The 53,631-nt window shown below is 34.4% G+C and carries 55 protein-coding genes and 3 pseudogenes; 51 read left to right on the plus strand and 7 right to left on the minus strand.

The genetic code is table 11. The features are described from left to right. A partial coding sequence (locus tag IGJ03_RS12670) for a replication initiator protein A (protein WP_438711180.1) occupies positions 1 to 1,011 on the plus strand: 1,011 nt, incomplete at its 5' end. A gap of 28 nt (positions 1,012 to 1,039) precedes the next feature. Here the strand turns inward: IGJ03_RS12670 and IGJ03_RS12675 are convergent. Beyond that, positions 1,040 to 1,987: a helix-turn-helix domain-containing protein gene (locus tag IGJ03_RS12675; protein WP_438711182.1), complete on the minus strand. Its 948-nt coding sequence runs from the start codon at positions 1,985 to 1,987 to the stop codon at positions 1,040 to 1,042. A gap of 990 nt (positions 1,988 to 2,977) precedes the next feature. Here IGJ03_RS12675 and IGJ03_RS12680 point away from each other — a divergent pair. The 39 genes from IGJ03_RS12680 to IGJ03_RS12870 all read left to right on the plus strand — a co-directional run bounded on the left by IGJ03_RS12680 (position 2,978) and on the right by IGJ03_RS12870 (position 40,422). Next, complete coding sequence (locus IGJ03_RS12680) at positions 2,978 to 3,244, plus strand: hypothetical protein (protein ID WP_033782448.1); 267 nt, start codon at positions 2,978 to 2,980, stop codon at positions 3,242 to 3,244. Between the two features lie 410 nt (positions 3,245 to 3,654). Beyond that, the gene (locus IGJ03_RS12685; RefSeq protein ID WP_010815338.1) at positions 3,655 to 3,903 is read left to right on the plus strand and encodes a hypothetical protein; all 249 of its coding nucleotides are present in this window, start codon (positions 3,655 to 3,657) and stop codon (positions 3,901 to 3,903) included. A gap of 89 nt (positions 3,904 to 3,992) precedes the next feature. Continuing rightward, on the plus strand, positions 3,993 to 5,069 hold the full coding sequence (locus tag IGJ03_RS12690; RefSeq protein ID WP_438711184.1) for a hypothetical protein: 1,077 nt from the start codon (positions 3,993 to 3,995) through the stop codon (positions 5,067 to 5,069). A 152-nt stretch (positions 5,070 to 5,221) separates the two neighbouring features. Beyond that, positions 5,222 to 9,256, plus strand: a complete 4,035-nt coding sequence (locus IGJ03_RS12695) for a VaFE repeat-containing surface-anchored protein (protein ID WP_438711186.1) — start codon at positions 5,222 to 5,224, stop codon at positions 9,254 to 9,256. An 81-nt stretch (positions 9,257 to 9,337) separates the two neighbouring features. Next, positions 9,338 to 9,682 (plus strand): hypothetical protein, encoded by a 345-nt coding sequence (locus IGJ03_RS12700; RefSeq protein ID WP_033600493.1) that lies wholly within the window; start codon positions 9,338 to 9,340, stop codon positions 9,680 to 9,682. Between the two features lie 26 nt (positions 9,683 to 9,708). Continuing rightward, the gene (locus IGJ03_RS12705; RefSeq protein WP_438711188.1) at positions 9,709 to 11,040 is read left to right on the plus strand and encodes a glucosaminidase domain-containing protein; all 1,332 of its coding nucleotides are present in this window, start codon (positions 9,709 to 9,711) and stop codon (positions 11,038 to 11,040) included. Between the two features lie 149 nt (positions 11,041 to 11,189). Further along, a complete protein-coding gene (locus tag IGJ03_RS12710; RefSeq protein ID WP_033600490.1) occupies positions 11,190 to 12,158 on the plus strand; it encodes a hypothetical protein in 969 nt (322 codons plus the stop codon). Between the two features lie 13 nt (positions 12,159 to 12,171). Then, complete coding sequence (locus IGJ03_RS12715) at positions 12,172 to 13,584, plus strand: hypothetical protein (protein ID WP_438711190.1); 1,413 nt, start codon at positions 12,172 to 12,174, stop codon at positions 13,582 to 13,584. A 230-nt stretch (positions 13,585 to 13,814) separates the two neighbouring features. After that, on the plus strand, positions 13,815 to 14,591 hold the full coding sequence (locus IGJ03_RS12720) for a conjugal transfer protein (protein WP_438711191.1): 777 nt from the start codon (positions 13,815 to 13,817) through the stop codon (positions 14,589 to 14,591). A gap of 11 nt (positions 14,592 to 14,602) precedes the next feature. After that, positions 14,603 to 14,902 carry a TcpD family membrane protein gene (locus IGJ03_RS12725; RefSeq protein ID WP_438711193.1) on the plus strand — a complete coding sequence of 100 codons (300 nt, stop codon included), beginning with the start codon at positions 14,603 to 14,605 and terminating at the stop codon, positions 14,900 to 14,902. Between the two features lie 4 nt (positions 14,903 to 14,906). After that, positions 14,907 to 15,341 (plus strand): TcpE family conjugal transfer membrane protein, encoded by a 435-nt coding sequence (locus IGJ03_RS12730; protein ID WP_438711195.1) that lies wholly within the window; start codon positions 14,907 to 14,909, stop codon positions 15,339 to 15,341. Between the two features lie 14 nt (positions 15,342 to 15,355). Continuing rightward, positions 15,356 to 17,899 carry an ATP-binding protein gene (locus tag IGJ03_RS12735; protein ID WP_438711197.1) on the plus strand — a complete coding sequence of 848 codons (2,544 nt, stop codon included), beginning with the start codon at positions 15,356 to 15,358 and terminating at the stop codon, positions 17,897 to 17,899. Positions 17,900 to 17,912: 13 nt separating this feature from the next. Beyond that, the gene (locus IGJ03_RS12740) at positions 17,913 to 19,979 is read left to right on the plus strand and encodes a CD3337/EF1877 family mobilome membrane protein (RefSeq protein ID WP_438711199.1); all 2,067 of its coding nucleotides are present in this window, start codon (positions 17,913 to 17,915) and stop codon (positions 19,977 to 19,979) included. Position 19,980: 1 nt separating this feature from the next. Continuing rightward, entirely contained in the window at positions 19,981 to 20,964 is a 984-nt protein-coding gene (locus IGJ03_RS12745; protein WP_240213991.1) for a CHAP domain-containing protein, read from the plus strand. A gap of 60 nt (positions 20,965 to 21,024) precedes the next feature. Next, positions 21,025 to 21,651, plus strand: coding sequence for a hypothetical protein (locus IGJ03_RS12750; RefSeq protein WP_438711201.1), 627 nt, complete (start codon positions 21,025 to 21,027; stop codon positions 21,649 to 21,651). Between the two features lie 153 nt (positions 21,652 to 21,804). Next, entirely contained in the window at positions 21,805 to 22,362 is a 558-nt protein-coding gene (locus tag IGJ03_RS12755; protein WP_033600476.1) for a helix-turn-helix domain-containing protein, read from the plus strand. Positions 22,363 to 22,886: 524 nt separating this feature from the next. Continuing rightward, complete coding sequence (locus IGJ03_RS12760; RefSeq protein WP_349807570.1) at positions 22,887 to 23,591, plus strand: hypothetical protein; 705 nt, start codon at positions 22,887 to 22,889, stop codon at positions 23,589 to 23,591. After that, positions 23,591 to 25,588, plus strand: coding sequence for a helicase HerA domain-containing protein (locus IGJ03_RS12765; protein ID WP_438711203.1), 1,998 nt, complete (start codon positions 23,591 to 23,593; stop codon positions 25,586 to 25,588). The genes IGJ03_RS12760 and IGJ03_RS12765 overlap by 1 nt, the downstream gene beginning before the upstream one ends. A 606-nt stretch (positions 25,589 to 26,194) precedes the next feature. Continuing rightward, positions 26,195 to 26,461: a hypothetical protein gene (locus IGJ03_RS12770; protein ID WP_202565443.1), complete on the plus strand. Its 267-nt coding sequence runs from the start codon at positions 26,195 to 26,197 to the stop codon at positions 26,459 to 26,461. 32 nt (positions 26,462 to 26,493) lie between these two features. Continuing rightward, on the plus strand, positions 26,494 to 26,988 hold the full coding sequence (locus IGJ03_RS12775; RefSeq protein WP_438711205.1) for a J domain-containing protein: 495 nt from the start codon (positions 26,494 to 26,496) through the stop codon (positions 26,986 to 26,988). A gap of 101 nt (positions 26,989 to 27,089) precedes the next feature. After that, positions 27,090 to 27,530, plus strand: a complete 441-nt coding sequence (locus IGJ03_RS12780) for a single-stranded DNA-binding protein (protein ID WP_425141859.1) — start codon at positions 27,090 to 27,092, stop codon at positions 27,528 to 27,530. 23 nt (positions 27,531 to 27,553) lie between these two features. Next, positions 27,554 to 28,138, plus strand: coding sequence for a thermonuclease family protein (locus IGJ03_RS12785; protein ID WP_425141858.1), 585 nt, complete (start codon positions 27,554 to 27,556; stop codon positions 28,136 to 28,138). Beyond that, positions 28,135 to 28,383, plus strand: coding sequence for a hypothetical protein (locus IGJ03_RS12790; RefSeq protein ID WP_002369773.1), 249 nt, complete (start codon positions 28,135 to 28,137; stop codon positions 28,381 to 28,383). Before IGJ03_RS12785 ends, IGJ03_RS12790 begins: the two co-directional genes overlap by 4 nt. Before the next feature lie 102 nt (positions 28,384 to 28,485). Beyond that, positions 28,486 to 28,752, plus strand: coding sequence for a type II toxin-antitoxin system RelB/DinJ family antitoxin (locus tag IGJ03_RS12795; RefSeq protein WP_002369771.1), 267 nt, complete (start codon positions 28,486 to 28,488; stop codon positions 28,750 to 28,752). Beyond that, positions 28,745 to 29,020 carry a type II toxin-antitoxin system YafQ family toxin gene (locus IGJ03_RS12800; protein ID WP_002360769.1) on the plus strand — a complete coding sequence of 92 codons (276 nt, stop codon included), beginning with the start codon at positions 28,745 to 28,747 and terminating at the stop codon, positions 29,018 to 29,020. The genes IGJ03_RS12795 and IGJ03_RS12800 overlap by 8 nt, the downstream gene beginning before the upstream one ends. Before the next feature lie 802 nt (positions 29,021 to 29,822). Further along, positions 29,823 to 30,008, plus strand: a complete 186-nt coding sequence (locus tag IGJ03_RS12805; protein WP_425141857.1) for a hypothetical protein — start codon at positions 29,823 to 29,825, stop codon at positions 30,006 to 30,008. Beyond that, positions 29,993 to 30,184, plus strand: coding sequence for a DpnD/PcfM family protein (locus IGJ03_RS12810; protein WP_002393004.1), 192 nt, complete (start codon positions 29,993 to 29,995; stop codon positions 30,182 to 30,184). The genes IGJ03_RS12805 and IGJ03_RS12810 overlap by 16 nt, the downstream gene beginning before the upstream one ends. Positions 30,185 to 30,408: 224 nt before the next feature. Then, entirely contained in the window at positions 30,409 to 31,188 is a 780-nt protein-coding gene (locus IGJ03_RS12815; RefSeq protein WP_033788623.1) for a Cas9 inhibitor AcrIIA9 family protein, read from the plus strand. Next, positions 31,188 to 32,447 carry a PcfJ domain-containing protein gene (locus tag IGJ03_RS12820; protein WP_033788782.1) on the plus strand — a complete coding sequence of 420 codons (1,260 nt, stop codon included), beginning with the start codon at positions 31,188 to 31,190 and terminating at the stop codon, positions 32,445 to 32,447. Before IGJ03_RS12815 ends, IGJ03_RS12820 begins: the two co-directional genes overlap by 1 nt. Before the next feature lie 649 nt (positions 32,448 to 33,096). Next, positions 33,097 to 33,825 carry a hypothetical protein gene (locus IGJ03_RS12825; protein ID WP_033624755.1) on the plus strand — a complete coding sequence of 243 codons (729 nt, stop codon included), beginning with the start codon at positions 33,097 to 33,099 and terminating at the stop codon, positions 33,823 to 33,825. Positions 33,826 to 34,012: 187 nt separating this feature from the next. Beyond that, on the plus strand, positions 34,013 to 34,447 hold the full coding sequence (locus IGJ03_RS12830; protein ID WP_425141856.1) for a hypothetical protein: 435 nt from the start codon (positions 34,013 to 34,015) through the stop codon (positions 34,445 to 34,447). 89 nt (positions 34,448 to 34,536) lie between these two features. Then, on the plus strand, positions 34,537 to 34,869 hold the full coding sequence (locus IGJ03_RS12835; RefSeq protein ID WP_425141855.1) for a hypothetical protein: 333 nt from the start codon (positions 34,537 to 34,539) through the stop codon (positions 34,867 to 34,869). Between the two features lie 50 nt (positions 34,870 to 34,919). Then, positions 34,920 to 35,093, plus strand: coding sequence for a hypothetical protein (locus IGJ03_RS12840; protein ID WP_425141854.1), 174 nt, complete (start codon positions 34,920 to 34,922; stop codon positions 35,091 to 35,093). Continuing rightward, positions 35,086 to 35,745 carry a DUF2786 domain-containing protein gene (locus IGJ03_RS12845; protein ID WP_438711207.1) on the plus strand — a complete coding sequence of 220 codons (660 nt, stop codon included), beginning with the start codon at positions 35,086 to 35,088 and terminating at the stop codon, positions 35,743 to 35,745. Before IGJ03_RS12840 ends, IGJ03_RS12845 begins: the two co-directional genes overlap by 8 nt. 25 nt (positions 35,746 to 35,770) lie before the next feature. Further along, on the plus strand, positions 35,771 to 35,953 hold the full coding sequence (locus tag IGJ03_RS12850) for a hypothetical protein (RefSeq protein ID WP_033782423.1): 183 nt from the start codon (positions 35,771 to 35,773) through the stop codon (positions 35,951 to 35,953). A gap of 129 nt (positions 35,954 to 36,082) precedes the next feature. Further along, on the plus strand, positions 36,083 to 36,565 hold the full coding sequence (locus IGJ03_RS12855; RefSeq protein ID WP_438711209.1) for a hypothetical protein: 483 nt from the start codon (positions 36,083 to 36,085) through the stop codon (positions 36,563 to 36,565). 181 nt (positions 36,566 to 36,746) lie between these two features. After that, on the plus strand, positions 36,747 to 37,367 hold the full coding sequence (locus IGJ03_RS12860) for a recombinase family protein (RefSeq protein WP_438711229.1): 621 nt from the start codon (positions 36,747 to 36,749) through the stop codon (positions 37,365 to 37,367). A gap of 758 nt (positions 37,368 to 38,125) precedes the next feature. Continuing rightward, positions 38,126 to 39,943: a P-loop NTPase fold protein gene (locus IGJ03_RS12865; RefSeq protein WP_438711211.1), complete on the plus strand. Its 1,818-nt coding sequence runs from the start codon at positions 38,126 to 38,128 to the stop codon at positions 39,941 to 39,943. Between the two features lie 209 nt (positions 39,944 to 40,152). Further along, positions 40,153 to 40,422, plus strand: a complete 270-nt coding sequence (locus IGJ03_RS12870; protein WP_438711213.1) for a hypothetical protein — start codon at positions 40,153 to 40,155, stop codon at positions 40,420 to 40,422. A gap of 273 nt (positions 40,423 to 40,695) precedes the next feature. On the opposite strand, the gene IGJ03_RS12875 is transcribed toward IGJ03_RS12870, so the two are convergent. Next, complete coding sequence (locus IGJ03_RS12875; protein WP_002409262.1) at positions 40,696 to 40,824, minus strand: hypothetical protein; 129 nt, start codon at positions 40,822 to 40,824, stop codon at positions 40,696 to 40,698. A gap of 91 nt (positions 40,825 to 40,915) precedes the next feature. On the opposite strand from IGJ03_RS12875, the gene IGJ03_RS12880 reads away from it, so the two are divergent. The 6 genes and pseudogenes from IGJ03_RS12880 (at position 40,916) to IGJ03_RS12905 (ending at position 45,541) form a co-directional block, all read left to right on the plus strand. Continuing rightward, positions 40,916 to 41,167 carry a hypothetical protein gene (locus tag IGJ03_RS12880; RefSeq protein WP_438711215.1) on the plus strand — a complete coding sequence of 84 codons (252 nt, stop codon included), beginning with the start codon at positions 40,916 to 40,918 and terminating at the stop codon, positions 41,165 to 41,167. A gap of 115 nt (positions 41,168 to 41,282) precedes the next feature. Continuing rightward, positions 41,283 to 42,599: a Y-family DNA polymerase gene (locus tag IGJ03_RS12885; RefSeq protein ID WP_438711217.1), complete on the plus strand. Its 1,317-nt coding sequence runs from the start codon at positions 41,283 to 41,285 to the stop codon at positions 42,597 to 42,599. 3 nt (positions 42,600 to 42,602) lie between these two features. After that, positions 42,603 to 43,109 (plus strand): annotated as a pseudogene (locus IGJ03_RS12890) (hypothetical protein). Further along, entirely contained in the window at positions 43,084 to 43,278 is a 195-nt protein-coding gene (locus IGJ03_RS12895) for an excinuclease ABC subunit C (RefSeq protein WP_438711231.1), read from the plus strand. Before IGJ03_RS12890 ends, IGJ03_RS12895 begins: the two are co-directional and overlap by 26 nt. 231 nt (positions 43,279 to 43,509) lie before the next feature. Further along, on the plus strand, positions 43,510 to 43,707 hold the full coding sequence (locus IGJ03_RS12900; protein ID WP_438711219.1) for a hypothetical protein: 198 nt from the start codon (positions 43,510 to 43,512) through the stop codon (positions 43,705 to 43,707). A 1-nt stretch (position 43,708) separates the two neighbouring features. Beyond that, positions 43,709 to 45,541: a MucBP domain-containing protein gene (locus IGJ03_RS12905; RefSeq protein ID WP_438711221.1), complete on the plus strand. Its 1,833-nt coding sequence runs from the start codon at positions 43,709 to 43,711 to the stop codon at positions 45,539 to 45,541. A gap of 124 nt (positions 45,542 to 45,665) precedes the next feature. On the opposite strand, the pseudogene IGJ03_RS12910 reads toward IGJ03_RS12905, so the two are convergent. Further along, positions 45,666 to 45,833, minus strand: a pseudogene (locus IGJ03_RS12910) (transposase); the annotation flags it as partial. Between the two features lie 59 nt (positions 45,834 to 45,892). After that, positions 45,893 to 46,171, minus strand: a pseudogene (locus tag IGJ03_RS12915) (Tn3 family transposase); the annotation flags it as partial. Between the two features lie 253 nt (positions 46,172 to 46,424). On the opposite strand from IGJ03_RS12915, the gene IGJ03_RS12920 reads away from it, so the two are divergent. Continuing rightward, positions 46,425 to 46,805 carry a YxeA family protein gene (locus IGJ03_RS12920; protein ID WP_438711223.1) on the plus strand — a complete coding sequence of 127 codons (381 nt, stop codon included), beginning with the start codon at positions 46,425 to 46,427 and terminating at the stop codon, positions 46,803 to 46,805. Between the two features lie 122 nt (positions 46,806 to 46,927). Here the strand turns inward: IGJ03_RS12920 and IGJ03_RS12925 are convergent, their stop codons facing one another. After that, positions 46,928 to 47,521 (minus strand): recombinase family protein, encoded by a 594-nt coding sequence (locus tag IGJ03_RS12925; protein WP_438711225.1) that lies wholly within the window; start codon positions 47,519 to 47,521, stop codon positions 46,928 to 46,930. Between the two features lie 182 nt (positions 47,522 to 47,703). Between IGJ03_RS12925 and IGJ03_RS12930 the strand changes: the two genes are divergently transcribed. From IGJ03_RS12930 to IGJ03_RS12945, 4 genes are all read left to right on the plus strand, one after another. After that, complete coding sequence (locus tag IGJ03_RS12930; protein WP_275017480.1) at positions 47,704 to 50,676, plus strand: Tn3 family transposase; 2,973 nt, start codon at positions 47,704 to 47,706, stop codon at positions 50,674 to 50,676. A gap of 268 nt (positions 50,677 to 50,944) precedes the next feature. Further along, positions 50,945 to 51,145: an excinuclease ABC subunit C gene (locus tag IGJ03_RS12935; RefSeq protein ID WP_438711233.1), complete on the plus strand. Its 201-nt coding sequence runs from the start codon at positions 50,945 to 50,947 to the stop codon at positions 51,143 to 51,145. Positions 51,146 to 51,235: 90 nt separating this feature from the next. Continuing rightward, positions 51,236 to 51,307 (plus strand): type I toxin-antitoxin system Fst family toxin, encoded by a 72-nt coding sequence (locus IGJ03_RS12940; RefSeq protein ID WP_154080948.1) that lies wholly within the window; start codon positions 51,236 to 51,238, stop codon positions 51,305 to 51,307. A 249-nt stretch (positions 51,308 to 51,556) separates the two neighbouring features. Next, positions 51,557 to 51,847, plus strand: coding sequence for a hypothetical protein (locus IGJ03_RS12945; protein WP_010815360.1), 291 nt, complete (start codon positions 51,557 to 51,559; stop codon positions 51,845 to 51,847). Positions 51,848 to 51,950: 103 nt separating this feature from the next. On the opposite strand, the gene IGJ03_RS12950 is transcribed toward IGJ03_RS12945, so the two are convergent. Together IGJ03_RS12950 and IGJ03_RS12955 are read right to left on the minus strand one after the other, a co-directional pair. Beyond that, the gene (locus IGJ03_RS12950; RefSeq protein ID WP_000049959.1) at positions 51,951 to 52,322 is read right to left on the minus strand and encodes a DUF5388 domain-containing protein; all 372 of its coding nucleotides are present in this window, start codon (positions 52,320 to 52,322) and stop codon (positions 51,951 to 51,953) included. Further along, complete coding sequence (locus IGJ03_RS12955) at positions 52,315 to 53,160, minus strand: ParA family protein (RefSeq protein WP_438711227.1); 846 nt, start codon at positions 53,158 to 53,160, stop codon at positions 52,315 to 52,317. Before IGJ03_RS12955 ends, IGJ03_RS12950 begins: the two co-directional genes overlap by 8 nt. Positions 53,161 to 53,631 lie beyond the last annotated feature (471 nt).

Consider the following 53,631-nt stretch of genomic DNA (forward strand, 5'->3'; position numbering starts at 1 on the left):
ATGAACAACTTCAAATTTTTTAATGTAAACCGTATTTACAATGAATTATTCTATCAATTCCCAAAAGTACTTATTGCTAGCGATAAGTACAAAAAAATGTCAGATTCTACAAAAATTGCATACATGCTTTTAAAAGCACGTCTGGAATTTGCTGTTCAAAAAAATCAAGTAGATGAAAATGGAAATGTATATTTTACATTTACTATTAGTGAATTAGGAGAAGTGCTTGATTGCGGTAAACAGAAAGTCTTAGCTATAAAATCACAATTAGAAGAATACGGATTACTTTATCAAAAACAAATGGGTTTTAATAAAACACTAGGTAAGAACAATCCTAATAGACTTTATCTAGCGGAACTTGAAGTAACAGAAAACGATATTTATCAATTGCAATCATTCGATGACACTATGCAGGAAAACGTTGATAAATCAGAGGGTATGAAAATCATACCCACCCCCCAAGAGAAAACAAACGCTAAATCCCTTGGTAAACAAGAGGGTATGAAAATCATACCCTGCCAAAACGTTGATAAATCAGAGGGTATGAAAATCAGTACAGTATTTAATAATCTAAATACAGATACATTAGATACACTAGATACGGAAAAAGACCGATTGCAGCAACAATTATTGCTTGATCAATTTTCAGAAGTTCAAGAGCATACATTTCTTAACAAAGATAGCTTAAAATTTATTGCTGCTTTTGCTAATACTATTCAAGAAGCTCATGAACAAGTAGGAACGATTATACGTGCTAAAACTAAAGTCGAAAAAGAATACAACATTGTTCTGATTGGAGAAAATTATCAAGCTGAAATTGACAAATGTTTGCGTCGTGTAATGCACAAAATCAAAACAGATTCTACTGTGAAAAGTCCAAAAGGTCTATTTTACATGTCTTTTTACAACTTATTTGTTGAATGTGCATTAGAGAAAAAAAGTCAGTTGAGCAAAAAAAGTAATTCCGAAACCCCAGGAGTAGTGACTCATAATTGGGTGGAAAATCAATAAAACACCTTGTGTAGCAAGGTGTTTTACTTTAAATATTACGTTCTACAGTTTTGGGATAGTCTCCTGATGTTTTTTTATCTTCACTTCCTTCTGTGAGCATTTTTACTTCACGATTCATTTGTTCTGCTAAATCCTTGTGCCCATAGATGTTGATTGCATTGATTAATTCGTCTATTTTAGCTAGTTTTTTTGGTGTTTGTTTTTTAATATAGTCTAAAAGTAGTTCTAAATAAGTTAATTGTAAATTAATAAGATATTGATTTTTTGGAATATTTTGTTTCCGAGCTTGTTTCAAATAAGCGTGAGCTTTTTCATATTTCTCTTCGTAAATTAATCTTGAAATGAAGTTAGGGTATGCTAGAAAAGCAACGTATAGAGTTTTTTTATCACGTGCTAAACTATGTTTTAAAGGAAATACATGTTGAAATATATTTTCCGTTTTGGATAATTCTGAAACTGGCAATTCAAATACAATATTGGAAAATACTCGGTAATCATAATAGGTGTAAAACTCTTGTGTTTCAAATTTTTTAGTAAACAATTTGTAAAAGTACTTATAATCTTCGTAAGTGAGAGGTGAAATTTCGTCATAAATATCACAAAAATAAATTTTGATATCTATGTACAAGCTAAATTCAGCTGTACTTTTATTTTCTTTGTTGTCAAGAATAGAGTAGTATTCAATTATTTTCCGTTTATTGAAAATAAATTCTGGATCATCAAATGCATTACTAAGTAAACGCTCAACTTCCAAAATAAAGTTGTTTTGACCTTCTTGTAACTCCATGAATTTTAAAAATTCAGTGGGCGTTACTTCTAATTTTTCCAAGTAAGTCAACCATTCATTGAATCGAATGTTTCCTGTTGCTTCAATTTTGGCGTATCTTGTTGGGCTTTCTCCTAATTCTTGTTGTGTTACTTTCCGATTTTGTCTAAAGGCTTTTATTGCAGCAATTAGTGCAGTGTTTTTTTCCAATACAATCACTCCTATGTTTTATATAAGTAAATAATATTACTGAATTTCACTTATTTTTTTTTAACAATAATTTTCCCCTTTTTCTAAAGATAAATTCTTTTTATATCAAGGTCGGTTAGTTATTAAACAACGGAATATTACGCAAGTAATATAAAAAGCCTTTTTCAACCGGTTAATAATTCTTTATTTGGTTGATTTAGCGCTATTTGTGCTTGATTTCATTGTACTTGATTGCCTATAATTAAAGCAAGCAACAGCTTAAAATAAAAAAAGGAGGGAAAGAGATGTTTGGTTTGTTCATTACATTTATTAAACCTTATGTAAATATTATTGGCGGATAGTACTAATCGTGAAAATATTCAAAATTATATTTGTTATACTTTATAAATAACAAATAATAGCGTATCTGATTTTATGCTATGGTAGAGCCGTGAGAAATTCAGTGAAATAGCGTGGTTTCTGGCATTAAACCATGCAACATAAAAATTGAAATTAAATGAGTTATAAAAAATATTATTAAAAAACCTTGTAATGAATTTAAGGGTGTGCTATGATTTTTTTGTAAAAAAGAAAAAATCATAACATACATACTTAGAAAGTACATTACAGGCTTCTACGCTTGATCTAAGGTGAGAAGTTAGCAGATAAAAAAAAAGAACCCTTCCTCCGGGCTGGTAACCCTTTGGAAGTTAAACAATTCATATGCTTTAGCAGGCATGAACTGTATGGCTCTTTTTGTTGCAACTAATGTCACAACAAGTTGTATTATAGCAATTTTTTGCTAAAAAGAAAACGACTTTCGTTCGATTTTTAGTGATTCATATGGATTTCCTAAGATTAATTTTATAAATTTTTCAAAAAGAGATTCATAATTAGTTATAATAGGCTCAGGTGATATAGTGCTTCAAAGAGGATATTACGCAGTTCACGCGTAGTATCCTCTTTTTTTATCTGTTAACTTGTCAGAAATTTGAATGGAGGTGATGAAAATTGCGAAAGAAATATTTAAAAACTTGCTCAAAAGATTTTATTTACAAAACTCATACTGTTAAAACGTTTGACAATGAGATTTATGTAAATGCGTGGAATGGTGATTTTATTTCAAGGAATGATCCAATGAAAACCTTAGCGGCTAAGGACTTATATTTCTTAGCAAAGAATTTAGAAAGAGACGGAATGATTGTTGCTTCACGCAAAAACGAGTTAGAGCCGCTTAGATTCTTAGAGAAGCCGGTTAAAATCAAACAACATGTTTAAAAATCTTTGTTACTAGTTTTCATTGATTAGTGAAACTTTCTTGTCTTGGAATTACTGCTCCTTGAAAAATAAATACACAAATGCAGAAATAAAAAGTAACTTGGTAACTGTCGCTGATTGCTCTCTGCACTAAAAAAGACAGTGGAGTAGCTTATGACAAGAGAGGCTATTCTAATTCTAGTAATCACACCAGGTAAGCAGTAGTGGGGATTGATCGCTTGTTCCGGCAAGCCAGTTTCCTTTGCGGATGAAATAAACTGATACTTTTTTACTTATCGTGTCAAAAGTTTTGGCTTTAGGTTATGAACTAGAAGGAGGCTCCATTCCTGAAGTTGAGCGAGGTACGCTTTACCTGAAAGCGATATTCACTAATGAATGAAATTTAGTAACAAAAAAAGGAGAAATAAATCATGGCATATATTACGAAACAAATGATTGTTGAACTAATTGACTACATGAAAGAGAACGGTAAAAAGAAATTATTGGTTGAGGATTACATTAAACAAACACAAAATGTGAAACATTGGACAACACAACGAAAAATAACGTTGTATAAAGCAGTACATGAAACGAAAGCTTTATACAAAGATTATTGTCCCATCAAGAGGGAAGAGAAAGAAACACCTGAATTATATATGCGTGTCAGTTTAATCGGATAAAAAACATGTGACGAAAAGAACAAGCTATTGCTTGCGATAATAGATACATTTAGGTACGCTAAAATTACAAATATTAGGAGGAAGAAAAAATGAGTGAAAAACAAGGGTTTAAGTTAAAGAAAAATCAAATTATTGGGGTATCAGTTGCAGCACTACTTTTAATTGGTGGTGGCTCTGTTTATGCAGTGAATAGCCAAAAGAAAGCACAAGCAGAAAAAATCGAGTTAGCAGAAAAGAAAGAAAAAGAGGACTACAAAAAATTGTCGTTACAAGTCGACGACTCAGTGAAAAAAGCATATGACACGCGAAGTGCTAAGGACATTGAAATGGCTGAAACCATTATCAAAAAATTAAAAGAACAGGACCAAAAAGACCCAAAAGCGAAAATGACAAAACTTCATTCGTTTTTAGACTTGATTAAGAAAACAGATCAATTGTTGGCGACTGCGGAAAAATCTAAAAAAGATAGTGACATTAAAGCAGCTCAAAACAGCATTAACGAAGAAAAAGACGAATACTTGAAGAAAGATAAAGAAGCACACCAAAAACGCTTAGATAAGCTTAAGCAAGTAATTAAAGAGCAAAAAGACAAAGAATCAAAAGAGAAATCTGAAAAAGAAAAAGCGCAAAAGGCTGAAGAACAAAAACAACAGTCTGCAGCTGGAAATAACAAAGAAAATGCAACTAATCCGGCACAAGAAAACAAAGCTCAAAATGAAGCAGCAAACGGAACACCAGCTAACAATACAACTGGCCAAGCAGAACAACCACAAGCACCAGCAGTAGAACAGCCAGTAGAACAACCGCAAGCACCTGTCGATAATGGTGGAGGGTATACACCAGCACCACCTGCAGGAAATGGTGGTGGCGCTGTAACACCGGAACAACCAAACCCAACACCACCAGTTGACAATGGTGGTGGAAACTCTGGTGGTGGTAACACCGGTGGCGGAAATGTGACTCCTCCACCAAGTAATGAATATGATCCTATGACACCAGTTGGGTCAGGTGGATTATTTGGAAGTGCAGCTGAAGCGACAGCTGTTGGACAAGCAAAAGCACTGGAATTATCAAAACAAGGTCAAGGTGATTATAGAGTAGTAACCTGGGAAGTTAAATACACCGATGGACGTAGTGCTGGTTGGACGTATGAGTTAGCTATTTAAAAAATTAATATAATACAAGAAGGCAACGATTGAAGAATACTCAATCGTTGCCTTTTTTGATTTTGAGGAGTGATGAGAAATGTTCTTTCCGAGAGATCCGCCTTCAGAAGAAGTATAAATATAAAAATCTAAATTTTGAGGTGGAAAAAATAATGAAAGACAGACTAAGTAAAGTAAAAAATAAGTTCCTTGTTCTGTTAGCTATGCTGACCATTGCAGGAGCGAATGTTGTACCTTCAACAATCGCTATGGCCGAAAGCTTGGATAATATTGAACAAGTGAATTCTTCTAGTGAGGTAGAAGAGAAAAAGATACCTGAAGAATCGACAGAATCTTCTAGTAAAGTTAATGAATCAACAACGGTAGAAAGCACACAAAACACTCAGAAAGAGTTAGATAAAACGATAGGGGAAAGCATGAATAGTAATGACAGTCCTATTGATTCTACAACTAATTCAAGTGAGGTTACTAATACTGAAACAGTTTCTACAACTGAAGTAACGGAAGAAATACAAGAAAAAGTAGAAAGAACAGGAGAAGAATTAGCCAATCGTGATAATCCTACGGATGTGCAAGGCTTGACAGATAACGAGATTATCTCATTAGCTAAATATTTGTATGGTGACTATGCAAAGAAAGATTCTTCTTTTGGCATGTCAGTAAAAAATGACAAGGGAGAAAGTATTGAAATTCCTTTTGAACGACGTACTCGTTTTGCTCGTTCTGTAGGTACTGAAGGTAATCCGGTATATGCCAGATATGACGTCAGTAAAGGTGCTTGGTCAGCGTGGGGTGAGTTTTACCAACCTTTATACATTGATGGAAAACTAGCTTACTGTGTAGAACCAGGAGTTGTGTTTGTACCAGGTGCAGGATTTACGCAACAAACAACTTTTAATGGCATGACACCAATTCAACGTGAAGCAATCAACACAGTAATGAATTTTGGGGCTAAAAAAGGCGATAGTGGTGAATACATTTATGCTACAAATATGTACATTTGGGAAAAATTAGGGTGGTCAGTTTCAACTTCACTACCTGGTTATGCTAACTATAAACAACAAATTGAAAATAATATCGCTAACTTCAGGATTAAGCCTAGTTTTCATAAAAAAACTTACAATGTTAAAGTTGGTGAAACACTAAAAATTACAGATACAAATGGTGTATTAAACAATTTTTCAATTAAGAACAATCTTAATGCAAAAGTTGAGAAAAAAGGAAATGTATTAGAAATTACACCCAATGCAAACTCAAAAAATGGTGATTTAGATTTATTTAGAAATACATTTTACACAGATAGTCAGTTATTTTGGGTTAAACCTGGATCACAAGCAGTTTCTACCGGAGGAGTAGGAGACCCTACTGTAGGTTTTGTTAAGATTAACGTTATTAAAAATGGTAAAGCCAAAATTAAGAAAGTGGATGATAACGGAAATCCAGTGGCTGGGGCTAAATTTGAATTGAAAAATCTAGCGGACGGCTCTAAAAAAGCAGCTACTACAAACAAAAATGGGGAATTTGAGTCTGTAGAATATGCAGCAGATACTCAATTAGAAATTCGAGAAATTGAAGCCCCAATCGGATACCTATTAGATACAAGTGTTAAGAAAGTAACGATTAAAGCGGCACAAACTACTACAGTGAACTTCACAAATCCTAAAATGACCTTGAAAACAACAGCGACAGACAAAGAAGATAGTGACAAAGTGCTTTCCCCAGAAAAGAATGTCACAATTAAAGATAAAGTGGATTACACAAATCTTTATACTGACGGCCGCGAATACGTTGTTAAAGGAAAATTAATGGATAAAGCAACAAACAAACCATTACTAGTAAATGGAAAAGAAGTGACTTCAGAGAAGAAATTCAAACCAACAACTAAAAATGGCTTTGTTGAAGTAAGATTCACGTTTGACGCGTCAGCTCTTGCTGGTAAAACAGTAGTAGTATTTGAAACACTATATCAAAATAACAAAGAAATTGTTGTCCATGCGGATATTAACGACGTGCCGCAAACGGTCACCTTTGACAATCCTAAAATTACAACAACTGCAGTCAATGAAGAAAACAATGGAAAAGAATTTGATCCCGAAGAAAAAGTCGTATTAAAAGATACAGTGGCTTATGAAGGCTTACAACCAAACAAATTATACAAATTGAATGGTAAATTGATGGATAAAGCAACAAATAAACCGCTGTTAATCGATGGGGAAGAAGTAATCAGTGAAGCAACATTCAAACCCACAAAGGCTAAAGGAACAATTGATGTTACTTTTGAATTTGACGCACGCGAATTGAAAGGAAAAGAACTAGTTGTTTTTGAATATCTAAGTCGACAACGCAGCGATTCAAAAGAATGGTATGACGTTGTTAAACATACAGATATCAATGACAAAGGCCAAACTGTGAAAGTAAATAATCCTCAAATTCAAACAGAAGCGCATTTTAAGGAAGACGGTTCAAAAGTTTCTGATCCTTTAGCAGAAGTTACTATTGTTGACGTGGTATCTTTCAAAAATTTAATTCCAGGAAATACCTATGAATTAAAAGGGAAGTTGATGGATAAAGCAACAAACAAACCATTGTTAATCGATGGGGAAGAAGTGACCGCTAGCAAACGGTTTACACCAACAACGTCTGAAGGTAGCGAAACGATTGAATTTAAAGTAAATGCGAAAGATTTACAAGGAAAAACAGTCGTTGTATTTGAAAATCTGTACAAAAATGACACAGAAATAGCGATTCATGCAGATATTGAAGACGAAGGACAAACCGTTGAATTTACAGAGCCAAAACTAAAAACAACGGCGTTGGACAATGATTCTAATAGCCATTCTGCTGAAGCGTTAAAGGAAGTAACAATCACTGATACTGTTTCTTATTCAGATTTATTAGACGGAAAAGTGTACAACATTTCTGGTGTGGTAATGGATAAGAAAACAAACACTCCACTATTAATCGACGGAAAAGAAGTGCGAAATGAAGTGAATTTCATTGCTCGTGATGGAAAAGCAGAAATCATTGAAGACCAAAACGACGCAACAGATTCTGAACAACCAAGTGACATGGATAAACCAGCACTGAGAGCTGCTGCCGTACAAATTAACCGCGTTTCAGGAACGGTTGAAGTGACATTCACAATGAATGCTGAACAGTTAAAAGGAAAGTCAGTTGTTATTTTTGAAACATTAACACGTGAAAACACTGAAATTGCTGTCCATCACGACATTGACGATGAAGGACAAACTGTTACATTCACTGAACCAAAACTAAAAACAACAGCGATTAACAAAGATTCAGGTGATCACAAAGCGGATGCTTTAGAAAAAGTGACAATCACTGATACTGTTTCTTACACTGATTTAATCGAAGGTAAAACTTATGAATTAGCAGGTGTTTTAATGGATAAGGCGACAAACAAACCATTGTTAGTCAACGGAAAAGAAGTCCGTAACTCATTGAAATTTATCGCACGTAATGGAAAAGCAGAAATTGTCACCACTGAAGCAAAAGTGAAAACTGCAGAAAAACAAAAATCACCATTAGTAACTGGAACAGTGGATCTTTCATTTGAATTAAACGCGAAAGACTTACAAGGAAAAGAAACTGTTGTTTTTGAAACCTTGACACGAAATGAAACTGAAGTCGCAGTTCATGCCGACATTCACGACAAAGACCAAACCATCGAATTTAACAAACCGACATTAAAAACCACGGCTACAATCAACAATGGCAAGCTAGGTGTTTCTGGCGGACAAATGACTATTAATGATAAAGTGAAATACACGAATTTAACACCAGGTAAAACTTACACAGTTAAAGGTAAATTGATGGATAAAACGACGAATAAACCATTTGTCGTTAATGGTAAAGAAGTGCAAGCAGTTAAAACGTTTGTACCAAAAACCGCAAATGGCGAAGTAATTGTTCCATTTACGTTTGATTCTAAAGGAATTACTTCAGAAGTTCACGTGGTTGTTTTTGAAGACCTATATCGTGACAATTTAAAATTAACAACACACGCAGATATTAATGATTTAGCTCAAACAGTTCGTATTGTACCACCAACTAAATTCTTGCCAAAAACGGGCGAACAAAAAGGAATTCTATTTACTATTCTAGGATTCATTTTATTAGCAGGTGCAGCATATCTTGTAACAACTAAAAGAAAACAGAATAACTAATCACAGACAGGAAAGCTCTCTTTTGTGTCTTTTTTTGTGTCTGTTTTTTGTATCTAAAATGTAAGGAGGTGATTGTGTAGTATGCAAGTAGAAAAACAGTCGCAATCAAAGGCAAAAACGTTAGCAGTCAAAAAGTCGGATTTAAGGTTTCACTATAACGGCGCTGGAAATTTAAGCTATTTAGCAATAAAGCCTAACAAAATTATTGAATTACATTTGAACGGCCTATTAGAAAATTCGTTAGTAAATGAATATCAAGAAATCTCGATTATCTACGGACAAAGACAGGTGAAGATACCTGTCGTTGCGGGTAGTTATGAATTCGTAGGAAAAGCAAGTAGATTGCTACGATTTAAGGTTTCACCAATTTGTAGAATATCAAGAGCCGAAATTGAAAACTGGCACAACACGTTTAAACTAACGTAACTATTTACAAGTAAGGAGGGCAATAAGTGAAGAAATTAATTACAGTGTATTCGACAATACTTTTACTTTCTACTGCAGTTCCAATCACTGCTTTTGCAGAAGAAACGAGCAATGAAACGGAAACAATTGAAACTAGTCAAGTAGTAGACGAAACGAAACCAAGTGAAACGATGGAAGCAACAAGTGAGACACAGCAAACTGAAACGTCGGAAACCTCTGATAGCACTGAAAAGACTGTTGAAACAACTGAAAGTTCAGAACAATCAACAAGTACAACTGAAACTGTTCCAGACAGTTCCAAAGAACAATCTGTTGCAACCGATGAAACACAACCACCGATAATTGTTCCAGAAACCACGCCTAGTGTTTCAATGGAACAAGAAATCGTTTCAAGTGAAACACCCAATGAAACAGTCGCACAAGAACCAGCTGTAACAATCCCTTACAGCACAGAAACTATTCATTTTGAAAAAGTGAAAAGTACAGAAGAGTTTGTTTTACAGATCGGTGAAACCGCAAGAGACGTCGCAAAAGACAACGATTTGTTCGCAAGTGTCATGATTGCGCAAGCCATTTTAGAAAGTGGTAGTGGTAGCAGTGAATTAAGCCGTGAACCAAATTACAATTTGTTTGGAATTAAGGGCGATTTTAACGGCCAATCTGTTTCGTTTCTGACAGCTGAAGACGACGGAACAGGTCAGCTATATTCTATTCAATCAAACTTTAGAAAATATCCGAGTTATAAAGAATCATTCGAGGATTACGCAAAGCTCTTAAAAGACGGTGTGAGCTGGAACACAGCGATTTACACAGGAACTCATAAAAGTGTAGCGAAAACATACGAAAACGCCACACAGGCGTTAACAGGAACGTATGCGACCGATACTCAATACAATCAAAAATTAAACGGTTTGATTGAAACGTACCATTTGACTGAATTTGACCAAGAGAAAACAATTACGCCGAGTGAATCAGATTTTCCTGGTTACAACGGTGTAAATTACGATTCAGGAAATAGCTATGCCTGGGGGAATTGTACGCAATATGTATACAACCGAATCACTCAATTAGGAAAACATATCGATCTAACAATGGGCAATGGCCAAGATTGGGCAGAAACAGGACGTGCGCGTGGCTATGAAGTCACAAGAACACCAAAAGCCGGCACAGCTGTTTCATTTCCTGCAGGTGTATTAGGCGCAGACAGCACTTATGGTCACGTCGCATTTGTGGAGAAAGTGAACAAGGACGGTAGTATCTTAATTTCTGAAATGAACGTAAAAGGTTTAAACGTGGTTTCTACACGAACCATTTCAGCTGAAAATACAAGCATGTTGTCCTATGTACAACCTAAATAAGGGAAGGAAATGATCCATGAAGACAGTAATGTTTTACATTTTAGCACCTATGATACTTCCTTTTTTTCTTTTAGGCTCAATAGGAGTTGAAATTATCTTTAAATTAGAAACTCTTAGAAAGAGACTGTGAATGGAGGGAGGGGAAACATGTGTATGTTGTTTTTACAGAAGAATCCAATTATTTACTACCCATAAACAAACGAGTACCGCTGAACGTGGTAGACGATTTTATAAGGCAATTAAACCGGGATTTAGTTGAAAGAGATTTAGTCGAAGAAGAGGTAACGGCAGTGTTTCAACTTTTCACTGAAAAAGGACACTGCGTTTATCAATCTTCTTTTTTGTTACCCAAAAACGATTTTTCACTGTTAGAGATTGTAAGAGAAGAGCTTGAATCAATTAACAATGAAGAAGCTATTCAGTTTTTACAAGTCTTAGAAAGAGAATTCGAGAAGAGCGAGACAACAAAAAGAACTGAGGGAAAATTTGATAAGTCAAAACCCAGCCTAAATATAAAAAAGTACGGATGGGTTATTGCTATTTTGTTAGTGCTGGTTTTAGGTAGTGTAGTTTTTAAACCGTTTAGTTCTAGTTCAAAAACGCCTGAAAACACATATGAACAGTTGATTGAAAAACAACAATTTGTGCAAGCCGGAAAAGAATACCCAGAGCGAAAGCAAGAAATCGAAGAATATTTGTTCAAAAAAATTCAATCTGAAGACGAGCCAAACTTAGAGCCGTTAAAAGAATTCAACAAGAATTTTCCCAGTGTTCAAGGAGATTTTGATTTAGCCATGTTGTCATATGACTATGTGAAAGCAATTGGTATTTACAAAAAGAACCTAGAGACGTTTAAAAAAGACAATGATCGTTTGCCTTTGGTAGGTTATTCGTTTTTGAAAGAACAAAACCTAAAAGAAGCAAAAGAAATCGCTGGACAGACAACTAGCCCCGAGCTTGAAAAATACATTTTAGAATATGAACAGTTCCAACTGGTGATACAAGAAAAAGAAAAGCAAATTAAAGAATTACAGAAGAAACCAACTGAAAACAAGAAAAAAATCGAACAAGCGATTAATGAACTGTACGAAGCAAAAGAAAAACTAAATCAACTATAAAGGAGCATTCAAAATGAAAAAACTTAGCATTAAAAAAGAAGTTATTGCCAGTATTTCCATTTGTGCTGTTATTCTTGCCGGAGGGATAGGATACAGTGCCTATAATAATAACAGTGAGCAAGAGAAGCCAGCTGTAGAAGAAAAAAGTGAAAAACAGATTCCGAAACAGCAAGCAAAGGATTCTTTATTTCCTAAAAAATCAGAAAAAAAAGAAGCAGGAAGTATTAAAAAGACAGTCAAAAAGCAATCGGAAGATAGTAATTTATCTGCTTTCAAATCTGAAACTATTAACGATTTAGCCCAAGAGAAGCAACAAGCGTTTCAAATGCTAGAAAATCAGGTGAAAAAAGAACAACAAGAAGCAAAATCCGAAAAAACAGTGACAGAAGACAAAGTATTACCTTTAATTAATCCAACCAGACCACAGTTACCAGAGCTGCCAGAGCAAAACAACAAGGAAAAAGAAGGAACAGTGAAACCGGACCCGAAACCAACGCCAAATCCAAGTCCTGCACCGGATCCAGAACCGAACCCTACGCCAAAACCAGATCCAACACCGGACCCAGAACCGACACCACCGCCTGTTGTTGAGACCGATTATTCTGTTTTATCAACACTCACGGAACAAGCTTCAGGATTTGATCTATCTTTGTATCTATCTTCTGGTATCGAGCAATTCAAGCTTGAATTGCTTGTTTCTAAGCGTATGTTAGAAGAGCATGCAAGTACACAAGAAGCCGTAAATAATCAAGTGTCACGCCTTCAAGCAGCAATTGATAACTTAGTATTAAAAGGGAATAAAAAAGGTTTACAGGCGACTTATTCTCTTAGTTTATTAATTAAAACCGATATTTTCACGGAAGAAAGTGTCGAAGTATTAAAGACTGCCCAGTCTAATGCCAAACAAATTCTTGAAAATTCAGAAGTTAGTCAACAACAAGTAGACGAGGCACAACAACTACTACAAACAGCTGTCAATGATTTAAAAGAAAAAGAAGAACCAAATCTAAGTCTAGTGTATTTACAAAGATTATTAGATCAAGCATTAGCCATTGATACGACGCTTTACACGGAAGCAACGGTAACAGTATTTAATGAAAAAGTCTCTGAAGTGCAAGCGTACATTGCCGCAAACGATATTACGAAAGAAAACAACGAACGATTACTTGAAGAATTGCAGCAAGCAATGGATCAATTACAGAAAAAAGCAGATATTTCTAAAGTACAGGAATTATTAGCGACAATTAACGGAATTGATCGTGCCAAGTACACAGAAGAAAGTTTAGCTAGCTTGGATCGAGTGAGTAACGAAGTTCAATCACAATTAAATGATGAATTAAGTCAGGAACAAGTAGATTCCTTATATACACAATTAGAAACGGCTTTTAATCAGCTGGAATTGATTCAAACAGAAGAAACTGAATAAGAAAGGAGTGAGAAGCGCCGACTGCGCTTTTTTTAATGAATGAAAAACAACCCTATTTCAATCCGAGCGCCTTGCAGGATTCTCCCAAAAAATCGAAAAATTCAAAAAAGCTAAAAAAAAGTAAACGGTCAAAAAGCTTCCAAAAAAATCCTATCCGTATATTTATTTGGCTTACCTTGTTTGCGTTTATTCTAAGCGGATTACTGGCAATAAGAAACGCGAGTTTTGCAGTGAAACAAGGGAAAATGTACCAGGAACGTATCACACATTTAGAAAAAGAGCTAAAAAAATTGAACAAAAAACAAGAGATACACGTACCTGAAACAGAAGCATTTTTAAGTGGTTTTTTGAGAGAATATTTTACCATTTCGAAAGACCGGATAGAGAACCAAAAACGCTTAGATCAATTACAAGGTTATAGTAAGGAACTAAACTTTCGGGTAAGTTTTTTACCAGTGGAAAGCCAACATGTTGTGTTGCTTGAAAATTATGGGTATCAAGAAATGGGTGACACGTATCTAGCAACTTATGGTTTAACTACACGTTCAGATAAGGGTAAAACGTCACAATCATTAGTTAAAGTGAGGTTTAAGAAAGAAAAAGGCAAATATCACGTATTTTCATTGCCTTACCAATTGGCGTATACACCAGAAAATTGGTACAGTTCTTCTTCAGACAACAAGAAAGCTTTACCTAGTCAATCGATTGATGATCGTAGTGTACAAGAAAACGTGAAAAATTTTGTCACACAGTTCTTAAAAGAATACCAAGCAAATAACACGGATAATTTAAGATATTTAATGGCAGACGTGCAGGGGTTACCTGAAGGATGGTCAGTAGAAGCAAAAGAATTAAAGATTTTAGGTGAAAAAGAATCACCAGTTGTGGAAATGAACTTAATTTTGCAACAAAAAGACACACAGATTACGTATAACGAACGTGTTCAGTTGTATCTAACGACGACAGAAGACGGAAAATACTTCATTGAAAAAATAACTTATGAATAGGAAGTGAAGACATGTTACAGGCATTAGCATTAAAAACCAGTCTCGTAATGGGAGCAGCTTTACCAGATTTTGCAAACTTGCAAACATGGGCGCAAGAACAAGGGCAAGCAATTTTAATCATTGCCATGATTGGTTTAGCCGTATACTTTGCGTTTAAACGCGAATGGGGCAGTTTAATCGGGATGATCATTGTTATTGGATTATTGATTGCTGTCTTGAAAAAACCTGATGAAACAGTCATTGAATGGGTACAAGGCCTTATTGACAAATTAATGAACTCAGGTGGTTCAGCATCAGGTTCAGGAGGATAAATTTATGGCATTAACAAGGGATCAGCGAAAAACAGTTACTTACACAAGTCTAATGACAAGCCCAGCAGCTGTTAGGCTTAGCCTTCCAGCCTTGAAACGAGGAAAAAAAAAGATTGTCTTTCCGTGGGTATTGAACATTCGGCTTATTGTTATTTATGTTATTAGCTTTTTCCTTGTACAGTATTTATTTGGCTCACTAATACAAGTGGTAGGGCGAATCATAAAATTAGCAGATTACGCCCTATCATTTGTTATTCCTTATTTTGTAACGAGAGGAATACTAAGTGTACCAACTGAAGGGAAGCATATTGAACGATACTTGTTTGATACGCTTCCCTTCTTTTTCTTTGTGGTAGTACCTAAAAAAGAAATGTACAAGGGGAGCTACAGAACGAAACCTAAAAATCAAGCGATATTAGTACCTAGAGAGTATGACTAGAAAGGAGTGTGTTCATGAATCCATTAAATGTGTTTAAAAAAGAAGTTGAAAAACCAAAGAAATTTGAATACCCAGTCCTTACTTACAGGACCAACTTAATACTCACACCTAGTAGTGATGTATGGGCTTATTACAAAGTATTTTCTACGGATCTAAATTTACAAGATACCGAAAAAGTAGACACTGTAAAAGACGAATTCACACATACGATTGATGAAATTGGTAAGAAGTACAAAGGCATAGATATTTCACTTTATCCTATGGACTTAGGACTAGAAGAACAGTTTGAAGAATTAGCCCCAGATTTTAATAAAGAAACCCCGGATATTTCTGCGTATTACGTAGAAGAAATGATGCGTAGGATTACAAGTATTTATGGGAAATTGACACGTCCGAAGTTTATTATTGGTGTAAAAATACGTGAATACAATCAAGTTACTTCGCGGTTTGAGAGTATTAAAGGGGGCGCAGAAGAAGTAAAAGAAACAATCTATTCTGTTTTAGGTGGAAGCTCAAAAGATAAAGAAGCAGAACTCAAAAGGTTTGAAGGAAAAGAAGAAGAATTATACCAGGAACTAAGTTCCATTAAAGCCGAACGTATGTCAGAAGAAGAAATGGCCTATTTATTAAAGTTCAATATTTTACGAAACACGAAACACGAAAGAGATGAGGAGGAACGTGTCCAAACATTAAGTGAGTTAACTGAAGCAATCCTTACTCCCAATGAACGAAGAGGTGTTCTTGGTATTGAAACGGAATATGGGAAACAGTACGCTAGTTTTTTACCAATTTCCAAATTGCCAGATTATGCGTTGCATAGTCGTTTATTCTACCGCGCACAGAGTTTTCCTTTTCCTACAGAATTTCATGTCAAAGGGCGTTCTCGACCAGCAGACGGATTTTTAGGAGTGCGTAGTACAGTAACGAACAAGCGAAAAAACTTTAAAGTTGACGCAAAAGAAACGATGGCCGTTGGAGATTCTGCTAGCTTAAATTTAGCAAAAAACATGAAAAAATCAGAAATGATTTTGGAAGATTTAGAAGAAGAAATCACGATATTTGAGTGGTTAGGCTGTTTTGTTGTTTACGGAGATACAGCTAAACAATGCTTGGAACGTGCGAGAGCTTTAAGAAAATACTTCAGAAAACTTGATGTTCGCGTTGAAATTGTCGTAAGCGATCAGATCCAACTGTTCTACACCTTGTTACAAGGCGAAGGAAAAGGGACAAAATACTGGAAACAGACAACCAATTCTTATGCGTTATCCGAATTTTTATTTGGGATAACGAATGAAATTGGCAACCGAACTGGATACCCAATTGGTGTACAAACAGAAGGGAATAAAGCAATTAACCGTGAAAAAGCAGTGAAACAGTCACGGAAACTGGTGAGATTAAACTTAGCAGCGGCCAACCAAAACATTCAAGGTTCGGCTACAGCTGCGCCACACATACATGTCACTGGAATTACCGGAAGTGGAAAATCATATTTAATGTTACTAATGTTTTACATTAGTAATCTTTTCAACATTCAATCTTTATACTTTGACCCAAAAGTTAAATTAGTACAAATGAGAGATATTCTTCTTCAAGATAAAAGTTTCATCAAAAAGTACCCATATTTTGCGAAGATGTGGAATAACTTTCGGTTTATTACGCTAAGTATCAAAGATAAATCTAACTATGGCGTTTTAGATCCTTTGGTTTTCTTACCTGAAAACGAAGCAAGAGAAGTAGCTGAAGGTATTCTTTACCAGATATATGATTTAGATAAAAACGACTTGATTCGATTAGAGGCGTTGGACATGTTAAATCAGCTGGTAGAAGAACGACAACAAGGAAAAAAAGTCGGCATGCAACATTTAATTGATAGACTTCTGGAACATGAGGAATTAGAAGTACGGCGGTTTGCAAAAATACTGCAACAGGAAGTCAAAAATTCTCTGTTAGAACTTGCTTTCAGTGATGGAACAGGTGAAGGAATTAAGTTCGATAAACGTTCCGTGATTCTATCTGTAGAAGGACTGAGTTTGCCTAAACCAGACAAAAGCCCTCAGTACTACGAAAAGCATGAAAGAAAAAGCTTGGCTATTATGCTTTGTGTAGGGAAATACATTGAGTTGTTCGGGAAAATTGACGAAAAAGCCTACACGTATGAATTCTTTGACGAAGCGTGGACATTAACGCGTAGCGCTATCGGGAAAGAAATTATCAATAAAATTAAAAAAGTGGGCCGGTCACAATGTAACGCTTGTGTATTTGGTACACAGTCGGTTGCTGATATTCACACAGAAGATACAAAAGGACAAGTTGGTATGCTTTTTGCCTTTGACGAAGATTCAGAACGTGAAGATATTTTGCGTGAGGTAGGATTAGAAGTTAATCCTAAAAATATTGACCTACTAAAAAACTTAAAGCAAGGGCAATGTATTATGCGGGATATGTATCAACGTACTGGAAAGCTGACCGTTTACAGTTGGTTTGAAGAATGGACCATTGCAAATCAAACAGTAGATCGTACAGCAAGTGGGAACGTCGAAGAAAAATATGCGTCTTAGAGGAGGAATGATCGTGAAAAAGAAATTCATAATCAATACTCTGTTGGTTTCTTTCATGTGTCTGTTTTTCCTAGGCGCTTCTATAGCAAATGCGGATGAAATTAAAATTCAAGCAGTCAATGAATTATTAAGCTCACGTTTTCCGATAGAACGATACCGTGTCTTTTCAAGTAGTAATAAAGGTTTTTTTGCTTTGTTTACGAGTGACATGTTTGTTAATGCTTTGAATGGATTTTCAGAATTGTTATTTGAAGCGACAAAATTTTTGTGGCAGTTGTTTGATTACACTGTAAAAGAACTTTACACCATGAACATTTTAGACCGTTTAAACACTATTATTAGTAGCTTAACAGGAAACATGTGGGACAGTTTCAAAGCAAACTACGTTGGGATTATTTTAACATTTTCCATTTTGTACATTGCAAAAACGTTTTTTATCGAAGGTGCAAAAACAGCGTTTATACAGTTTGGGAAAATTTTTATCGTTTTGTTAATTTCAGGAATATGGTTTCCAAGAAGCAGTGAGTATTTATCGACAATGAATGATTACTCATTTGCATTGCAAGCGGAAGTAATTTCTATCGCAGGTCAAACTGACGCAACAAGTTCTTTAGGTGCAAACAAAGGAAACGACGGAAGCTTAGACACAGCAAGTAGTAATGAACAAGCAACAAACATTATTCGAAATGAATTGTTTAAGCAAGTTGTTTATCAGCCATTTCTATTACTAAACTACGGAACAGTAGACAAGAACAAAATAAATGATTACTACAAGGATATAAAAAATAAAGATATACCAAAAGGAAATGACGGAGAGTACTTGCTAAGTAAGGAATTTAATGCACTAGAAGATAAAGAAAAAATGAGTGTATTAGACGAACTAGCAGACAAAAATCATTACTTAACAGGAGACGCAGCAGCATACAAAGTGATTATCTCTATCATTTCCTTAGTAGGTGTGTTTTTGTATGGACTTCCAATAACAGCCATTGCAGGATTAAACATGATTCTACAGCTAATGGCGATTGTGTACAGTTACATTTTACCAATCGTTGCTTTAATCAGCTTATTCCCTAAATACAGCAATGGCTTGGTAAATTCAATTTTGAACATCGCAAAAATCTTCCTTGGAAAAGGATTTTTAGGATTACTCGTATTAATATTTTCACTTGTTAATCTGACCATTGATTTATTAATACCACCTAGTAGTTCTGTGACAGCGATTGTAAACACCCTTGTAAAAGGGGCTATCTATTATCTCTCATGGAAATACAGGGATAAGATCATTGAAACAGTGGTTAACTCAATCACACAACATAAAGCTACAAATAACATGAACTTTGACATGAAACAGTTTAATCAAAGCATGGACGAATTTGCAACTGGAGAACTGACACCAAACTTAGATATTGCTGATAAATTAGAAGACATTGGTCTTGACGTTGCTTTGAACGTAGCAACTGAAGGAATGTATGGTGTTGCTTCTGAAGCTGGGGCAATTTCAAACCAAGAACAGGAAAGAGAACAAGAAAACGATGATGTTATGGACGTAAATGTTGTTTCAAGTGATCTTGAAACTGAAACTGAAGGTGAACAGGAACTTGAAGGAGAATTTACAGAAATCAACAGTGATGAAATTGAAACACTTCCAGAAACGGAGGATAGTTTCAATGAAACTGAAGATCCTATTGACATTGACATTGACGACGCAGAAATTAACGTGGATGAAACAGGTTCTGAAACAGGTAGTGAAACAACAGAAAATGTTGATATACCCGATGTTGGAGTTAATGCAGATATTGACGGTGAAGCAGGTGGAACAGCAAGTGAAACGAGTCATGAAACAGCGGGACAAATGGCTGCTTATGTTCCAGGACAAGCAAATGACAGTAAAGCAGTAGCACAACTAATTGATCAAAGAATACAAGTTCTTCAAAATGCACCTACAACAAACACTTACAATCACCAAGAGAATAAGCAAGAAGCCACGATTTACAACAATTCAACGCAAACTAAACACGAAACAAACGATTACTCAAAAGAGTTTCATCAGAAATTACGTGTTTTAAGGAGCGCATAATATGTTTAAAATTATGAAAACTCAAATTTTTGTTGTTGTCGCAGTATTGTTGTTGTTCTTAGGGATGATAGTTACAACTGGTAGCGACGAACAAATAGGATTAGGGGGAGCTGACGTTCAAACTGGCGTATTGTTTACCTACAATCGTGAAAAAGTTCAGTCGTTTCTAAACAACTATCCTTACTTGAAGGATAAATTACCTAGTTTTGAACGAGTAGCAAAAAAATACAACATTGATATTGTGTTAATGATTGCTATTATTTTGCAAGAAACAGGAGGAAACAGCCCTGCTTTAATCGAACACAACAATCCTTCTGGGCAAATGATTGGAAGTACCATATTACATTTCAACACGTTAGACGAAGGCCTAGATATGACAGGAAAGACTCTAAACAATCTCATTAATGAGAGAGGACTAAAGACAATTGAAAGTTTAGGAGCAACGTATGCACCTGTTGGAGCGACAAACGATCCAACAGGCCTAAACAATCAATGGATACCTAGTGTGAAGAAATTCGTAGAGCTATTGGGAGGAACGCCAGTTTTAACACCTGGTGGCGGGCCTGCTGGTCAAATCAATAATGAAGTTATTTCAAGAGCCTTAGGCACACGTGTTGAAAATGGCCAGTGTTATGGATGGACCGCTATGTATGTACGTTCTCTTGGAGGTCCTGAATTAATGGGGAGCGGGAAAATGAATGCTTCAGATATTGGAAGTGACTATCCTTGGGAACAATACGGTTTTCAAGTAATATTTGCACCAAGTTTTAATCAATTAAAAGCTGGGGACGTTATTAATTGGCGACAAGGTGGAATTGCTTTAAGCGTCTATGGCCACACTGGTGTGATTACCAGTGTTGGAAAAGACGGACAGTTTCAAACCGTGGAACAGAATGCAGAACAAGGGGAAATTGTAGCACAATACAATCGGTCAATGGATTCGGGAATCATTCAGTCGGTTGTCAGAAAGGTAGTAAAAAAGTAGCACAGGTCATTATGCCATTTAAGGCGGCCTGTGCTTTCTTATTAGAAGGGAGTCATTTACATGCGTAAATATGTAATACCAGTAATAGGTCTTATTTTACTGGCTTTTTTAATTATATCTAATTTTTGGGTATCTATGAGTGAAAAGAAAGTACAGGATAACAAACCTACAGCTGAAACAACTAGTTCATTTGTAAAACCTGAAATCAGTACCAAAGAATCAGAAAAAACTGAAACTAGCGAATCTAAAGAAGTAGAAAAAGAACCTACTGTGGTTCAGGATGAAACATACGCAGTTGTTAGTCAACAAATTCAAGAATTTGTCACGTCTTATTACACATACGAAACATATGGAGACAACTACGAGAAATACTCGAAATATCTTTCAAATGATTTAAAAGAGGAAATCAAGCAAACCTTAGAAACGGAGAAGAAACACACAAACATTGTGGCTTTGGGGAACTCAAAATATCAATCAGGGAATATTTACATTGAAAAGAAAAATGATCAAAGAGCAGAAGGAATTGTACGTGCATCAGTAAAAGTACAACAAGTTGATACAACAAACAACCAATCAAAAACAATGGAAACCCAAAACAATTTACTTATTCGTTTAGATAAAATGGAAAATAAATCTTGGGAAATTACTAAGATACAGCCATTACGAATTACTGAAAATTATTATTAAAATCACGAATTTTAAATAAAAAAATAACATTTCAGAGTGTTTCAATTATCGTTTCACTCTGTTTTAAATTCATATAAACCTTGTCCAAAAAGGATTTTAAATATGTTTCAGTGAAACGATAGTGAAACAACAATAACGAAAGGAGTCGATTAAATGAGCGAAACACTTTCAGTTTCTGAAATTGTAAAAAACACCGGATTAAGCCGGAGTAAAGTTTATCGTTACATTAAGCAAAATAATTTGGAAGGGGTAGAAGAGAAAAACGGAAAAAAATATCACATAGAAGACGTAAACAAGATGTTAAACGAGTTAACAAAAGACGAAAATAGTACGATTTCTTCTGAACAAAAACGTGATAATAAGATAAAAAAGCAGAATGAAACGCAAGAAATAAAAGCGTTGATCCCTTCAAGTATGAAAGAAACAAACACCCAAGATCATGAGGTGCAACAATTAATGGAAACTATTGCAGACTTAAAAGAGCAGCTTTCTCATTCAAGAGAAAGGGAGCAAGATTTACGCCAACTTTTAAATCAAGAACAGCAGCTGCACAACAAAACCCAGCAATCGATGAGGGAAGTACTTGAAAGTTTTGAAAATAAAAACTTATCTATAGAAACCAATCAGCAAGAACCTTTCATTGATCCAGAAATGTTTGAAGATGTAGAAACAGGCTCAAAATCGCCCTGGTGGCAATTTTGGAAAAAATAACAACTTTCTAGTGAAGATAGAAAACAGAGCTGAGAAGTCGTTTTTCACGTGTTTCACGCGAAAAACAAGAGGTGAAACACATACTAATTGGGGTACTAGTTCACATACTACTGATAGTACGCTAGGGGCCCGTTTTCGGCTTTATTTATCAACAATTCTAATGTTGTGCTGCTCGAGACTTCACTCCCTCGACGTAAACTTACGATGGAGTGAAGTCTCGAGCAGCACAACAAAGAATAAGTAAGATAAATAAAGCCGAAAACTAAATAGAGAAAATAACAAAAATAGGAAATATAAATAATAATGGGGATGGGATGGGATGGTGGTGGTGGGGATAAAGGATCAACCCCCTAGCCCCCAATCATGGGGGAATACTAAACTAACACCCTCCGCCCTCTTTCAATAACATTTGAAAGAGGGAACATCAACCCTTCCGCCTGCGTCCCAATGTACTTGGGACTGTCGGTTAAATGCATAAGACAGTGTGTTATTTATAAAAATGATTTTTGGAATGGAGTGAGAGCGTGAAAGAAACAGACAAAACGTATCAGTTACTAAAATTGCTAGACAGATACGGAATTATGACACGTGTTCAGATATTACAACGACTGTCAATTGCTGAGAACAATTTGCGTATTGCTTTGAAAAAATTAGAAGACCTGGGGTTTATTAAAACGTTCAAAGGGTTATCAAAATACGCGCATTACATTACAACAAAAGGTAGTGAATACATCGGTTACTTGAATTTTGGTTATGTACAGGGAGATAAACAACCTAACTTAGCTACTTTACGGCACAACTTGATGATGAATGATGCTATTTCGGAAAGTATTGCTTTGCTACGCAAAGACTTTCCGACCAATGAGCTTACTTTAACAACAGAACGTGAGATTTTAGCTGAAAAGTATTTAACATTGAATCAGCAATACACAGGGAAATGGTTACGACGTGAGAAAGCAGTGGTACGAAACAAGATTCCTGATTTTTACATTTCCATAGAAGTAGACGGACAAATTCGTAGGATATCTTACGAATTAGAGTTGACAAGGAAATCAAAAAAAGCTTTAGAAACGAAACTGAAATGGTATGTTGATCAAAAGCGACAAGGACTGATTACACAAGTTTGCTACATATACGATGACTCGGCCATAGCCGACCATGTAGCAACTAATGCACGACGTTTGAATTTAAACATACAATTTTATGAAATAGGGAGGAAACGATTGTAATGAAAAACACAGAAGAAACTGATTTTTTTGGTTTTGATAAAGAATCTTCAAAAACACAAAATGAAATGTGGGGAGTTGCCCTCTTTGCGCTGATTGCAGCTGTTTTAGTTTTTTTCTTTTTACCTGCAGTCGTTATCTCAGTAGTGATAACGTACTTATTAAAAAGAAAGTTACCAAAAAGGATAGAATTCTTAATTTTTATTTCTTTCAGTATATTTTTGATAATAGGCTTTTCAAATTACGGATACTTACCATTGTTGCAATTTGCAAGTATTTGGAATGTTGTATCAGAACCAATTGTTTCGACAATGTCAAAACTTGTTCAAAATGGACAGCCTTTTGAAATTACAACGATTAGTTATTTGATGTTGTTTTTAACCATTGGGACCTTAACAGGTTTGTTTTTATTACTTTATAGACGTTTAAGTAAAACATGGTTAGTAAATGAAAAAGAAGACAAGAAAAAAGCAGAGATTGATAGTGACAAGTTCAAAAAATTCTTTGAAAATCGTTCAGTGAAATTGGAAAAAGAACAGACTAAATATAGAAACTCTAGCGACACAGCAGTGTTTTTAGGATTAAACCTGTTTCAAAAGAAAGTGCTATTAGATTATAAAGATTTTTTTACTCACTGTTTAATTCAAGGTACTACAGGGAGCGGGAAGTCTACCCTCATGTATTCCATATTAGAAGGTGCTTTGCGAAACGGATTAGGAAGTGTGTACATTGACGGAAAAGGTGATCCTAAAACAGAAAAAGAAATACAGTCCGTTGTAGAAGCCTATGGAAAAAAACTAGTTGTTTTTTCTGATAGGTCCAACATGCACTACAATCCAGTAAGATACGGAAAAGCTACAGCCATTAAAGACCGGTTAATGGCTGTCATGGATTGGAGTGAATCCTTTTATGAAAAAGAAAGTGAAAATATGCTTCAAATGATTATTAACTTTTTACAAGATTATATTGAAGTAGAAAAAACACGTGAAAATCGGCCAGCACAAGGAGATCCGTTACGAATGGATTTAGAAACAATACACAGATTTTTAGATTTAAATGAAATCGGTAACTACTTGTTCCTGGAACAAGCAGAATCCTTTATAAAAGAATGTTCTAGTTTAACAGAAAAAGAAGCGACAGGGCAGTCACTAACGAAAAAAGATTTACCTAGTGTTGCATCGAATAATTCATTGCATGAGAAGTATATTCGCTATTTCTTCAAGAAAAGCGAGCTAACTTATGGTGATTTGGATGAAATTGCAGAAATGAAAGGAGAAGCGATTAAATTAATTCGAGGACTTCGTACTCAAATTGAGCTACTCATTTATTCTGACTTAGGAGATAAATTTATTGAATTAGAAAATCCTCAAATGAATTTGGATATTCTTCAGGAACTAAAAGACGGAAATGTTATCTTACTTTCGTTCAATTCTAATGACTATTCAAGCTTTATCAAAGGAATAGGTCGTTTCGTTATTTCAGATATTGCCCATTGTGTAACGAAATTGTATGGCAGTAATGACGAATTCAAAGGGGCTATAGGTTTCTTTGATGAGTTTGGAAGTTACGCAAGTGAAAAGATTATAGATATCCTTTCAAAAGCGCGTAGTGCGCTTTTTGGGGCAGTTTTGGGCATACAATCCCACTCTGATTTAATCACACTAACAATGGACTTACGAGCAAGAGTTATTGATAACGTAAATATTTTTCTGTTAGGAAGAACCAATTATGCAGAAAACGCTGAATTGTCTTCAAAAACAGCAGGTACGTATGAAGATATTGACAAGACAATTATGACAGAAAATAAAGGTGGAATGTTTAATCGATGGGAAACGAAAGGAGAACGTGGAACAGTAAGAAATGTTCACAAATTCTGGTTTGATCCAGACGAGGTAAAAGACATGCCAAACTGGACGTTTTTATTAGTCGATAAAACAAAGAATAGTTTAGAACCCATCAAAGAAAAGGTTTTTGCACGTAATCCTTTAGCTGGGTTATAAGAGTAAAAAAGTCAGTGCTTTTCTTCTTTCAGAAGAACACCAATAGATTGGTTGAGTTCGCATATGCTCACCTAAGAGAGGAAAAGAACGAAGTCAAGCTTCGTTCTTTTTTCTACGTCGGAGAACCGACGTAGTGATTCAGACGCAAAAGCCATGCGTCTGAATCAGGCCCGTTTTTAGGAAGGGCTAGCGTGTTTGATTTATCAGTTCTCACAGCCGTGTAATTTCTAAGATTCCCTAATCGTCTATCAGTCACTCGGCGAGTATAACCTAAAACATAACCTGTCGGGGGGCAAGGGCAAGTGGCATCGGCAAGCCGACCCTTGCCCCCCGACAGAACATGTTTTCTAGTCGGTTATGCCGAACGACCGATATACGAAAAGGGAATCTAACCAGAATTTCCCCTCTGATCTTTGAAAACTGAAAAGCGAAATCAAACAAACAGACCTTCGTCTAAAAACGAGCCTAATCAAGACCTTAGGGGTTGCACCCCTAACACCCGGCGCCTCACTCTCTCAACCGAAAAGATTGGTTGGAAAGGCGTTGACACAAAAATAGTTATTTATTGGTTGTTTGAAAATAAAAAAATGAAAGAAGGAAAGCAAAATGCTAACAACAAAAGAAAAAAACAGATTTAAAAAAATGGTAGAAGGAAACAAAACGTTTCATTATTCTTATGTCGATAGACTTAGACAAGATGTAAGATATTACGTTAATCAATGTGAATCAGCTGTTAAAGCTAGAGAAAGCATGGAAATCTTAGAATTTATCTACAGTCTATTTTCTGATAAAGAGTTACCTGAATGGTACACAAAATCCGACCTTGAAAATGATAAAAAATCAATTGAAAAATTGGAACGCTGGGCAGCTTAGCTGCTCAGCAACAACCAGAAAGGGCGATTAACATGAAATTTATCAAAGACGTAACGACATTAGAAGAATTGAAACGCGTATATAAAAAGCTAGCTTTAAAATACCATCCAGACATGGGCGGTACTGATAAAGAAATGGCGCAAATAAATAACGAGTATGAAGCCTTATTCAACCAACTTAAAAATACACACAAAAATAAAGAAGGTGTGTACTACCAAAAAGAAACGACAGAAACACCGCAAGAATGGCAAGCAATCATACACAAGTTGTTAACGCTAAAAATGGAAAATGTTTCAATTGAAGTGATAGGTGCATTCTTATGGGTATCAGGGAACACAAAGCCTTATAAAGAAGAGTTAAAAGCTTTAAATATGAAATGGAGCAACAACAAAAAGTCCTGGTATTTAGCCCCTGAAGGATATAAAAAACGTAGTAAGAAAAAATACGATATGACCGATATTCGCAATATGTATGGTTCGCAGGTAGTGAAAGAAGAGCAAGCCAAACAAAAGGTATTAACAGCGTAACTAGGAATTGAATTATATTAGGAAAAAACTAGGTTCTACGTCCAAAGAGGTAAAACCTCTTTGGACGACAAAATAAAAAAATATGAAAAGAGGAATTTATCATGATGAACATTACATTAACTGGAAGATTAGCAAAGGAAGCAGCAATTAAAACGATCCAAACACAACAAGGCGAGTTGAAGGTTGTTAAAACGACATTAGCAGTAAAACGAAGCCGTTATAACAAAACAAAAGAAGAACTTGAAACAACATTTATCAACATTGAAGCATGGGGGAAACGTGCCGAACTATTAGCGAAACATACAACCAAAGGCTCATTAATTCAGGTTTCAGGTGATTTAGTAAATAACAATTACACAGATAAAGAAGGAGTAAAACGCTATGAAATGAGCTTTCTGGTTGATAATATTGAGCTGTTAGAATCAAAAAAAGCGACGGAAGAACGTGCGACAAGTCATATTATGAATGAACAAAATCAACAAATGCCACGAAATGAACCGTTTCACGGTGTAGAAAATACAGAACCGCCTGCTTATCATTAAAATTTATCTGAAGGAGGGAGAAAATGAAAAAGTTAATCGGTAAAAAGTGGCTGCTGCTTACAGCAGTAGCCACTTTTTTATTATCAGGATGCGCAAGTCTTGAACAAAAAGCACAAGATATTTCAAATGATGTTACTGGTAATTTTACTCAAACCATTTCAAACGATCAACGTATACCAGCTGAGTTTGTCCGTCATGTTGATGGCGATACCACGGTTTTGAGGATTGATGGAAAAGAACAAAAGGTTCGCTTTTTATTAATTGACACACCGGAGACGGTAAAACCAAACACAAAAGTTCAGCCCTATGGCTTAGAAGCTAGCAAACGCACAAAAGAGCTTTTGTCTACTGCTTCAGAAATTACTTTTGAATATGATAAGGGAGATAAAACAGACCGCTACGGCCGAGCGTTGGGCTACATATTTGTAGATGGAACATTACTACAAAAAACGCTTGTGAGTGAAGGTTTAGCACGTGTGGCTTATGTAAAAGAGCCAAATACTAAGTACTTAGAAGAATTAGAGAAAGCGCAAGAACAAGCTAAAAGTCAATTGATAGGAATTTGGAGCATTCCAGGATATGTGACAGAAAGGGGCTTTCAGCCATGAAAGATAGGATCTTAAAATCTACAGTACCAGGAGTAGGTGAAGTATGGAAGGTGAATGTGGAGAATGATGTGGAAGTAATTGTTGACCCAAAAGGTTTTTTAACTAAAGAACTGAAAGAAAGAGGATACAAATTTAAATGTACTTCACTTCCTTTGTTAGAGAAAGATTTTTCACCAATAACGAGAACAGACCACAATAGGAACACGTTACTACCCAGCATATACCATGGAGAAATTAATAATTAGCCGTTATGAATTATTGAAAGGTTTTAGTGAGAAATTATAACACAAAATGTTGTTAATAACAACATTTTGTGTTATAATTATATACATAAAGGAGGGATGAAGTTGGCTACTACAAAAAAGAAACCTATACATGTAAATGTTGATGAAAATTTAAAAGAAGAAGCAGAACAATTATTTGATGATTTAGGGTTAAATATGACAAGTGCAATTACTATTTTCTTAAAACAGTCTATTAATGAGCAAGCAATTCCTTTTATGATTAATAAGGGAAACAAAGAGACTCTACAAGCATTAAAAGACATTAAAGAAGGAAACGTTCATGGTGGATTTTCTTCCGTGGAGGATTTAATGGAGGATTTAAATGCTTGAAATATTTTACACGAACCAATTCAAAAAAGACTTTAAGAAAGCAAAGAAACAAGGAAAGAATTTAGAGAAGTTAAAAGAAGTATTAGTACTTTTACAAGAACAGCAAACATTGCCGCCAAAGTATAAAGACCACGCACTAACAGGAAATTATATAGGTACAAGAGAGTGCCATATTGAACCAGATTGGTTACTGATTTATAAAATTGACGGTGATAAATTGATCCTAACTTTAGCTCGAATAGGCTCACATAGTGAATTATTTCGATGAATCGGAAAGATATTACAAATCAATAAAAAACACTACTAAACGACCAGACGAATAGTAGTGTTTTTTTGATTATTCGATTGTACTAAGTAATTTTAACACAATAAAAAATAGTCATGCAAGACCAGGGCGCAACGATCTATACAGACGTGCGCCTTTTTTAGTTCGGGAAAAGGGAATGAATCCGTTGTTCCGCGGCGGTGCGGTAGCCCTTGCTCCAAAACCAACGGATTAACTGCTGCACTCAACACGAGTCAATTAAACGTTCTCTACCCATTCGTTCCGATTGGGGAACGTTTCCTTTTCCTACTCGTTCCTCGCTTAACGGAAAAGTCCATTGACACGAGTTGTTCCTTGTGGGATCACAAGGAAGCGTTCCGCAGTGATTAACATTTCTAGTAGGTATTTCATACCTACTAGAAAACAAAGTCAAGGGCGTTCCGGTCAAAAATCCCTTTTCTGATGTCAGAACAGTGTCACGCGACCTTTTTCGTTTTCAGGCCGTTCATTTTGCAGTGTGTAACGTGCTGCTCACTGTTTGCTACAGTACCACAGCCAATCGAAAAAACAAGGGTATATAAACGAGCAAGCTCGCCCTTGTTTTTTCTTTATGTCTATGGTCCTTCCACGGCACAGCGAGCGACACGAACACACTGGCGAAAATGAACAACCTAAACAAAAACGAAAAAGGGGGTAGACTACACCGTTTGACGAAAAGGAATTTTTGACCGTCCAGCTTCACTTCCTCAAACGCCTAACAAAAATGGTTGTTCAAAACCCAAAAACCTGAATGGAGGTGGTTAAAATGAATGACCCACAATTAAAACTTGACCTAGAAAAGGCACAATTGGAATACCAAAAATTAAGCCAAGCAATCAATGAAAATGATACTGTCACGCTGTTATTAAATTATGGTTGTTTAAAAAATGCCAATGACCGTTTAAACCAACTATCATTTTTGTTGAACCACATTGAATGGAAGGACGTGTAGGAATGGCAGAAAAAAAGAAAAAATATTGTGTGACAATTATTGAAACGTTAGAAGTCGCTGTATATGTTTACGCTGAAAGCGAAGAACAAGCACATGAATTGGTTTCTAACATGTACTACGACCAAGAAATAATCTTAACAGAAGAGAATCACGAAACAACGGAATTTATCACTTAAAACAACGAAAGAGGTGAAAAAGATATTTCAGAGGTATTGAATTATATCCACGAAAAAAGCACAAAAAAAAAAAATCTTTTGCCACTAACAAAAGATTTCTAAAACGTTATGCATGTTTATAATGTAAAACAAGTATAACGTATCTCATGACCTTTGACAAGTGAATTTTCCCAAACCTCTTAATTTTTAAGAGGTTGGGCTAACAAAAGAAACGAGGGAACGTTATGGACTTTCAAAATATACAAACCGTAAAAGAATTGATACACGCACTTAAACAATACAATCAAAATCTAGCAACCACTATTTTTGACGACACACAAGGCTATATAAGTGTAGCATTCAAAAAGGACAAGATAGAAAAGAACGGAAACGACTTTCAATTTTTATGTTTCTATCCTAATTATGAAGTAGCCCTTTATCCAGTCGTGACATTACTTTCTTATCTTGAAAAGCTACCAGAAAAAGCAACCGTTGCGATTAAAGACCCCGACGGTAACTACTCGTCCCTTTATCTAACCATTGATGAAACGATAGATAAAGGGACGAAATACAAGTGGCTAGTAATTAGCGACAGACTTTCTTATGAACGCTTTTACTTAACTAGTCAATTGACTATACAAGAGCAAGCACTGGAAAAGATGTTAAAAGAACTAGAAACCGAACCTAACAATAGACTAGAAGCCATTCACGACTGGCTATGCCAACAAACCGATAAAGACCTTTTGGCTGGTATTTTAAAGGAAAATAGAACATTGAAAGGGGCGGAAGCTTACTGCACTCAAAAGGCCTATGAAATACGTAATGGCAACGGGGCAATGGCTAGTCACATTACTGTTTTTAACTGGGTTAGAGAATATTATACGCTTGACGAACTGCCAACGGATAAGCCAAAAATACAAGCGACAATAAAAAGCGATTATATCAATCAAAAAATACAGCGACCAACACCAGTAGAAACCAAGAATAATAACGAAATAGATTTGTTTGAGGGGGAAGATTTTTAATGAATACTAATGACTATGTAGAGAATAAATTACAACCGCCAAGAGCGTTCTTTGAATGGTGCTACTCTTCTTTTCGGACATATGTATGGAAAAATAAAAATGAAACCATTGTTTCTTCAACAAGAAAACACGATTGGATAATTGAGAAAAAATTGAGAAAGAACTCTCGATTGACCTTTTATGATTCAAGCAGTTGTTTTCAGATTATACTAAGTACAAGTAAGCGAATTGAAGTACAGACCTACAAAGTTATTTCAGAGTATGAAAATGGAGTGCAATGTTTTCGTGAACAGCTAGAATGTATTGAAATATTTTCAAATAATCAACATATCAAGATTGGAAAGATATGTTTACCTGTATATTATGGTTACAATATGGGCATAGCCTTATATCCTAATGAATGGAAAAAGCGTTTAGAACGTGTGTCAGAGTTGAAATATCTAAATTTAGAGCGATTAAACGTTGACAATTTAGCTACCACGTACAAATATAGAACCTTGATAGAATTTGCTCAGAAAATAAATGCTCATAAATTAGCATATGATGTTATGAGTGGTGCAGTAGACATGCGAATACTTACAAAGAACTGTTTAAGGAAGTACAAAACATTTTTAAAGAATACAGACAATAGTTTAAAAGAGATACAGCTGAAACAAACATTTGAAAGCTTAAACATACCAATGGTAAAAGGGATTGAAAAATACGTATTAAAGAGCGACATATCCGATTTTCCAAATGAGATTGGCGCTGTTAAGTTTCAGAATTGGTTAGTAAAGCAAGGAAAGTCATTTAAGTATTATCAAGACTACCTCAATATGTTAACGCTCCTAAAAATAGAAATAAACAAACGTAATCAGTTACCGCCAGATTTAGAAGTCGCACACGATTGTGCAGTGGATAGAATTAATCAGGTGAACTATGAAGAAAGGGATAAAGAAATAAAAGAACGTTTGGAACAATTAAGGAAGTATGAACGAGATATTGATGGGTACACATTTGTGTTACCTAAACGAGCAAACGACATAAAAAAAGAAGGAAAAGCACTAAACCATTGCGTAGCAAGCTATATAAGCAGACACGCAAAGGGAGAAACAACGATTATCTTCGTAAGAGAGAAGAAGAACCCTCAAAAATCTTATTTCACATTAGAGTACAACTACAATAGGGTTGTTCAGTTACAAGGAAAGAAGAATCGACAAAAGGTACCAGATGAATTGAAACAAGCGGTAGACAAATGGGTCAAGGTCATTAAAGATTAAACGTTAGGAATGCTAAGAAAAGACCGTTCTTAGCATTCCTAACCGAAATCTAGGACAAAATCCATTGTTCCGCGGCGGTGCAGTCGCCCTTGCTCCAAAACCAATGGATTTTCTGCTGCACTCAACACGAGTCAATTAAACGTTCTATTCCCATTCGTGCCGATTGGGGAACGTTTCTCTTTTCCTACTCGTTCCTCGCTTAACGGAAAAGGACATTGACACGAGTTGTTCCTTGTGAGACCACAAGGAAGCGTTCCGCAGATTTAAGTTTTTTCTGAAGCAGTTTCACTGCTACAGAAAAAAGGCGTTGGTTCTATGCCATTTTTCTGTCACTCGGCCCCTTCTTGCGGTTATCATTTCTTCAGTGAGCCGGCCTTGTGTACTTGCGAATCATACAACAGCCAGTCGAAAACACAAGGGTAAAATGCACGAGCAAGCTCGCCCTTGTGTTTTCTTTGTGTCTGATGTCTGTTCTCTGCGCACCCAAAACCTCAAACTCACTGAAGAAATGGATCATAACAGCAAACAAAGAAAGGAGAGGACCACAGAAAAATACCGAACCAACGAAGTTCAAAAGAAGCACCCCTTCCTAAATCTTCAAAAAAAATGAGTTTTGAAAAAAATAAAAAACAGAAAGAAGCGAGTAAAAATGACTAGACTTGAACAAGCACAAGGGAAATTGCAACGACTAAAAAGAGAAAGCGAAGAAACACACCGCTTAATTAGAGCGGAACATGACCGTATCCCTTTTGGACAGCCTAACATTATTGGCCGTGGGGACATTTATAAGAAAGTAAATGGCTATCATGATCGTGCAATTAAATTACTGAAGGAACAAGAAAAACAAGAAAAAAGAGTGGAAATGCTGGAAAAGGTAGAAGACTTTAAGGAAAAAAACGAGCTAATTAAAGACGTTCATGTGGTCGGTAAATCAAGTTATGCGACGGTTGGCGCAAAAACAAGCGTCAATAACATTGACTACTTTAAAAATGAACTAAAAGAGCTTGAAAAAGCCAACGAGAAAGCAAAGGCTTATAACAAGACGAAGCCTGCCATTAAGGCGAGAACCTACGGTGCAGCAATCACGAAACTAAAAAATAAAATTGCGACCCTGGAACAAATGAAAGAAGCGGATGAAAATAAGGTGATGAGTGAGAAAACAAAAGAACTGATAGAAAGCGGTGCAGTAACACAATGGAAGAAAAAGCCGATATTCTATTTCGTTAAAGGGTTGCGAAAAGTAGCACTAGAAATTGACGAAAATGGAGATTTCTTCATTTCTAACTATTATCCGGCTTGTACAGATGCAGATAAGGAATTTATCAATAAGTTATTAGATCCTGCAGCTGAAAGCACAAAAAAAGAAACCTTTTGCTGAAGACAAAAGATTTCTAGGACGTTAACTATTTATAGTCATGAATAAGTATAGCGTACCTTAGAAAAATATTCAATGGGTTCCTGCCATAACAATGGAGTTATGGCAAGGATTCATTGCAACTCATAGAATAGAACAATTATCTAACAGTAACGAATTAAAAAAAAATATTGCTTTTGGAGGAATACAAATGAGAAGATTAAGTAATACGACAATGGCCAACGAAACTCTAAAAAAAGAAGCATGGTATAGAATGCTGCTTACCGACCTATCAAGTTCTGTCATTGATGAGTTCATGGAAACAGGGAAATGCCATTACACCAGCAATTACTTTCAAGGTGAAAATATTTTAGTCACCGAAGAAATAGAGGCAATCATAAAGACGGCCGAAAAGAAGTATGGCTTCCTGGTGTACTATGTAACTGAAAATAAAACAGCGGATGGCCAGAGATTTTTATCATTATTCTACGTTGGACGCGATACTAGTGATTGGCTTTACTGTCACAGGGATTTAGAATCTTATAGGCAATATGTGTATGTAGTTAATACGACGAATCCTGCATTTTCAGAATTTGGAATGATTCAATTTGATCCAATACTAGGCAGTCTTTTACGAACTGCATAGATAAAAAAATATATTTTATCTATGCAGTTGGGCTTTTTGGCCCAGCTGAAGCCTAACGTAAGGAATTATAAGAAAGGCGGAAAGCGAACATGGAAATACGTGAATTAACCATAATAGAAGATCCTTGCTTTTACCAATATACGACGATAAAAGAACTTGAATCGTTCAATACGTCTGAATTAACGATTGCTCTTAGTGTGCTTAGAAAAGAGCAGCGTCGCTTGAAAGAAAAAGTGTATCATTCTGGATCTGGCGATCAAGTGGATAAAAAAAACGTTAAATTAATCAACAAGTACAGAGCCAATCTTGAAAAGCTGCTATTTATTAAACAAGGGTATATTCCGGATGCAATCACGCAAAACATGATTGATACATTGATCAAAAACAATAAAAAATCCATACAGAAGATTAAAAAAAGTTGAGTTTAGCAAGGCAATAGAAACAACATTTAATAGAAGAGAGGATGTAAAGCATGGCTGAAAAAATTGATTTGAATAAGTTATATCATGAAAGTAAAAAGGAAAGAACCGAAAAACAAACGAAAATGGAACGAGCGTTAGAAGGAGTCGTGTGTGGTTTTCCAAGAAATACAGCAGATGATCCAATTTTAAAGATTACTATGAGCCAGGAGCATACGAATGGATGAAAAAAGAAAAGATAAAATTCAACGGTTGTTAGCACTAGCAAACGATGCGAACGATGAAGAATCAATGTCTGCATTAGCAAAGGCCCAGGAATTAATGTTGGCCTATGGTATTGATGAAGAAGAAGTGTTTCATTATCAGCAACACCAAAGACAAGAGACAGTTATCGATAAAGTGATCTACAAAGGAAAACCGCATAAATGGGTATACAGATTAGCTGGAATTATTGCAAAGAATTTTCGTGTGAAGAATTACTATCAAAGTTCTTCGGATATAGAATTACATTATGTCGGATTATCAACAGATGTAGAAATTGCAGAAATTACATTTTTGTATGCAAAAGGTAGTGTTGCCTTTTGTTCAAAAGAGTTTATGAAACAACCGGAAATCAAGCGAAAATATAAACGAAAATGGCAATTAAAACAAGACTATATCGAAGGGTATTTGACGGCTCTTAGTTCAGTATTTGAAGCCCAGGTACTTACGAATGGTTACGAACTTGCATTGCAACTGCCTGTTGCAGTCCATGAAGAAGTCTCAAAGCTAGGCTTGGTTAAAGGAAAAGACACCTCACACCAGGTTGAAAACTTAGATGCTTTTCATTCTGGTTACCAGGAAGGCTTGCAATTTAAGAGTAAAGAGTTAATCAACTAATGAATTTATAAATGGAGGAAATAATATGCCTGATTTAGATTCCTACTTAGAAAGATTTGAAAAATATCAGAAGGAGCAAGAAGAATTAAATGAAATTTTTGATCCGGACGATAGTAGGTGCAGAGTTTGTGGATGTACTCAATTTAATGCATGTCCAGGGGGCTGTTATTGGATTGAAGAAGACTTGTGTAGTCAATGTGTCGAATAATAATAAAATAGCCAGTTAAACAGATTTGACAATGATTTTCCTGAATTCTTAAAATATGATACAGTAAAATCTGAAATTAAGAAGAACTCTCTATGTAATATGTATTTTAAGTGGTTGGATGAGAGGTATGTGCTGATACAGGAGTCTAATTTTAAAGAAAGAATGTTTGCGAATGAATTGCTTATGTTTATGTTTGAAAATGTTTCTCCAATTTCATTTTTTAGATTAACTGAATTTTCTTCTTGGCTATATAAAAACTACTACTCTGAGGAAAATTTGAAGAGTTCCATTTTAGAATTTGCAAGAAAACCAGTTAAGTTTATAGGAATTGGCCGAGTCTACAGTATTATTAGTAGTGAAGGCGAAGCGAATGATGAGAATAAATTTGAAGAAAGATTTAAACAAGAGACAGAGTGGACCTACCGATTCATTTCGAATTCAAATCAAAAAATATATAATCCATTAAAAGATAAGAACACTGTTCAGAGGATTACGAACTTGATCAACAAATTATTATCAGACAATTCAAATATACTCAATGAAAAAGAGAAGAGTAAGCTACAAGGAGTTAACGTTGAACTAAAATACTATGAAGAACAAATTTTTGGATAACTATAAAGATATATTTATTAGGTTATTTAAATACTTATTTTAAATAAAGAGATAACGCTTCGAATAAGACACAACCAAGTTGTGTTTTAATCACGAAAAACCAAAGGGGTCAGAAACTTAAAAGTTTTTGACCTATTTGTTTTTTCGTGCTATACTTGGAATTATCAAGGGTCAAAAAATTATGTTCAGAAAAGGTGAGGAAATTTTGTCCATTTATGGTTATTCAAGAGTGAGTACTAGTAATCAAGATTACAAAACCCAGATTCAAAAACTAGAACAAGCTGGAGCAGAAAAAATCTTCAGTGAAAAATATACGGGAACAAAAAAAGAAGGAAGAAAAGAATTAGAAGAACTACTTTCTATTGTAAAAACTGGAGATAAAGTTTTAGTGACGAAAATTGATCGGCTGGCTAGAAGTATTGTTGATTTAAATTCGATTATCTCTTCTTTAAACAATTCAGGAGTGACTATCACCTTCTTAGATAATGCCCTAACCTTTGAGCCAAATAAAAGTGATTCGATGCAAACATTAATGATGAACATGTTAGGGAGTTTCGCACAATTTGAGAGAGACCTAATTGTCACGAGAACACAAGAAGGAAAACAGTGGCATCGAGCAAACAATAAAAACTATCGAGAAGGACGTCCGAAAAGAGTTCTGAATGATAAATATAAACATGCACTCGAGTTAATGGAAACAAACAGCATGCGAGAAGTGGAAAGGAAAACAGGTATTTCTGTATCTACTCTCAAGCGAATCAAGAAACAAGCAGAGGAAGAGCAGTTACTTAGTGATAAATAATTCAGGAGTAGTTATTATGGAAAATAGAGAGAAAATTATTCAGCTGCTGAAGAAGTTATTCGGGTAAATCCTAAAAATAAGTAAGAATTTAAATAAATGGTTATAAGTTATAGTTATAGACAGGAGAAATTTAAGTGATTGCGGACAGTTAGCCAAGAGATAATTAAGACTATATAACCGATTGAAATGTAGTAGTAGCCAAAAAGAATACAAGTTGTTTCAAGGAAATTATGTATTAATCGATGAAAAAACAAACGAAGTAGCTCAAAACGATTGAAAAAGTAAAGGAAATCTTTAGTTGTGTTCTTTCGATGATTTAAAAAAGGATATTAGGAGTCCATTACGTATGAACGTTGGTAGAGTTCAACTTGTCGTATATGGTATAATAAGCAAGTAGAAAGTTTATGGCGGTTGGCTAAACCCAAAAGAAATGGGGGATGCCTATGTTGATTTTTGGCTTTACTCCTGGAAAGGAATAAATGTGTCTGTATTTGAAGCATTAATGTTTGCGATGACTTTCGCAACATTGATTCTAAAAATCAGTGATAAAAACAACAAAAAATAGACCGTCATAATCTTTGGCCAGACTGACAGGTCTATTTTGACTTTTAATTCTTGCCACCGCTTTAAACGGTCTACAGGGGGACGTATTTCGAGTACGTCCTCTTTTCAATACTATTATAACAGTGGCTACTAAAAAAAGCTAGTAAAGTAGATATTAGGATTCAACAAGAAAACGAAGAAGAGGGATAAAAACCATGTTATCAGAAACAAAAGTAGACGACAAAGATATTCTGAAGAAAATAGATACGACAGAAAGTGCAAAATATTTCTCTGAATTATTAGAACAAAATTCAACATTCTTTTTGAATGGAGAGTGGGGAATGGGGAAAACTGAGTTCTTAAAAGGAGTAGAGAGCTATTCAAAAAAAAAATTTATAAATTTAAATTTATGGGCAATTAAAGATGATCGAACTGCTATAAATATTGCTTTTACAATATTACACCCATTTATATATAATGGGTGTAAATTATTATTTGTCGGATGTGTCATACTATCAATATTAGTTACACCAGCTGTTAAAGAAAATCTCTGGAATTTTTTGCCGGGATTTTTAAACAGTAAAATAATAATTGGATTATGTACCTTGGTGACTTTGGGTGTATCAGTATGGCAGTTTTTTAAGTATAAATCAGATTCTCTATATTATAAGTTTTTAAACAGTAACAAAACGAAATTTCTTTTGAAAAAAAAAGTTTTAGTGATAGATGATTTTGATAGAATTTCTACGGAAAATCAAGAAGGAGCATATAAATTATTTAACTGTTTGAATGGTAAATTACCAATTATTTTTGTAGGCGACTATTCATTAATCACAAAAATGGAATCTAAATATCTACAAAAAATCATTAATCATAAAATTGAATTGCCAGTTAGCTTGTATCCTATGAATATATGGGAGAATTACTTTGAAGATCTTAATGAACTTCTATCTACTAATGTATCTCAACATTTAATAAATTTATTTATTGAAGAGAATAGGAATTTAAGAGAAAGAAGAATGTTTCATTATTATGTTGAGCAAGAATTGGTACGAAAAAATAAAAAATATTATGTACAAATAGATCAACAATTAGCAATCATATATTTGTATTTATTTTATCCACTGAAATATATGGAATTACTAAAAGGAATGGACTTGAATGAATGTATAGCTGATGAGGACCTCAAAACCATAAAAGAAATTTTAAGTGAGACAGAGGGGTATCCAAAAGCATTTATAAAAAATAAACAAGGATATTATCTTTATGAAGTAGTAAAAAAACTAACAGAGAATGATGCCACATTAATTTTAAATAGCCCAGACCTTAAAAAAGAAATGGTGGAAAGTGGCAATTTGAATGATGACTTTTACTATTTTGTATCGACCAAATACAACAGAATGGAAACAAAACAAAAAGAGAATCTATTAGATAAGGCATTGGAAAACATTTATGATGACAAAGATTCATCGTTGATATATTTTATTGTAGGTGCTGAGAACAACATAAGATTTAAATATGCAGGAATGAAAGATAGTGAGATTCGTGATGAGTGGTTTGCTATTTTAAACAAATATAATTTTGACTTTAGTCAAAAAATATATTTTTTAGAATATTATTTATCTATTAATTTTTATAAACTCGGACGAATGTATAATAGCTTAGATTTGAATTCCGAAGACTTTACAGATGGCAAAAAGAAAGGATATTATTTTTTAGCTTTTCTTTCAATGAAAAACGAGTGGTACAATTACGACTGGGATGAAAGTTATTGGGAAGCGTTGGAATTAATATATTCAAAAAATTATGTTGAATACTTAATGATTTTAAATAATGTACTCCTAATTGATGTCGATTTTACAACTAAAGAAATTATTGTTTATAATGAAATATACAATGATTTACGAGAAACAAATTTAGAAAATGTAGACAAAGCTTTAGAGAAAATTAAACCTACTATTAATAAACTAAAATTTAAAGGTTATAGCATCCAAATCAAAGAGAAAAGGGTAGTTAATCTTACTCTTACGTAATAGGGAAAGTTTGGTATATATCAGCATAATGTATTTAAGAATTAAACAAAAGTATTGGAAGAAAGAGGCCTCATGCAACTATATAGCGAATAAGGCTTCTTTCTTCATTTGTAAGGAGTCTTGATTTATAACAGTACTACTGATATATAAGTGATATTGACTAGTAAAGACTATGTGAATGGTATCTAATAAATGAAAATCTGTTTAAAATGTTTAGGAAACTTATGGTGAGATGGAAAGGATTTTCACTTCTTTTAAATAATAAACAGGCAGAAAATGCAGATATCTTTATGCGAACAATCTTCGAATTACAGATATGCTTAGAATTTATTTTATTGGAAACTAACCCTAATATAATAAGTAATCGAGTAGCATCGTATAGCTATAATGCCATATTACAACAATTAAAAGCAGTGTGTTCTGGAGAAGAATACAAAAAAAAAGAAAGAGGAACTTTTATCAATACCAATGTAATGTGATAAAAATTGAGGATAAAGATAGAATTAAAAGCTTAAGAAGTGATTTACTTGATATTATTTTAAATTGAGGTTAAGTTAAATTTCTAGTTTTTATGTGTTAGATTTAAAATATATAAGAACTAGAAATTTAAACTACTTCTTAAAATAGAAGAAATTTACACTGAAGAATTACTAACGGATAAAGGTAAGGATCAAAACAGTAAATATATTAACGAATACATTGAAGTGTCGTAACCTATTATTAATAGTAATAAAGGTTACGACTTTCTTGACTTAAATTTTGTGATCAATAAGAGGATGTCCATATCCAGCCTCTTGTTTTACTTCAGTAGTTAAAGCAAAAGATGTCCCGATAACACCTAGAGCAACTAAAAGCAATGAACCTAGTGCTAATTTTTTCATAAGAAAACTACCTCCTTTCTTTTTCATTATATTTATATTAACATGCAATTGCATATATGTTAATATAAGATGAGAAAAAGGAGGTTTAAACATGAAAAAAAATATTCTAGAAGAATATAGAGCTACTAAAAACAAAGGAGAAGATTTCTTACATTGGTTATTGCTTAGGAAATTGAATACCTTTGGAAAAGTAGTTATCGCGATTATATTATGGCTTTTGTGGTTAAAATACGCATTCAATCTAGTATTCATGGTGAACTTTCTAAAAGTAATAGTATTAATTACAATTATTTACTGGTTGGTTGATATCTACTTGAGCGTTAAAAACAAACTAAAAAAATAATGACTGTAGATTTCTGAGCTACTTTAAATTTAAAATAATTCGGAAAACTGAAATTTTGTTGTTGCAAAACAGAACGTTAGTTCGTATAATGTAACTCGAAAGGACGGTTTTTTGCATGAAATTTGATTATTCCAAAGAACCTCGGCGAGATGTTTTATGTATCGATGTAAAATCCTTTTACGCGAGCGTAGAATGTGTAGAACGTGGCTTAGATCCCCTCAAAACAATGCTTATAGTAATGAGTGGTACGGATAATGCAGGCGGATTAGTGCTTGCTGCTTCGCCAATGGCAAAAAAAGTCCTGGGAATTTCTAATGTGACTCGTAAAGATGAAGTGCCTGATCACCCAAAATTGCTTATTGTTCCACCAAGAATGAATTTATATATGAAGAGAAATAGTGAAATTAATAATCTGCTCAAACGGTTTGTGGCAGATGAAGACCATTCTGTTTTTAGTGTAGATGAAAGCTTCATTGATATAACTGCTTCTCTGAAGTATTTTAATTGTGATACTGCTTATCGATTGGCCAAAATTATTCAACGTGTCATTTATAACCATATGGGGCTATACGTCACGATTGGCATTGGAGATAACCCATTGTTAGCAAAGCTGGCCCTAGATAACGAAGCAAAAAATACACCAGGTTTTGTTGCAGAATGGCGATACGAAAACGTAGAAGAAAAAGTTTGGGCGATCTCCCCTATCACTGAATTTTGCGGGATTGGCAAGCGTATGGCAGCTCGTTTAAAGATGTCAGGAATTGAGTCGATTTATGATTTAGCACATGCAGATCCGTACATTTTAAAACAACGTTTTGGTGTCATGGGTTTCCAGCTGTACGCTCATTCTTGGGGTATTGATCGAAGTTTTTTAGGAGAAAAAAGACAAGTTGCTAAAGAAAAGTCTTTTGGAAATAGTCAGGTATTACCTAGAGATTACGCAAGAAGAGATCAAATTGAATTAGTGCTGAAGGAACTTTCAGACCAGGTAGCAACCAGGTTGAGAAATTCAAACTGTCAAACTGAGTGTGTTTCAATTTTTGTTGGTTATTCTAAAGGACAAGTTGATGGACTGGGCAGGTCTGGTTGGCGAAAACAGCTTAAAATCGCTCGTAGCAACAACACAAAAGTGTTAACCGAGCATGTTTTAAAGCTTTTTCGAGAAAACTATGTTCCTGGAATAGACATTCGTAATTTAGGCGTTTCCTTTGGAAAGCTGGTTTGGGATACTACCCTTCAGTTAGATCTTTTTTCTGTTCCTGAAGAACAAATTGTAGATAATCAGTTGGATTATTTGATTGATAAAATACGTCAAAAATTTGGCTTTAAAGCATTGATACATGCTTCTTCTCTTTTAGATGGAGCAACAGCTGTGAATCGTTCGGGCTTAGTTGGTGGTCATGCAGGTGGTAACGTCGGTCTTGGAGGTTAACAAATGAAGAAAACTAAAAAAGAATTTACACCTTATAATGATTATATAGATCGCCCATTTCAGTTGAAATGGCCAACTGCATTTCCTCTAGGTGAATTGCAAGCAGCAATCAAAGAAACGGATGAATTTAATGCACGAGAGGTTGAAAGACTGCCACAGCAATCTCAAGTACAAATAGAATACTTATTAGATCGCTCAATTAAACAAAATAAAGTGCTAGAAATTCAATTAAATTCGTTAGACGAATATGGTCGTGTAAAACCTCATGTTTTCGGAGTTTTTCGTGGCATGGATGAATTTGATGTTGTTTTAATTGGAGATTTTCAAATTGATTTTTATGACATACGCTATATTAAAATTCATAACTTTTTGAAGTGGTCTGCAGTAGATACATTGGAAAATCCTTTCGCAGACGTCGTACTTCCAGAATTATCAGATGAAGAATAAGAATCAATCGATGCTTTTATGAAAGATTATTACGATGATGGAGAATTTTATGAAGAAATTTAACTACCAGGGTGCAGTGATTAAAGACAACAATAAAATAAGTGGCGTTGCATACGTTCAGTGTACGTGTGGGTGTCTTGCGAGCAGAGTGTCAAGTGATTCAGGTAAGTACAAATGCTCGTTATGTAAACGAGTATACGTACTAAAAAGAGAGCTAAAAGTTGCGCTATAATTATTTTATGTTTGCTAAATATTGATATATCAGCATTTATAAAAAAATCAGAAAAAAATATATTCGGATTTATTAACAGATAAAAACCAATAAATTGTTAGTATTGTTCGTCTTTTAATCATGTTTCAAAATGCTTACTTTCTCACATACGATGAAAACCCATGATTTCATGTATCAAAATCCTGTTTTAACATTTTTGACACATGCCAAAAATAAATAGAGCTTTTTGATATGGTTTCTATTGTTCGTTTTTATTTACAAAGCGCAACTTTTCGTACCATTGATCCCGTACCCCCTATACTAGATTATAGAGAACAATCTGTCCGTATTTCTAATATAGGAGCCTTGTTGAAAAACTTTGCAACAGAGCTAGTAGTTGATTATATACAAACATTTGCATATAATATAAAAAAAGAAATGGAGGAATAAGATGAAAAAATCAAAATATTTGGGGTTAATTATGAGTTTTGCTTTGATTTGGCCATTCATGTTTAGTAATAATGTTCAAGCAGCAAATCAATATGGATACCCCGAGGCCCTTTATAATGGTTCTATGAGCAGATGGGAAGCTGACTTAAGCCAAAGTTCATTGTACGAAGGTACTCAGGATATGCAGTTTTATAATTACCCATATTGGTCACAAGATCCATCTGCCAAAAATATGATATATAATACAATATCATTCATACCTGGAGTTGGTAATTATAATTCAGTTGCTATTCAATATCCATCTGATAACGGATCGTGGCGTTCAGTATACTTACTTTATGTTGGGCCTGTCAAAGTTGAATATTTAGAGGTAGATACAAATAATGTTTTATCACCCGTGAATTATGTAGCGGGCGAAGGTGGAGCAACATACAATATTCAAAGTCAACAAATATCAGGGTATCAACTTGACCATGTTGAAGGAAGCGAATCAGGAACTTTCAACTTTTTGGGAGCTAACTATGGTTCAGCAGGCAATCCAAATCTATCTGGTTCAGTGAGATACTTTTACAAAAAAATTGCTGTAGGTGCAGACGTAACGGTTAAATATGTAGATGAATCTGGAAATGAAGTAAGTGCGACGGAGACATTATCAGGTAATATTGGCGAAGCATACACAAGTACTCAAAAAATGATCTCTGGCTATACTTTTAAAGAAATTCAGGGCTTGGCAACAGGAACATTTACAGACGAACCTCAAACAGTCACTTATGTTTATACAAAAGATGTTGTAGAAGGTGCAGATGTAACGGTTAAATATGTAGATGAATCTGGAAATGAAGTAAGTGCGACGGAGACATTATCAGGTAATATTGGCGAAGCATACACAAGTACTCAAAAAATGATCTCTGGCTATACTTTTAAAGAAATTCAGGGCTCGGCAACAGGAACATTTACAGACGAACCTCAAACAGTCACTTATGTTTATACAAAAGATGTTGTAGAAGGTGCAGATGTAACGGTTAAATATGTAGATGAATCTGGAAATGAAGTAAGTGCGACGGAGACATTATCAGGTAATATTGGCGAAGCATACACAAGTACTCAAAAAATAATCTCTGGCTATACTTTTAAAGAAATTCAGGGCTCGGCAACAGGAACATTTACAGACGAACCTCAAACAGTCACTTATGTTTATACAAAAGATGTTGTAGAAGGTGCAGATGTAACGGTTAAATATGTAGATGAATCTGGAAATGAAGTAAGTGCGACGGAGACATTATCAGGTAATATTGGCGAAGCATACACAAGTACTCAAAAAATGATCTCTGGCTATACTTTTAAAGAAATTCAGGGCTTGGCAACAGGAACATTTACAGACGAACCTCAAACAGTCACTTATGTTTATACAAAAGATGTTGTAGAAGGTGCAGATGTAACGGTTAAATATGTAGATGAATCTGGAAATGAAGTAAGTGCGACGGAGACATTATCAGGTAATATTGGCGAAGCATACACAAGTACTCAAAAAATGATCTCTGGCTATACTTTTAAAGAAATTCAGGGCTCGGCAACAGGAACATTTACAGACGAACCTCAAACAGTCACTTATGTTTATGAACGGACAGACGATAAATACAAAAAAATCAGTATCCATAATCCAACAACTCCTAATAACTTCAACCACCCAGCTAAATCTGAAAATCTAACTACACAAAAGAGCAGTTTACCAAAAACAGGAGAACAAAAAGCAGTGTGGTTGACGTCAATAGGTGTATTATTGAGTGTTAGCACCGGTGGTTACCTTTATTTTAGGAAAAAAGTAAATCGTTAGAATAAACACAAGGTTAAATTTGAAACGAACGATTAACATTTTAATAATGGGCTCATTGTCAACTAGTTTTGGTGAAGAAAAAATAATAGAATAGTGTCAAGGAAGAACAAGTTTGCAGAAGAGATTATTTTTCTGCAGGCTTGTTCTTTTTCATGGGATTGAAAAGGGTGGTTCCTAGGGTTAATAGAATTCTTAGCTTGAAGTTAAAGAAGCTTCTAAAGCCATACGCATTTCGTTTCAATACTTTAATGTGGTTGTTTAAACACTCTCAGGAACCGTTAGAATAGGCCTCATCGCCGCAAAGAGGGCAAAAATCCCTTTAAGAGATTTTTGCCCTGATCTATCAACGTTTTAGTCTAAATAATTTTCTGTGTTTAAGCTTCTTAACTTGTTGGGTTTAGATAACAAGTCAATTTTGTACTCTCCAAGAAGATTAATATGATTCCATATAATTGGGGAAGTGTAAGTCATATATTTTTCAATTTTTGGTTGTTCTTTAACATAATGATCATAAGCTTTTTGAAGATATACCGTATTCCATAGGCTTATAGCATTAATGATTATATTTAAAGCGCTAGCACTTTGAAGTTGTTTTTCTATATCTCGCTCCATAAATTTACCATGTACCCCACATACGCCATATTAAAATTCATAACTTTTTGAAGTGGTCTGCAGTAGATGGGGTCACTGGAACATCTGTACAGAAAATAGCGTTATAAAAGCGAACGAACAGAAATATTTTTATATGTTTGTTCGTTTTTATATTTTATTTTTCTCAATAGTTTTTTACTCATTAAAAAGTGACAATAATGTAAGGTATTTAAATGGCGTCTATAAGTTAATAGATGATAAAATAAATTAAAATTATAAAGAGGTGTAATTTATGGGTAAAATTTTAGGATTAATAGGTATTTTTATACTAGGCATTGGAGGCTATTTTGGATTTAATTATTACAATGACACATACAAGACTTCCACAGCCTATGCTGTCTCTCCATCAGAAGTTCCTGTTAAGGTACCAACAAAAGATATGGATGGAAAAGAAGTAGCAGATAGCTACTCTTATAAATATACGGTTATTTTTGTAAAAGAGAATGGTGACAAGCAAAAAATGAATTTTGAGATTTCAGGAAAAGATCCAAAGCCATTTGAGCCTGGATCATATATAAAAGCAGAAGTAAGTAAAAAAAGAGTGAATGCACCTACTCAAATCAAAGAAAATGAAGTTCCGAATAACGTAAAAGCGGAAATAAATAAAAATTAAAAGTATAATGATTTTAGCTGATTATAGTTATCAAAAATAAAATTTTTGATAACTATAATTTCGTGATTTAGAGAGTACAGAGACGTTTATATAGTAAGTTTCGATTGGAAGCGAACACTAACTTAAGAGTAAAGTTGGTTGTTCGCTTCTTTTTTCATTTTTTTTAGTTTTAAACGATTAATTTCACGGTAAAAGGTTCCTGTAGATATCTGATTTGTTTCAATAATTTCTTTGATTGAATAATCTCCACTTTTGTACATTCGAACTGCAATATCTAGTTTCTTTTGTGGAATTTTAGGACGGCCAATCGCTACCCCTCTTTTTTTACTAGCTTCGATTCCTTCACGGACTCGATCAGCCAAAAGATTCCGTTCTAATTCTGCGATCACACTCATCATTTGTAACATGGCCTTCCCCGTGGGTGTTGAAGTATTCATATTCTCTTTGAGAGAAACAAATTGAATTTGTTTTTGATCCAATTCTTGAATCAAGTTCAAAATATCCAAAGTATTACGTCCGAGTCTAGAAATGCTTTCTACTACAACACTGTCTTCTTTTCGAATCGTCTGAAGAAGCTGCTCAATTCCTGGGCGGTTTCTTTTTGTACCTGTATATTTTTCTTTAATAATCTTCTCTGTACCAAAATTTTTTAACTGATCAATTTGACGATCTAAATTTTGATCGTCTTTTGATACCCTAGCATAACCAATAATCATATAAATCCCCTCCAAATTATATTCTTGCTTATTATGAAGAATTCTCTTCTTTTTGGCAACGGTTTATTATAAACTTTTTTATAATGAGTTTTTGAAAACTGGAAATGCGGACAAATCAAGAACTCAAAATAGACAAATTAGATTCTAAAAACCTATAGTTTTTGGAAAGTTTGGAGGCTTAAATGAAAAAAGGAAAAATTTTTGGTACGTTTGTGGGTGCTCCTTCGGAAGAACAATTGCAATTATACTTCCAGTTAACTGATTTTGATAAAGAAATTATTAATGAAATGAGATTACCTTCTACTAAACTCGGGTTTGCTGTACAGCTAGGGACAGTACGATTTTTAGGAACTTTTTTTACTGATTTTTCAAAAATACCGTTAGAAGTAATAATATACCTGGCTAATCAATTATCTATTGATCCCCGTGAATTTGATTCTTATTCTAGAAAAATGACAATCAGTCAACATGCACAATTGATCAAAGAGCGCTATTCGTATAGAAATTTTCAAGACTCTGATTGCCAGAAATTTCTATATGATTGGCTTTTATCTCGTGCTTCACATACGACTGAAACAACTGAAATGCTCTCAGATATGCTATTGAAAAAATGTTTAGAAGAAAAAATATTACTTCCAGGTGTATCCATATTTCAACGTTTTATTTCCAAAATTGTTGAACAAGCAGAAGATCAATTGATGAAGCAACTCTCTCTTATACCTTCTGAAGAAGAGTCAGAGAAGTTATTAAATTTACTTAGTCTTATGGGTGTGCCTGTTCAAGGGGCATTCACTAAAATGGATATTTTACGAGCTCCTTTAATTGATGAAGGTAGGAAAGAAATCACTCGTGGTTTTCATCGATTAAAGGAATTCCAGCAGTTTCATACGAGTGAATGGGATTTCTCAACTATCCCTGAAGGAAAAGTAAAGCATTTAGCTACCTACGCTTTTAAAGCCAAATCAAGCCTTATTCAAAGAATGAGTATTCAGAAAAAATTAGCCCTTTTAGTTGCTTTTGTGTATGAGTATGAAAAGATTGCTACAGACGAATTGCTTACAGCTTTAATAAAGTATTATGAGTCAATTTTTAGACGAGCAAAAAATAAAGAATCAAAAGAGCGTTTACGAACGTTAAAAGATTTGGATCGTGCAGCATTTACTCTATCTGAAATAGTTGAACTACTTTTAGACGATTCTATTGAAATTGATTGTCTGCGAAGCCGAGTGTTTGACCAATATCCAGCAGAGGATATTGTAAATGCGGTATTTCAAGTAAAGAAACTTGTTAAAAATGAACAAGAACCTATTGCAATCGCAGAATTAATTCAATCCTATCGTAAAATTCGAAAGTTTATTCCTTTGATTATTGAAACATTAACAATAGAAAATGGCCACTATGGTGAAGATTGTATGGCAGTGTGGTGCTTAATTCAACGTAGATTCCCCAAACCAATCACCTTTAGACAATTTGAATCTGTTGAAAATCATATACCAAAGAAATGGGCTTATTATATTCACTATAACCCTAATGAAGTCAATCAAAGTATGCTTATTCTAGGTATTGAGTTACTAATCCAAAGCTTGAATAAACATGATATATTTGTACCTAAAAGTGAAAAGTTCATTGATCCAATGAGTTGTTTAATCAGCAAAGAGACGTGGGAACAGCAAAAAGAAAGTTTACTCTCTCAATTGGAATTACCTAGCTCTTCTGTTGAAGCAATAAAGCAATTAGAAGAAGATCTAAGTCTGTCATATAACGAAACAGTAAAAAAATGGCCCCATTCTGAAATGGCTAGAATTGAAAAACAGGATAACAAAGATAAAATTATCGTGTCTAAACTCCGAAAAACACGTGAAAATAAGGAAGATAAGCAGTTCAAAAATCGCGTAAAAGCATTAATGCCCAAAATTGATCTTCCAGATTTATTATTGGAGGTAAATCAACAACTTGATTTAACCTCCTGTTTCCACCATATTAATGAATCGAATACGCGTATGGATCACCTAGATATTAGTGTTCTAGCAGTACTTTTAGCAGAAGCCTGTAATATTGGCTTTTCTCCAGTATCTAAAGAAGGAATCGAGAGTTTAAAATATGATCGGCTAATGTACGTCAATCACCAATATGTTCGATTGGATACACTGTCAGCAACAAATAAAAAAATTATTTCTGCATACAAAAAACTTCCTATTTCTCTTGTATGGGGAAATAATCAAATGGCTTCGGCCGACGGTATTCGTTATACCACACCACAACGTTCCCTATATTCTAGAAGTAATCCAAAATATTTTGGCCGCGGTCGTGGAATCACATTTTACAACTTTGTTTCTGATCAATATATTGGCTTTCATGGAATGGTTGTTCCAGGAACATTGCGTGATTCTTTGTACTTATTGGATGGTTTTTTAAATCAAACAAGTGGCTTAGAACCAAAACAAATCATGACAGATACAGCCGGGTATAGTGATTTGGTATTTGGACTTTTTGGATTGTTAGGCTTCCAATTTAGCCCACGAATTGCAAACAATCACGGAACAAAACTTTGGCGAATAGACTTAACTGCAGACTATAAAATGTTAAATGAAGTTTCTCAAAACAAAATAAACACTACTCGAATAGAAAAAAACTGGGACGAAATACTTCGAGTAGCAGGTTCTTTAAAGTCAGGAAAAGTGAATGCGACAGAGTTAACAAAAGCACTTCAACGAAATGGTCAACCAACAGAGCTAGGGAAAGCCATTATTGAATATGGAAAAGTATACAAAACAAAGCACCAATTGCGCTATATTTCTGATGAGATTTATGCAAGACAGATTTTAGAACAGCTGAATAAAGGAGAAGCAAGGCATACATTATGTCGCCACATATTTTATGGGAAAAAGGGCAAACTATATCAAACCTATATTGACGGAATGGAAGAGCAATTGACTGCTCTTAGTATTGTGACAAATGCAATTATTTATTGGAATACGCTCTATTTAGAAAGAGTAATTGACCAAATGCGTGTAGAAGGATTTGATTGTTCAGAAGAGAAAATCAATAAATTATCACCACTTCTCTTTGAGCATATTAACTTTGTTGGTAAATACTCTTTTCGATATGATCCTTCCTTGAAAAATGGACATTTGCGTCCTTTAAATACACAATAAAACTAAAATGTTCGTGTTTTAAATCCTACCGCTATTTTCTGCACGAATGTTCCAGAAGAATATTTCTGAAGAGAAAAAGAAAAAAACAAGAAACGTTGATTTAACAGTATTTCTTGTTTTTTTCATGTCTCACTACCGCTATTTTCTGTACGGATGTTCCAGTGACGCCTAGATACATTGGAAAATCCTTTTGGAGACGTCGGACTTCCAGAATTATCAGATGAAGAACAAGAATCAATTGATGCTTTTATGAAAGATTATTACGATGATGGAGAATTTTATGAAGAAATTTAACTACCAGGGTGCAGTGATTAAAGACAACAATAAAATAAGTGGCGTTGCATACGTTCAGTGTACGTGTGGGTGTCTTGCGAGCAGAGTGTCAAGCGATTCAGGTAAGTACAAATGCTCGTTATGTAAACGAGTATACGCACTAAAAAGAGAGCTAAAAGTTGAAGTAAAAAACTGAAGATTTACTACTGTATAGGTATATTCGAATTTATGTTATACTTATTGCGGCAACTTGCCCCGATTGGGGGTGCTGTTTATGTACGAACTTATGTCTTTGGTTATCGCCCCGCTTTTTGTGGGTCTAGTTATCTTACTAGTTGACCATTGGTTAGATGATTAGCAGATAACCATGCAAGTTGTCCTAGCCCACACGTCTATCCGCAAGACGAAAAAAATAGCCCAAACCTGTGACGAGGTTTGGGCTATTGTGCTGTTCATATCGAACTTATGTCTTCCGCATTATTAGTATAACACATTATTAAAGAAGGTCAACAAAAAAGAAACAGCTATGCCCTTCCCTTATTGCATGTTTTTTAGTACAATATTACTGCAAATGCATTAATAACTTAAGAAAGGAAACTTACCCATCATGCCTAGAAAAACCTTTGTATATCCACACCCTATCAACGCATACATTATAAGGCAACTAGGGATTACTGTAGAAGAGTTTTGTGAATTACATGCTTTCTCTCAAGGAACTGTCTCTTCTTGGATTACTCGCAACAAAAAAATTGAAACACTTCCTATCTCATTTATTTACTCTCTTTCTTTGTCGGCCAGTAAGACTATGGATCAGGTCTATTCTGACCTTCTAAAATTGCAAGACGATTATTTACTACACTTAGAACATCACAGACGAACTAAAAAAATTATTGAATGAAAATACTTTTTTACTATCTTACTATTTTACTACAAAAAATAAAAACACAAGAGCAATGTTTGAACAGCATTTCTTGTGTTTTTATTTTATTAAACAGTATCTTTTATTTTTGTTTCTTTTTGTCTCGTGATTCATAAGCTTTCATATACATTTCAAACATTGTACGTTGTTCTGGTTCTAATGTGTTATCTAATCTATCTAACATGAACGATACAATGTCGTCTTGTGTTTCAAAATCTAAAGTATTCTGAAACGCATTTATTCTATTGATGTTACTCTTTTGTATCCTAATTGTACTATATACTTTATTTTTAGCAGGTCGTCCAATTCGTTTTGATCCTGAATCACTTGCTGAACTTTCTTCTTTTGAAAAACTACTTAAATCAAAAGTAGTTTCAGGCTCTGAAATTTCAGTTGCTTTAATTTCTTTTGATTGTTTACGTTCAGGATCCTTATGAAATGTATACTTACTCATTAGCAGTCGTCCCTTCTGTTCGTTCAATTATTTCATCAGATAATTTGTTATACAATTCATGAACTTTTCTATCATGAAAATCATATAATTCCGTATATCCTTCTTCTGATATACCTTTACGATCATAACGTTTTAACCGTTCCATGTGTCTAACAATTGTATTAAACAAAGTTTCATCACCAAAAGCGTCTTTGGCATCTTTAATTATTTGATTATCAATTCCAGAATCGTTTTTCAACAGCACTGGAAGTACCCCAGCAATATCAAAATCAATGTTTCTATAAGTATCATACAAGGTTTGCAAGTATTCCCAAAATGCTTCTGCACCATCAAGGGAACGTTGCTGCGTTTGCAAAACAATTACAATGTAATTAGAAGAATAAAGAGCTGTATCGGTAAATACTGAAAGTGTAGGAGGAACATCAAATATAATGTAATCATAATCATTTTCAATTGGTTTAAGTAATTCACTAAAAAAAGCTATTCGTCTCTCTTTGTAGTTTTTCTCTGTCGGCATAATTGTTAGCTCAAGAAAATCAGGATAATTAACAAAGTCTTTGTGTGAAGGCAATAAATACAAATTAGACATTACATTTACAACAGCTTTGCCTAAATTTCCTTCTTGAATTGCTACCATCATCGTTTCTTTTATAGGTAGTTCTTTATTATTTTGTAATCCATATGTTCTTCGCAACAATTGCGTTGAATTTGCTTGTGGGTCTAAGTCACAAACTAAAACTCTAAAACCTTTTTTAGCTAATTCATACGCTACCATTACAGAATTAGTAGTCTTGCCAACGCCACCTTTGAAATTTCCAAATACAATTTTTTTAACCATACAATGACTCCTCATTTCATAAATATTTTCTTACTACAAATAGTATAACATAAATATTTTCTTACTACAAATAATATTTATGAAATTTACTATTTTACTATCTTACTATTCTACTACATTACTACATTACTATCTTACTATTTTACTATCTTACTACTTTACTATTTTACTATCTTACTATCAAATTGTTTTAATAGAGTGATATTAACCTTTCTACAAAAGGATTTTTAGACGCATTTAATAAAAAATCAAAATATTTTACTACTTTACTACTTTACTATCTTACTATTCTACTATCTTACTACATTACTATTTTACTATCTTACTACTTTACTATCTTACTACTTTACTATCTTACTACTAAAAATAAAAATTGCTTTATTTTAAATAATGTTTTGGTATTCTTAAAAAAAGAACGCTTACTAAATAGATTAATAGATCAATTTTTAATTAAGAAAAGAGGGATCTTAT

Source organism: Enterococcus sp. DIV1315a (assembly GCF_051712325.1).
In the GTDB taxonomy this organism is placed as follows: domain Bacteria; phylum Bacillota; class Bacilli; order Lactobacillales; family Enterococcaceae; genus Enterococcus; species Enterococcus faecalis.

Bases quoted from the DNA above. Each gene is read 5' to 3' on its own strand.
- IGJ03_RS12865 (WP_438711211.1), top strand. From the start codon at position 38,126: ATGTTATCAGAAACAAAAGTAGACGACAAAGATATTCTGAAGAAAATA.
- IGJ03_RS12805 (WP_425141857.1), top strand. From the start codon at position 29,823: ATGAATGACCCACAATTAAAACTTGACCTAGAAAAGGCACAATTGGAA.
- IGJ03_RS12790 (WP_002369773.1), top strand. From the start codon at position 28,135: ATGAAAGATAGGATCTTAAAATCTACAGTACCAGGAGTAGGTGAAGTA.
- IGJ03_RS12715 (WP_438711190.1), top strand. From the start codon at position 12,172: ATGAAAAAACTTAGCATTAAAAAAGAAGTTATTGCCAGTATTTCCATT.
- IGJ03_RS12700 (WP_033600493.1), top strand. From the start codon at position 9,338: ATGCAAGTAGAAAAACAGTCGCAATCAAAGGCAAAAACGTTAGCAGTC.
- IGJ03_RS12735 (WP_438711197.1), top strand. From the start codon at position 15,356: ATGAATCCATTAAATGTGTTTAAAAAAGAAGTTGAAAAACCAAAGAAA.
- IGJ03_RS12955 (WP_438711227.1), bottom strand. From the start codon at position 53,160: ATGGTTAAAAAAATTGTATTTGGAAATTTCAAAGGTGGCGTTGGCAAG.
- IGJ03_RS12685 (WP_010815338.1), top strand. From the start codon at position 3,655: ATGGCATATATTACGAAACAAATGATTGTTGAACTAATTGACTACATG.
- IGJ03_RS12860 (WP_438711229.1), top strand. From the start codon at position 36,747: ATGTTCAGAAAAGGTGAGGAAATTTTGTCCATTTATGGTTATTCAAGA.
- IGJ03_RS12825 (WP_033624755.1), top strand. From the start codon at position 33,097: ATGACTAGACTTGAACAAGCACAAGGGAAATTGCAACGACTAAAAAGA.
- IGJ03_RS12880 (WP_438711215.1), top strand. From the start codon at position 40,916: ATGAAAAAAAATATTCTAGAAGAATATAGAGCTACTAAAAACAAAGGA.
- IGJ03_RS12770 (WP_202565443.1), top strand. From the start codon at position 26,195: ATGCTAACAACAAAAGAAAAAAACAGATTTAAAAAAATGGTAGAAGGA.
- IGJ03_RS12765 (WP_438711203.1), top strand. From the start codon at position 23,591: ATGAAAAACACAGAAGAAACTGATTTTTTTGGTTTTGATAAAGAATCT.
- IGJ03_RS12830 (WP_425141856.1), top strand. From the start codon at position 34,013: ATGAGAAGATTAAGTAATACGACAATGGCCAACGAAACTCTAAAAAAA.
- IGJ03_RS12930 (WP_275017480.1), top strand. From the start codon at position 47,704: ATGAAAAAAGGAAAAATTTTTGGTACGTTTGTGGGTGCTCCTTCGGAA.
- IGJ03_RS12690 (WP_438711184.1), top strand. From the start codon at position 3,993: ATGAGTGAAAAACAAGGGTTTAAGTTAAAGAAAAATCAAATTATTGGG.
- IGJ03_RS12695 (WP_438711186.1), top strand. From the start codon at position 5,222: ATGAAAGACAGACTAAGTAAAGTAAAAAATAAGTTCCTTGTTCTGTTA.
- IGJ03_RS12750 (WP_438711201.1), top strand. From the start codon at position 21,025: ATGCGTAAATATGTAATACCAGTAATAGGTCTTATTTTACTGGCTTTT.
- IGJ03_RS12725 (WP_438711193.1), top strand. From the start codon at position 14,603: ATGTTACAGGCATTAGCATTAAAAACCAGTCTCGTAATGGGAGCAGCT.
- IGJ03_RS12900 (WP_438711219.1), top strand. From the start codon at position 43,510: ATGGTTTCTATTGTTCGTTTTTATTTACAAAGCGCAACTTTTCGTACC.
- IGJ03_RS12905 (WP_438711221.1), top strand. From the start codon at position 43,709: ATGAAAAAATCAAAATATTTGGGGTTAATTATGAGTTTTGCTTTGATT.
- IGJ03_RS12745 (WP_240213991.1), top strand. From the start codon at position 19,981: ATGTTTAAAATTATGAAAACTCAAATTTTTGTTGTTGTCGCAGTATTG.
- IGJ03_RS12920 (WP_438711223.1), top strand. From the start codon at position 46,425: ATGGGTAAAATTTTAGGATTAATAGGTATTTTTATACTAGGCATTGGA.
- IGJ03_RS12780 (WP_425141859.1), top strand. From the start codon at position 27,090: ATGATGAACATTACATTAACTGGAAGATTAGCAAAGGAAGCAGCAATT.
- IGJ03_RS12820 (WP_033788782.1), top strand. From the start codon at position 31,188: ATGAATACTAATGACTATGTAGAGAATAAATTACAACCGCCAAGAGCG.
- IGJ03_RS12935 (WP_438711233.1), top strand. From the start codon at position 50,945: ATGGAGAATTTTATGAAGAAATTTAACTACCAGGGTGCAGTGATTAAA.
- IGJ03_RS12950 (WP_000049959.1), bottom strand. From the start codon at position 52,322: ATGAGTAAGTATACATTTCATAAGGATCCTGAACGTAAACAATCAAAA.
- IGJ03_RS12840 (WP_425141854.1), top strand. From the start codon at position 34,920: ATGGCTGAAAAAATTGATTTGAATAAGTTATATCATGAAAGTAAAAAG.
- IGJ03_RS12845 (WP_438711207.1), top strand. From the start codon at position 35,086: ATGGATGAAAAAAGAAAAGATAAAATTCAACGGTTGTTAGCACTAGCA.
- IGJ03_RS12870 (WP_438711213.1), top strand. From the start codon at position 40,153: ATGTTTAGGAAACTTATGGTGAGATGGAAAGGATTTTCACTTCTTTTA.
- IGJ03_RS12810 (WP_002393004.1), top strand. From the start codon at position 29,993: ATGGAAGGACGTGTAGGAATGGCAGAAAAAAAGAAAAAATATTGTGTG.
- IGJ03_RS12775 (WP_438711205.1), top strand. From the start codon at position 26,494: ATGAAATTTATCAAAGACGTAACGACATTAGAAGAATTGAAACGCGTA.
- IGJ03_RS12815 (WP_033788623.1), top strand. From the start codon at position 30,409: ATGGACTTTCAAAATATACAAACCGTAAAAGAATTGATACACGCACTT.
- IGJ03_RS12875 (WP_002409262.1), bottom strand. From the start codon at position 40,824: ATGAAAAAATTAGCACTAGGTTCATTGCTTTTAGTTGCTCTAGGTGTT.
- IGJ03_RS12755 (WP_033600476.1), top strand. From the start codon at position 21,805: ATGAGCGAAACACTTTCAGTTTCTGAAATTGTAAAAAACACCGGATTA.
- IGJ03_RS12835 (WP_425141855.1), top strand. From the start codon at position 34,537: ATGGAAATACGTGAATTAACCATAATAGAAGATCCTTGCTTTTACCAA.
- IGJ03_RS12850 (WP_033782423.1), top strand. From the start codon at position 35,771: ATGCCTGATTTAGATTCCTACTTAGAAAGATTTGAAAAATATCAGAAG.
- IGJ03_RS12785 (WP_425141858.1), top strand. From the start codon at position 27,554: ATGAAAAAGTTAATCGGTAAAAAGTGGCTGCTGCTTACAGCAGTAGCC.
- IGJ03_RS12885 (WP_438711217.1), top strand. From the start codon at position 41,283: ATGAAATTTGATTATTCCAAAGAACCTCGGCGAGATGTTTTATGTATC.
- IGJ03_RS12895 (WP_438711231.1), top strand. From the start codon at position 43,084: ATGGAGAATTTTATGAAGAAATTTAACTACCAGGGTGCAGTGATTAAA.
- IGJ03_RS12945 (WP_010815360.1), top strand. From the start codon at position 51,557: ATGCCTAGAAAAACCTTTGTATATCCACACCCTATCAACGCATACATT.
- IGJ03_RS12925 (WP_438711225.1), bottom strand. From the start codon at position 47,521: ATGATTATTGGTTATGCTAGGGTATCAAAAGACGATCAAAATTTAGAT.
- IGJ03_RS12730 (WP_438711195.1), top strand. From the start codon at position 14,907: ATGGCATTAACAAGGGATCAGCGAAAAACAGTTACTTACACAAGTCTA.
- IGJ03_RS12800 (WP_002360769.1), top strand. From the start codon at position 28,745: ATGCTTGAAATATTTTACACGAACCAATTCAAAAAAGACTTTAAGAAA.